We start from the raw sequence: 57,671 nt of genomic DNA on the forward strand, positions 1-57,671 counted from the left end.
GCGTACGAGAAGTGATTACTTGGACTCGTAATAGCTTTAGCTTAATCTTGGATGATGAACGAAAAAGCTCTATTCCACTTTCTAAAGGTCGAATGGATGAATTAAAAGGTGTCATTGGACTATAATGATGCTCCAGTAAGCGGAAAATAGGATTCATTCACCGGTAAAAAGACTCCTTTTACCGGTATTTTACTGCGTAACCCCTTTGTTTTTCATATGATTGAGCCAAGAACAGCGAACACAACAAGCCGAGGCGGCAAACGAGTCGCTGAAGCGAAATTATCTATAGAAGAAAAACAAAGGGGATGACAAAATGACATTGGCAATTGAAATGAAGGATGTAATGAAAACCTTTAATGAAAAAACAGCACTTCGAAATGTAAGTATTGAAGTAAAGCAAGGAGAAATCTTCGGGTTTCTAGGACCAAGTGGATCAGGGAAAACAACAACAGTGAAAATTTTAACTTCCCAATTGCTTCACAGTGTTGGAAAAGTGAAAGTACTAGGAAAAGATATTACAGGTCCAAACAGCATCGATTACAAACGAATTGGTATTTTAACAGATAACAGTGGTCTATATGAAAGACTTAGCATTTATGATAACTTACTATTATTTTGCGACTTATACGATTGTCCTAAAGAAAGAATTGATGAAGTACTATCCCAAGTGAACTTATTAGAAGATAAAAAAACACCAGTCAAAAAATTATCAAAAGGGATGAAGCAGCGCGTTACGCTAGCACGAGCAATTCTGCATAAACCGGATATTCTCTTCTTAGATGAACCAACATCAGCACTTGATCCAGTCAACGTCCAAAACATTCATAACATCTTAAAGGACCTAAATAGAGAAGGAACAACGATTTTCTTAACGACGCACAATATGGATGAAGCAGAAACGCTTTGTGACCGCATTGCTTTCTTATGTGGAGGGGAAATTGTAGCACTTGATACACCAGAAAATTTAAGACTTCAATACGCGAAAGACAAGATCGAAGTCGTGCTAAAGGATAAGAAAAAAGAAACAGTGAAAAAAGACGAATTAGGCGCAAAATGTATTTCTGAGTGGATGAAAAATGGTGAATTATTATCGATTCATTCTTATGAGCCAACACTAGGAGATATCTTTATTGAAGTAACTGGGAGGGGATTATAATGACATTTTCAATGAGACGTGTATCGGCGATTTTACGGAAAGAGATGCAGGATTTGAAGAATAACGCACAAATATTATTAATGGCGATTTTACCACTTGGATTGGCATTGTTTTATAAGCAAATGGGACAAGGGAAGGAGTTTATGGGAGGCTTTGTAATCGTCATGATATTATGTATGGTTACAACAATCTCACAGGCAACTCTTATTGCGGAAGAGAAGGAGAAACATACGTTACGAGTGCTTATGCTATCTCCTGCTTCTCCATTTGAAATCATTATTGGAAAAGCACTACCAATCATTGTTTTAACGTTTGTTATAAGTTTTCTTAATTTATTTATACTAGATGTTTTACAAGGGAATATGTTGTTCATGTTTCTGTTAATGTTATTAGGAACATTAGTGTTCATCATATGTGGGACAATTATCGCTCTTTTAGCTAAAAATTTAGTGCAAGTTTCTGTTATTGCATCACCGGTTGCAATGGTCTTACTCATGACTCCAATTTTAAGTAATGTTATAAAAAATGACATTTTGAAAAACATACTATCGTATTTACCGACTAATCATATTTTTGAAGCGTTCGTAAGTGTTGTGGAGGGGAAAGGCTTCTCTGCAATTGCTGCAGATCTAATCAATGTCTCTATTTGGTTAGTCATTTCAATTATTGTTTGCCTCTTCGTTTACAAAAAGAAACAACTAGACTAAAAAACTGAGCCAATCCGCTCAGTTTTTTCTTTTTTCTATCATTTCCTCGGAAATTTCGCAATTCCTATACATATTTTTACAGATTTTGTCGAAAAGTAATTAGTTATAGGTTGTATAGGATGAATGAATATTGTTCAAAATGATTGCTGAGGTGATGATAGAATGCGAGGAAGGAATAATAAAAAGTCGCAAAAGGTAGTTCATTTATTTCAAAAACGGTGGGTATTTCCGGCAATCTATATTGCATGTGCAGCGGTAATCTTGACGGTTGCTCTATGGTTCCAGGCAGCTAATCCAAAGAAAGCGCCTAATAAAGAGCAAAGTGCGCCGTATGGTCAAACGGAAAATCCAGTAGTACCAGTAACAAAGTCTTCAGAAGTTGTGAAAATGCCAGCTGCAAAGAATGTAGATGTTGTTGTGAAGAAGAAGTTTTATGAAGATGGAGCAGCAGAAGAGGAGCAAGAACAAGCACTTGTCTTTTATAACAACACATATTCTCCTAATAAAGGAATCGATGTTGCTGCGAAAAATGGAAAAGAATTCGATGTTACAGCTGCTTTAAGTGGTACAGTAACAAAAGCTGAAAAAGATTCGCTTCTCGGTTATGTCGTAACAGTGGATAACGGAAATGGTCTTGCAACATCTTATCAAAGCTTGGGCAGTGTAAAAGTAGAAAAAGGTGCAAAAGTTGCACAAGGTGAAGTATTAGGAAAATCCGGTCTAAGTGCAATGAATAAGGAAGCAGGTTCTCATGTACACTTTGAAGTTCGTAAAGATAATGTAGCTGTCAATCCAGAGCGTTACCTTAACAAACTTGCGACAGACGTAAAAGCAGAAGCAGGAGCAGCAAAAGAAACAAATGGTTCTGCTGATGAAAAAGGTAAAAAAGAAGAGAAATCAACAAGCGGTTCAGCTGATGAAAAAGGTAAAAAAGAAGAGAAATCAACAAGCGGTTCTGCTGATGAAAAAGGTAAAAAAGAAGAGAAATCAACAAGCGGTTCAGCTGACGAAAAAGGTAAAAAAGAAGAGAAATCAACAAGCGGTTCAGCTGACGAAAAAGGTAAAAAAGAAGAGAAATCAACAAATGGCGCAGCTGATGAAAAAGGTAAAAAAGAAGAAAAATCAACAAATGGTTCTACGGAATCATCTAGCGATTCTTCTTCTACACAAGAATAATAAAACGAAAAAATCAGCTCTCACTAGGGAGTTGATTTTTTTATTTTTATATAAAAATGATTCATTTCGAGAGGGAAATAGCAATAACAAGGAAATTTGACGGAATTCTCGAATATATATTAAGAAAAGGAGGGGATTACTCTGTCATTTGTATTTGTTCTGTCGATTGCCCTTATTTTGTTGTTTATTTTATTTACTTTATATTATTACATTGCCAGTAAGAAAGAAGTTCCCCACCATCAATTATTAGAAGAAGAATGTGATCATGAAGAATGACGCCTTTGACAAGAGGCGTCATTCTTTGGTTTTTGTAGGGCAATCCATCAAGTGAAAATTGTCATTGTTAACGTATTTCTCACACGAATTTGTAATTTTTCTTAACTTAGTCCGTAAAAATACCGAACTTGTAGCATATATCAGTAGTGCGGGCAATACAATGATATAAACCAATGCAAAGAGAGTGTTTGAGGTGAGAAATCGTGGGTCATTTCATTATAAATTCCAGAATGTTTAAAGTTTACAAACAGCACTCAAATTTACTTCTTAGTCATATGCAGCGAGTCTCATTTCACACTTCTCACATCCAATTTAGGGAGGCGAGTGGTGTGCACGATTACATCAAAGAGAGAACTATCAAGATTGGCAAGTATATCGTGGAGACAAGAAAAACAGTTCGTGTGATTGCAAAAGAATTTGGGGTATCAAAGAGTACAGTCCATAAAGATTTAACAGAACGTTTACCAGAGATTAATCCAGAGCTCGCAAATGAAGTGAAAGAAATTCTTGATTATCATAAGTCGATTCGCCACCTAAGAGGCGGGGAAGCGACGAAGCAGAAGTACCGAAAAGAAGATACAGAAAGAATCGTGCAGCAATAATTCATTATACGGCAAACATTCCTTGGTCATGACGGAACATTTTTCAGAAGAATTATCTTTTCAAATATTACGTTTTCGTTAAATTTATGATAAAATCAGAAATTAGGTGTAAAAGAATTCGGGTACAACCTGATTTTGAATATCAAGGAGGAAAACACAGGAATGTTTGCGAGAGATATCGGAATTGACCTAGGCACAGCTAACGTATTAATTCATGTAAAGGGTAAAGGGATCGTTTTAAACGAACCGTCTGTTGTAGCAATTGATCGCAATACTGGAAGAGTATTAGCGGTAGGTGAAGAAGCAAGAAGTATGGTAGGACGTACACCTGGTAATATTGTAGCGATTCGTCCGCTTAAAGATGGTGTAATTGCAGATTTCGAAATTACAGAAGCAATGTTAAAGCATTTTATTAACAAGCTGGACGTGAAGAGCTTCTTTTCAAAACCTCGCATTTTAATTTGTTGTCCAACAAACATTACATCTGTAGAACAAAAAGCAATTCGTGAAGCTGCTGAACGCTCAGGTGGTAAAACAGTATTCTTAGAAGAAGAACCAAAAGTAGCTGCTGTTGGTGCCGGTATGGAAATCTTCCAACCGAGCGGAAATATGGTTGTTGATATCGGTGGAGGTACAACAGATATTGCCGTGCTTTCAATGGGTGATATTGTTACCTCCTCCTCTATCAAAATGGCTGGCGACAAGTTTGATATGGAGATCTTAAACTATATTAAACGTAAGTATAAGCTATTAATCGGAGAACGCACATCAGAAGATATTAAAATTAAAGTCGGTACAGTATTCCCAGGTGCACGTAGTGAAGAACTTGAAATTCGCGGACGTGACATGGTAACGGGCTTACCACGTACAATCACAGTATGTTCAGAAGAGGTTACAGAAGCATTAAAAGAAAATGCGGCTGTCATTGTACAAGCTGCAAAAGGTGTATTAGAGCGTACACCACCAGAACTATCTGCAGACATCATTGACCGCGGTGTGATCTTAACGGGCGGAGGCGCATTATTACATGGTATCGACATGCTTCTAGCAGAAGAATTAAAAGTACCAGTACTAATCGCTGAAAACCCAATGCACTGTGTTGCTGTTGGTACAGGCATTATGTTAGAGAATATTGATAAATTGCCACGTCGTATGTTGAAATAGTCATATAAAGGGTAGTAAAAAGTGCGAAGGAACTAGTTCCTTCGCACTTTTTTTGTAAATAAAAGAAAGTAAGAGGAGGTTTGTAACACCAATTAAGAAAGCGTTTTCTTGTGCCGGATGTGACAATAGTTGTTAGGTTATTGTCATAGTTTGTAAATAAAAATTATGTTATAATCATCTTTGTGAATTTCGTGTGAACTCAATGTAAAATCTATGTAAATTTGTTTTGGATTTACATTGGTGAATTTGAGTCGTTCTTACCATTCATAGGCGTAGGAGAAGCTCTAATTTAAATATACTTCTAAACTAAATAATTATAAAATAATAACATTTCACAGGGGGCACGATCATGAAAAAGGTTATTACATATGGAACTTTCGATTTATTGCACTGGGGACATATTAACTTATTGAAGAGAGCGAAAGATTTAGGAGATTATTTAATTGTCGCCGTTTCTTCAGATGAATTTAACAAATTAAAAAATAAAAAATCTTATCATAGCTATGAGAATCGTAAAATGATTCTAGAAGCGGTTCGGTATGTGGATGAAGTAATTCCTGAACATAATTGGGAGCAGAAAGCAAAAGATGTTGTTAATCATGATGTAGATATTTTTGTTATGGGTGATGATTGGGAAGGGGAATTTGATGAATTAGATGAATACTGTGAAGTTGTATATTTACCACGTACAGCTGGAATTTCTACTACAAAAATAAAAAAGGAACTAGTGCAAGTTGCTAGATAAACTTAGATGATTAGAGAAATTAGCGTAGAAATATATCTTATTTTATTTAAAATTTTACATAGCATCATGAAAATTTTCCCAGTAAAAAGAAAAGTAACTTTCATTATGTCTTATGGAGAAAATCTCATTTTTATTTATGATGAAATGAAACGGAAAAAAATTGATTGTGAGGTAATTTTCTTATATAAATCTACATGTAAATATGAAGTGGATAGCTACTCGAATGTGAAGTCTTTTAAATTTGAAACGAAAAATATCCTTCATACAATTAAATCAATCTATCATTTGTCTACTTCCCAATATGTTATTATTGATAATTATTTCGGATCATTAGCGAAAGTTAAATTTAAAAAGGGGGTGCAATGTATTCAAATTTGGCACGCAGCAGGTGCTATAAAAAAATTTGGATTGTTGGCACCTTCTTTTAATAAAAGGAGCCTACGAGCTCAAAAGCGCTTTCTTGATGTTTATAGAAATTTTCATAAGATTGTTGTAGGTTCGGATGCTCTTGCAAGCATTTATAAGGATGCTTTTGGGTTATCGGACGACAGGATATTAAAAACAGGTATTCCGAGAACCGATTTGTTTTTTTATGAACAGCGCAAGAGAGAAATTAAAGACAATATTCTATTAATAAATCCGACTTTAAAAAGTAAGAAGATCATTTTATATGCTCCAACCTTTAGAGATAAAGAGTTATTAGATTTTGATTTGCATTTGGATATGGAAGCTATGTATAAAGCACTAAAAGATGAGTATATCGTTTTAATCAAGCTCCATCCGGCAGTAAGAAATAAGTTGGAGTATAAGGATAAGTATACAGGATTTTTATATGATTATTCGCTGTATCCCAATATAAATGATCTATTTTTAGTAACAGATATTTTGGTAACAGATTATTCATCTGTTCCTTTTGAGTTCTGTCTTTTAAATAAGCCAATGGTCTTTTTCTCATATGATTTGAAGAAGTATACGAAAAAAAGAGGAATTATTGGAGATTACACAACCACTGTTCCAGGATCAATTGTGTACAATACCAGTGAATTAATCCAGGTTATTAAAAGCAATTCGTTTGATATGGAAGTCTTAAAAGGTTTTAAGTTGAAGTGGAATAAATATTCTCAAGGGAATTCAAGTGAAAAATTAGTTAACTATTTATTTAATCGTGAAGTGTAATTGGTAAATATCTATTTAAAAGTTAATGTGCTAGGCTTTTTGATGTCCGTTCAATTGGAGAAGTCGTTAAGATATTAATATTTATAAAGGGAGTTAATTTAATGGTTTTACCTAAATTAAGTATAGTAGTACCTATTTACAACGTAGAAGGTTATTTAGAAGAGTGCCTTGATTCACTATTGGAGCAAGCATATAACAATTATGAAGTAATTATGGTTGATGATGGTTCACAAGATAATAGCTCTGATATTATGTTTCAGTATGCTGATAAGTATGAAAACTTTCATGCGTTTAAAAAATCTAATGGTGGCCTAGGGAAAGCTAGAAACTTCGGGTATGAATTTATTACAGGGGATTATGTTACATTTGTTGATTCAGATGACATTATTCCTACGGGCTCATATAAAGCCATGATGAATACAGTTTTACAAACTGGTTCGGATTTTATCATAGGAAATGTTATAAGATTCAACTCTACAAAAGAATTTCCATCTGTATTACATAAAAAAGTATTTAGTGAAAATAAGCTAAAAACACATATTACTGAGTCGCCAGAATTACTGTACGATACAACTGCATGGAACAAAATCTATAAAGTTAGTTTCTGGGAAGAACATGAATTTCAATTTCCAGAAGGAATGTTATATGAGGATATTCCGGTAACAATTCCAGCGCATTTTAAAGCAAAAAGTGTAGATGTATTAACAAGTATTGTATATAAATGGAGAGCGCGGGATGCTGGTGATCAATCTATTACACAGCAAAGAACAGATATTAATAATTTAACAGATCGTTTGAAAGCCTTAGGAATGGTAGATCAACATTTTAGTGAAAATAATATTGATGGACTAGTAAAGGAAGAAAAAGATTTTAAATATCTTAGTATTGATTTACTAGTATACCTTAACCAACTTGATAGAGCTGATGAAGAGTATATAGACACGTATTTTAAGAGTGTATCGGAGTATCTGAAAAATGTAGATATGTCAGTTTTTAAGAGATTAAAAGTTATTGATCGGTTAAAGTATCAGCTGGTGCAAAATAATGAGAAACAAAAGTTATTACAGTTATTAGAGTTTCAAAAAACTGAATTGAAAAATTCTAAACCAATTAAAAAGAATGATGTTTATGTTGCCGATTACCCGTATATTGATCAATTACCAATGGAATTAAGAATATTGGAGGAAGAATTTGAGACAGTTAAAAGAGTAGAAAGTGCAAGTTGGAACGGAAATTGTCTAGAGGTTAAAGGTTATGCTTATATCAAAAATTTAAATGTGAAAAGAAAATCTGATGCTGAGATCAGTGTCTTCATTAGTGATGAGCAAGGCTCGATTAGAATTCCGGTGAAAGATGTAACAATTCATAAACGAACAGACATTACAGCCAAAATGGGTATAGCTATAAGTTCAAAGATTCCTTTAAAAAGAGCATTTAACTACAACTGGTCAGGATTTGAAATTAAAATCAACTTTGATGATATTATAAAATCTTACGAGTTAACAAATGATAAATATTATATTTTCTATTCTATTAAAAACGATGGAGTTGAGAGAACAGTTAGATTAGGACAACCAGTTGCTGGTTTAAAAACAAAGCCTAAGTACAGGGTTTTTGATGGGAATATTATTTATCCAAAGTATAATGCTGCATGGGATATTCGCTTAGAAGTGAATCAAACAAAATCGACAGTGAAAAAAATATATAGAAATAAGAAGCATTTAATCTTTGAAGGAAATACTTTATTCTCATTTGAAAACTCAAAGCTATTACTTATTAATTATGAGCTAAGAAAGTCTATTATAAAACCTTTACAAAAAACAGATAATACAAATGCATTTATGGCAAAAATAGAGGTATCTAAGTTAAGCAAGGTAAAAGACCGTGGGGAATGGTTTGGACATATTGTTGAAAATGGAGAGAAAAATCCTTTAACTCTTATGCCAATTCAATTCAATGAAATTAGTAGTATTGGTGTAAATGAAGTAGAAATTGATCACAGCTCAGCAGGGAACTTGCTAGTTAGACTGGATAAATTCTTCCCTAAAGTAGAAACATTAAAAATTGTTAATAACAGAGTTGAGCTGAGCATTAAAGTTGCAAACAATTTTTATCTTGGCATTGACAGGGAAAATATTGAACACAATTTAATGATTGAAAAAATGAATGGACAAGAACAGATAAATATGAAAATGAGTAAGTCTGAAATCAATAAGGGACATACACTTTTATATTTTGAATTTCCATTATATAAAGACAAGGTATCTATGTTTGAAAGTGGACGTTGGCAGTTAAAGTTAAAGACAACTGGACAAAAGAATTTAGAAAGTAGAATAGAATTTAAGAAAGAAAATATGGATAGTGTTCGAACAATTTTTCAAGATTATAAATATGTAATTTACCGTTCAAAGAATACTAATCTTTTAACATTGAGAGTGGAACCTGAGTGGAAGTGGATTGAAAGGGGTCCAAGAAGGCAAGAGGTAATTAGAAAAGTGCTATATCCTTTAATGAGATTATTACCTTTGAAAAAGAAAGATGTAGTATTTGAATCTTATTGGGGCAAAAATTTCGAATGTAATCCAAGAGCTGTCTATGAGTATATTGATGAATATAAAAAAGACTACAAAACAGTTTGGTTTTTAAGAGATCATCATACAAATGTACCAGGAAACGCAGAAACAGTTAGAATTAATTCGTTAAAGTATTATTATCATTTGGCAACAGCTAAACATTTTGTAAACAATGTAAACTTCCCTGATTTTTATGAAAAGCGTAAAAATGTAACTGAAATTCAGACGATGCATGGAACACCGTTAAAAACTTTAGGTTTAGATGCACCAGGAGAAGTCGTTGGTGAAGTTCAGAAGGAGAAGTTTTTAAGAAGATGTCACCGTTGGGATTATTTATCAGTTCCAAGTGATTATGTTTCTGATATTGCCAAAAGCGCATATGATTTCAATAATAAGTTTTTAAAAGTTGGTTATCCGAGAAATGATAAATTATTTAGCGATAATAATAAAGAGAGTATTAATAAAATCAAAGAAAAGATGGGTATACCTGTAGATAAAAAAGTGATTGTTTACGTTCCAACATGGAGAACAAAGGGTAAATTTAGAATGCCTATAAATCTGAATCAACTAAAACAAAATTTTGGTGATGAGTATATATTTATTGTTAAGCTACATCATTTTTCGAAAAAAGGATTCTCATTAAGTGAGTACGAAGGTTTTGCTTACGATTATAGTCATTATGATGATATTCGAGATATGTATTTAATAGCTGATATTTTGATTACTGACTATTCATCAGTTATGTTTGATTATTCATTATTAAATAAACCAATGCTATTTTACACGTACGATTATGATAATTATAAAAATAAATTACGAGGTATGTATGTTGACTTTGAAGAAGAGGCACCAGGTCCACTTATCGAAGATACAGAGACACTTGTAAAAGAAATTCAGGATATTGCTACATTCTCAAAAAAGTATCAAGAGAGAATCATACGTTTTCAAGAAAAATATAATCAATTTGATGATGGAAGAGCATCTGAAAAAATTGTTAACGAATTGTTTTAAAATTGGCTTGAAAGTTGAATATAGGGAGTCTAAGAAATAATCTAAGACTTTAGGGCAGAGGAACATTTATATTATGATTTGAAGAAAGTATATATTCAATCTTTATATACAGTGTTAGCCAATAAGGTGGCATACATGTTAGATAATCTACAACTAACTATTGAAATGGATAAAATTATGAAGCTCATGGGAATGAATTAAATCTTTTTTTTCAGAAGCTTACAGTGAAAAGTGGATTGTGCTATTTAATAAATTTAAAAAACAATAATGGATTAAGATTTACTTATTTCCAGTTTTAGTTTGTGAAAAATAAGATTTATAACTCAGTTATTATATTTTAAGTAAAAGAACTCAAAGCTAAGTGAACTATATTTATGTCACTTAGCTTCTTATGTAAATAATAACGCTTTTAACGCTGTTAAGATGGCGAGGGAGGATTATTTTGAAACAGATTACAGTCATAGGTGCAGGAAGCTGGGGAACAGCGTTATCTATGGTTCTTGCGGATAACGGACATGAAGTAAGGATTTGGGGGAATAAGGCGGAACAAATCCATGAAATTAATGAGAAGCATACGAATGAAGCATATTTACCGGGGATTCAACTTTCTAAAACAATAAAAGGATACGAGTCTCTAGAGGAAGTAATGGATGGGATAGATACGGTACTATTAGTTGTTCCAACGAAAGCGATTCGTAGTGTAATACAACAACTAAAGGAAGTTGTAAAACAACCGATAACAATTATCCATGCAAGTAAAGGAATTGAACCAGGATCATTTAAACGTATCTCAGAAATGATTGAAGAAGAGATGCCGAAAGAGTTAATAGAAAGTGTTGTTGTTCTTTCAGGGCCAAGCCATGCAGAAGAGGTAAGTCTTCGTCATCCTACTACTGTAACTGCTGCGTCATATCATCTACAGGCTGCAGAAAAAACACAAAAGCTATTTATGAATACAAATTTCCGTGTTTATACAAATCGAGATGTGATTGGTGTTGAATTAGGCGGGGCACTAAAGAATATTATTGCCCTTGGCGCAGGAATCTCAGATGGTCTTGGTTACGGAGATAACGCAAAAGCAGCGTTAATTTCCAGGGGACTAACGGAAATTACACGATTAGGGTGTGAGATGGGAGCAAATCCGCTTACTTTTGCGGGATTAACAGGTGTCGGTGATTTAATTGTGACTTGTACAAGTGTTCATAGTCGAAATTGGCGAGCTGGAAATTTACTTGGTAAGGGTCATAATTTAGAAGAAGTATTAGGGAATATGGGCATGGTGGTAGAAGGTGTTCGTACAGCTGAGGCAGCATATCATTTAGCTGAAAAAATGAGTATTGAAATGCCGATTACGATTGCGATATATAATGTTTTATTTAATGGAAAAAATGCAAAAGAAGAGGTAGACGCATTAATGGGAAGAACGGGAAAAGGCGAGGTTTCGCGTTAATGTATCGTAAGTATGAAGCGACTGAATTAGAAGGTGTGTAAATAACATGGGATTTATAAGAAGAATAAAAAATCACCGTATTGTAAAAAAACTATGTAAGGCAGTATTTCTTTTCTGTAGTTGTTTGCCTCCAAAAAGGAAGTTAATTTTATTTGAGAGTTATTCCGGAAAACAATATAGTTGTAATCCACGAGCTATGTATGAATACATGTTACAAAATGACATGGACTTTCAAATGGTTTGGAGTGTAAATAAAAATTACACAGCGCAGTTTGATAAAGAAAATATCCCATATGTAAAAAGATTTTCAATTCGTTGGTTTATTTTATTGGCACGTGCGCAGTATTGGATAACAAATAGTAGAATGCCACTTTGGCTTCCTAAGCCAAGGCATACTATTTATATACAAACTTGGCACGGTACACCTCTTAAGAAATTAGCGGGTGATATGAAAGAAGTTCATATGCCAGGTACAACAACTGAAAAGTATAAGGACAACTTTCATCGTGAAGCACAAAACTGGGATTATTTACTTTCCCCTAATGTATATTCGACTGAAATATTTAAGAGGGCTTTTCAATTTCAAAAAACTGTTGTTGAAGCAGGATATCCTCGTAACGATTTCTTATATGTAAATAATAATTCTAAGGCAATCGATACATTAAAGAAACAGAATGGATTACCTATAGATAAAAAAATTATTTTATATGCCCCAACGTGGCGAGACGATCAGTTTTATAGTAAAGGTCGATATAAATTAGATTTACAATTAGATTTAAATCTTTTGCAGAAACAATTAGGTTCAGATTATATCATTTTGTTACGCATGCACTACTTAGTTGCAGAACAGTTTGATTTAGAACCGTATAAAGGGTTTGTGTATGATTTCTCTAAGCATGTCGATATAAATGAGCTGTATTTACTATCTGACTTGTTAATTACAGATTACTCTTCAGTCTTTTTTGACTATGCGAATTTGAAACGACCAATCATTTTCTACACGTATGATATTGACTCGTATCGTGATAAGTTAAGAGGTTTTTATTTTGACTTAGAGACAGAAGCTCCTGGTCCAGTTGTGATGAATACGGAAGAAGTGCTTGAGGAAATATTAAGATTCGAAACTCTAGGTTTAGGTGAATTTGCAGGGAAATATAATACCTTCTATAATAATTATTGTTATTTAGAAGATGGTTTTGCTTCTAAACGAGTAGTAGAGAAAATATTCTTCGGAGAGGCACAGTAAAGATGAACTCAATGATTATGGTATTAAAAGAACAGGTAAACAGTCTATATTTAATTCAACGTTTATCTATTTATCAAGTAAAAAGTGCAAATAATAATAATTATTTAGGACTTGTGTGGGAAGTTTTGAATCCTCTCATACAGATAAGTATTTATTGGTTTGTATTCGGCTTTGGGATTCGGGGTGGTCAAGGAGTAAATGGAGTACCATTTGTTTATTGGTTATCTGCAGGGCTTGTTGTATGGTTTTTTGTACAACCAGCAATGCTACAAGCATCTAAGTCTATTTATACAAGGTTAAACATGATTTCGAAGATGAGTTTTCCAATGAGTGTTATCCCAAGCTTTGTAATTATGTCTAATCTTTATCAGCATTTGATACTTATCGGTATTGTGACAATTTTATTTTTAGTAACGGGTCAAGGTATTTCTATTCATTATATTCAGCTTGTTTATTATATGTTTGCTACCCTTATGTTAATATTTTCACTCTCCTTAATTACGTCAACGTTAGCAACAATTGTGAGAGATGTTCAAATGATTGTTCAATCAATTATGCGAATGTTGCTATACTTAACGCCTATATTATGGACACCTGAAAAATTACCATCGTTTCTTCAAAAAATTATGCAGTTAAATCCATTTTGCTATATTGTAGATGGATATCGTGCTTCTTTACTAGGAACAAGCTGGTTTTATCAAGATCTAAATTATACATTATATTTTTGGTCGTTTGTCCTTGTTACGTTGTTAATTGGTGCAACGCTACATGTGAAATTTAGAAAGCACTTTGCAGATTATCTATGATGAGGGTTGTAAAAAATGAATGAATCAGTGAGGTTTCATAATGTAACAAAAAAATATAAAATGCATAGCAAAAACTCTGAGAAATTAAAGGATATTCTGTATCCTGGAGGATTTGGTGAAGACTTTTATGCATTAAGAAATTTAGAATTTGAGGCTCAAAAAGGCGATGTTATTGGTATTGTTGGGGTAAATGGTTCTGGGAAATCTACAATGTCTAATTTGATTGCTGGAATTACACCGCCTACAACTGGAAGTATAGACATAAAAGGGAAAGTCGCACTTATTGCAATCGCAGCTGGTCTTAATAATCAATTGTCAGGTAGAGAAAACATTGAGCTTAAATGCTTAATGATGGGAATGAGTAAAGCACAAATTGAAAAGTTAACACCTGAAATTATTGATTTTGCTGATATAGGTAAGTTTATTGATATGCCAGTAAAAAAATATTCTAGCGGGATGAAATCGCGTTTAGGATTCGCGATTTCAGTTAGTATTAATCCAGATGTACTCGTAATTGATGAAGCTTTATCAGTAGGTGATCAAACATTTGCTGATAAATGTTTAAACCGTATGAATGAATTTAAAGAACAGGGCAAAACAATATTTTTTGTTAGCCATTCTTTAGGACAAGTGAAAAAATTCTGTACAAAGGCTCTATGGCTTGAATACGGTGAAATTAGAGACTATGGTCCTATTGAGGAAGTAATGCCGAAGTATGAAAGTTTCTTAAAAGAATATAAGGCAATGAGTAAAGAAGAGCAGCAAAACTTCAAAAAAGAAGCAATGGAGAAACAGGCGGGAAAAGGGTTGGCAGAGGTAAATATTGCTTCAAAGGAGGTTCCAAAAGAGGTTCCAAAAGAAGCTTCCAATTATGCACCTAGATTAAGTGGAGCGCATGTTCACAGTAAGAATAATCGAATCAAACGTAAGTATATTGCTGGCTTAATTGGTGTATTACTAATTACAACTATAAGTGGATTGACGTATTGGCAAAGGGATAATATCTTTTCTCCTTTACAGGCTAAAGAACAAAAGAAAGAACAATCTAGACAAGCAAAGGTTGTTAAACAAGAGAAGAATCCATTAGCTGATTTAGATGTTCGGTATGTAAATTCTGCTAAAGCTCGTGTGAGAAGTGTGCCAGCGTTAGAGGGACAAGCGATTGCTACTATGGTATTTGGAACACCTTTTGTGGTAAAGGATCAGAAAAAAGATGAAAAATCTGGGGTCAATTGGTTGAAGGCTATTTATGATAATGGGGAAGAAGGATGGGTTAGTGAAGAGATAGTAAGCTCAATTCCATTTACTCATGCATTATCTTATGAGGATGTTGTAAATAAAATAAAAAAATTAGAAGGTACTTCTCAAAATCTGGAACAAGCCCTTACTTTTTTAGGTAAGCGTAAAGAGGATGTTACTAGTATAATAGGTATTCCTCAAAATGAAGAAAAAGTACCAGAAGGAGTACTAACAAAATATAAAGAAATTGATGTTTTATATAATAATCAATTGATTGTTAAACAGGTAAGTCTTAAGAACGTAAATATATTGAAGGCAACGTTGTTAGAACAATTGGGTGAAGCACAATTGAAAAACGAAGATAGTTCTTTATTAATTTATCGATCTGATAAGTTTGATTTTAAGTTTGCTTCTAATGGTTCAACAATTGAGCAAATATTCATCTCTGATATGTTAAAATAAGGAAAATTATTGATGTAATAAGTGTGTTTGTTAATTGTTCAATCAAGTAAATATAAAAAAATATATATTACTAGGAGGAATATCATTGAAAAAAGTAAGAAAAGCTATTATTCCAGCAGCTGGATTAGGGACTCGCTTCCTACCAGCAACAAAAGCAATGCCAAAAGAAATGTTACCAATTGTTGATAAACCAACAATTCAATATATCGTGGAAGAGGCAATTGCGTCTGGAATTGAAGATATTATTATCGTAACAGGAAAAGGAAAACGTGCAATTGAAGATCATTTCGATCATTCCTTTGAATTAGAACAAAACTTACTATCAAAAGGAAAGTATGAAACTCTTGAAAAAGTACAAGAATCTTCAAAGATCAATATTCATTATATTCGCCAAAAAGAGCCTAAAGGTTTAGGACATGCTGTGTGGTGTGCACGTAAATTTATTGGAAACGAACCATTTGCAGTATTACTTGGTGATGATATTGTGCAAGCGGATACGCCGTGCTTACGCCAATTAATGAATCAATATGAGAATACACAATCATCGGTAATTGGTGTTCAAACTGTTCCAGAGAATGAAACGCATCGCTATGGTATTATTGATCCGTTAGAGAAAAAGGATCGCAGTTATCAAGTGAGTAAATTTGTTGAAAAACCTGCTAAAGGAACAGCACCATCTAATTTAGCGATTATGGGACGTTACGTGTTAACGCCAGAAATCTTTATGTTCTTAGAAGATCAACAAACTGGAGCAGGCGGAGAAATTCAGTTAACAGATGCGATTCAGCGTTTAAATGAAATTCAACGTGTATTTGCATATGATTTCGAAGGAAAACGCTATGATGTTGGAGAAAAGCTTGGATTCATTCAAACAACTGTTGAAATGGCACTACAACATGAAGAGTTAAAGAAAGAGCTATTAGATTATATGAAAAAGTTAGTGGAAAGCGAAATGATTTGTAACTAAGCTTTAACGATACAAAAAAGAACTTAAGTCTATTTCATTAGAAATAAGTTTTTGTAGATTCCAGTCAATATGTTGGGGAAAAATTAAGTCTATGTTAGTTTTGGAATGGGACTTTCTAATGTTATTTCTCTTTCATTAATCGTCAAAAGAGGATAATATTGTTTCATTTATTTATAAATGGTTATCGGCTACTTATAGTATGCTACTATTTTGCTTCATTTTTTAATAAGAGGACCTCAACTCTATAATTCAACAATTGTTTTTAAACTCTTTTATAAGCGGTTGTTGGACATATAGATACCGTCACAAGAATTTAATTGGGTAATATGCATATGACTATACGATCTTTACTTCCTTGCAATAATTATTTATGAGATTATGTGTGAATTTATATGAAGATAATTGAATGGGATATTCTAGGTAGAGAGTGAATTGGACGTATAAATTTATATTGACGGGGGTATTATCAAGAACTAAAATGAATAATACATGAGTATATTATGATTAATGAAACGAAACGTTTGTTTTGTTAATCAAATCTATACTTGAAAAGTTCAATTTTCTTATCTTGCATTAAATTACATTGAATATATAAATATTAATTTAAATATATAAATATTAATTTAAATATACAAATGTTAATTTAAATATACGTGTTAACGCTAGGATAAATATGTATAATTTTGATTGATTTCCCCTAACTATGAAAAGTAAATATACATAGGTATATAGTTGAAAACTTACAGAGTAAGGCTTTGTTTAAAAGACTGTGCAATGTTCTATGTGGAGGATACTAACACTAATTCCTTTATAGTGTTACATGAAATAATGTAACACTATAAAGGGATTTTTGAGGATTTATTCATGCTTTAGGGTCAGTCATTGTAATAAAAATTAGGAGTGATTTTGTACATCTTTGAACAAGTGGAAATATGTATATTCGGATGGTGATTTGTAAATATATTCAGATGTAAATTAAATGATGTTGTTCAATATATATGTAACTTCATTTTTAATCAATTAAATAATAGTGGAGGGGAAGTATGGAGAAGGAAATAAATTTAAAAAGCTTGTTTAATATTATAAAAAGAAGATTTTGGATTATGGCAGTAATCACAATATTGGCCGGATTAGTTGGTGGGATATACAGTTTTTTTATGAAAACGCCTTTATATTCATCTTCCGCAAGGATCCTTATTCCGGCAAATCCTGAAGCAATGGGTACACTTAAAGTGATGATTAAAGAACCTGTTGTTTTAGAAAAAGTAGCGCAGCAACTAAATTTGAAAAAATCAGCAGGCGCATTAAGCGGACAGATAAGTGTTGGAAAGGTGGAAGAATCACAGATTGTCACTATAACAGCTATAGATACTAATCCAGTGCAGGCTGCCCAAATTGCTAATGTTACAGCAAATGTTTATAAAGAAGAAGCAAAATCTGTTATGAATTTCGGAAGTGTTCGTATTTTAACAGAAGCAAACGCACAAGGAAACCCTTCGCCAATAAACTTAAATCATGCAGGTACGATAGAGCTGGCCATGGCTGCCGCATTTATATTGAGTATAGGGATCGTTTTCTTATTGGATTCCCTTGATGAAACAATTAAATCGGAACGTGATATTGAAAAGTTACTACCGATCCCTGTTTTAGGAAGTGTTTCCCAAATGAAAAAAAATAATATAATAGATAAAAACAGTAAGAAAGAAAGTGTAATGGTAGGAGGAAAAACATTTGATTCTTAATAAAAAACAAAGTCGTCCTCTTGATAATAGTAATTTAATTGCGCATACAGCTCCGAATTCGAAGGTTGCTGAGGAGTATCGAACAATTCGTACTAATCTTCAGTTTGTATCTGAAGCAGATAAAAAAAGAACTATAATAATTACTTCTCCTGGATATGGGGAAGGAAAAACCATTACTGTGGCAAATTTGGCGGTTTCTATGGCTCAGCAGGATGAAAGGGTCTTAGTCATTGATGCGGATTTAAGAACTTCAGAACTACATAAAATTTTTGGAATAGAAAATAGATGGGGATTAACAAATATCCTAGAGGGAAAAGTAACGCTAGAGAAGGCGGTAATTCAGACGGAAATCAAAAATGTACATGTTTTAACAAGTGGTTCTGAAGTTAAAAATCCAGCTGAGCTACTTAGCTTACCATCCATGCAAGATTTAATTAACAAAGTAATAGAACAATATGACGTTATTTTATTTGACTCTTCACCTCTTTTGGAAGTAACAGACACGAGTATACTAGCTAGTCAGTGTGATGGCGTATTGTTGGTATTAAGTTGCAATCAAACTGCTAGTGAAGCGGTAGTTGAAGCAGAAAGAGTGTTAGGTTTAAGCAACAGTAGGTTTCTAGGGGCTATTTTGAATAAAAAGGTATAAGAGCTTTATTCAAATCAGTTATGCGGACGATGCTCATACAGTACTTTTTAGCTCATAGGGTAAGGAGGAAGGACATTCTTCGGTAGAGAATGAAAGGTCACCTATAAAAAAAGTATATGGTACGGTGATGTCTCCTTACCGCTATCAATGGAGGCACTCGATTATGCTGTGGGTTAAAACACCTTAGACGTTAGTCGTCAAGAGCGTGATGTGAGGGAGGGTTAAATGCCCGTGTTTATTTGAAGTTTCTGTCTAGAAAGTCTTTTTGAAGGATCTTGTAGACAGGAACTTTATATTAGTTAGTCATTTATTTCCTTCCTTAAATCTTTAGTTAGATATATAGATAAAAATATTAGTTACAAAAAATTGAGAGAGGGGCCTATTATGACGTATCATCAAAGATTGTTTCTATTAATTTTAGTAGATTCCTTAATTGTATTAACCACGATTTTCTTTAGTCGCTTTTTAGTAAGTGCTGATTTCCACGTTATAACATTGCCTATTGTAGCAAGTGCGATGACCTTGCTTCTTAGCCATCATATTTTTTCTTTTATTTATAAGCTATATAAAAAAGCATGGGAGTATGCAAGTATAGGCGAACTACTCATTATTTTGAAAGCAGTTACACTTTCTATTATCACAACAGCAGTAGTACAAAAAATATTACTCCATGATATTTATTTCCGTCTACTTGTTGTTACTTGGATGATCCATGTTTTATTGATCGGAGGATCACGTTTTTTATGGCGAATGTTCCGAGATGCTTATATCCAAAAGGGTGACAATAAAAAACGAACGCTAATTATTGGTGCAGGTTCTGCAGGTACAATGGTTGTACGGCAGTTGTTGAATAATAATGAAACAGAATTACTACCAGTTGCTTTTATTGATGACAATATAAAGAAACACGGACTGGATATACTTGGAATACCAGTGGTCGGGGGAGTGAATCGCATTGAATCTACTGTTCAGAAATTAGGCATCGACAGTATCATCATAGCAATTCCTTCACTTAGTAAGAAAGAATTAAATATGATTTTCCAAGAGTGTTCTAAGACAAAAATGAAAACACAAATTCTTCCGATGTTAGAGGATTTAGTGACTGGAAAGGTTTCAGTAAATGAATTTCGTGATGTTCAGGTAGAAGATTTATTAGGGCGTGAGCCGGTTGAATTAGATATTGAAAGTATTTCAGATTTTATAACTAATAAAGTTATTTTAGTAACTGGTGCAGGTGGCTCAATTGGGTCTGAAATTTGTCGTCAAATCGCACATTTTAACCCAAAACAATTGATTTTATTAGGTCATGGTGAAAATAGTATCTATTCCATTGAAATGGAATTAAAAGAGCTATACAGTGACACCGATATTATCTTTACTACAGAAATTGCTGATGTACAGGATGATATGAAAATGATGTCAGTCATGAGTCAATATCATCCTCAAGTTGTTTATCATGCTGCTGCACATAAGCATGTACCCTTAATGGAACGTAATCCTGAAGAAGCGATAAAAAATAATTTGATCGGGACAACAAACGTAGCAACAGCAGCAAGTTGGCATGGAGTTGAGACGTTTGTAATGATTTCTACAGATAAAGCTGTGAATCCTACGAGTGTAATGGGAGCGACAAAAAGGCTTGCTGAAATGGTAATCCAAAACTTAGACAAAACAAGTAGTACGAAATTTGTGGCTGTACGATTTGGAAATGTATTAGGAAGCCGTGGTAGTGTTATACCACTGTTCAAAAAGCAAATTAAGCAAGGGGGACCAGTGACTGTCACTGATCCAAAAATGATTCGTTACTTTATGACAATTCCAGAAGCATCTAAACTTGTAATACAGGCTGGGGCATTAGCTAAAGGTGGGGAGATATTCATTTTGGATATGGGTGATCCTGTCAAAATAGTGGATCTTGCGAAAAACTTAATTACATTATCAGGACATTCATTAGATGAGATACAAATAAAGTTCACTGGAATGAGACCTGGAGAGAAGCTTTTTGAAGAATTGTTGAAAAAAGAAGAAGTGCATGAGCAACAAATCCATCCTAAAATTTACATAGGCAAAACATCAAATCTTTATATAAAAGAAATTGAAGAAATTATTCAAACATACCCTAATTTTGAGAAATTAGAATTGAGAGAACAGGTATTGGCATTGGCAAATAACCGTATAGCTTCGCAAAATATAGTGTGAATGTCGATTTGAATACGTGCGTTTAGATACGTATTTTACTATTTAGAAAAATGAAGTATGTACAGGTTACAGGCTGTTTAGACAGATTATAACGAGTGTAGGGTGATATATGTGGGAAATAAAGTATTGTTCTGTGCAACAGTAGATATTCATTTTAAAGCATTTCACTTGCCGTATATGAAATGGTTTAAAGAACAGGGATGGGAAGTTCATGTTGCTGCTGCCGGCAACATGGATCTTCCATACGTGGATAAGAAGTATGAACTTTCTATTCAAAGATCCCCTTTGCAGCCCAAGAACATTAAGGCTTATAAAGAGTTGAAAGCTATCATTGATAAAAATGGATATAAAATTATTCATTGCCATACACCAATGGGGGGGGCCCTTACACGTTTGGCAGCAAGAAATGCTAGAAAATATGGAACAAAGGTTTTATATACTGCTCACGGATTCCACTTTTGTAAAGGTGCCCCGCTAATAAATTGGTTATTATATTATCCTATTGAAAAAGTAATGGCAAATTACACAGACTGTCTGATCACAATAAATCAAGAGGATTATGATCTGGCTGTTCAGCGGCGTTTCAAAGCAGTTGAAATTGAACAAGTACACGGAGTGGGAGTAGACACAGAATACTTTAAACCAGCTGATGAGAGTCAAAAGCTTTATCTGAGGAGTGAGATGGGATATAAGCCCACTGATTTCTTGATGTTCTATGCGGCTGAGTTTAATAAAAATAAAAATCAACAATTTTTGATTCGATCATTGGCTCTAATAAAGGATAGTGTCCCAAACGCAAGGCTTCTATTGGCTGGAAACGGTCCCTCACTAGAGGATTGTAAAGATCTGGCTAAACAAATTGGCGTATTTGAAATGGTGGACTTCCTTGGTTATCGGAATGATATCTCGAAAATTTTATCCGCCTGCGATATTGCGGTTGCATCGAGTCTTCGCGAAGGTCTGCCGGTTAATATTATGGAGGCCATGGCTTGTGGGTTACCGATAATTGCAAGTGAGAACAGAGGACATTTGGAACTTGTAGAGGATAAAGTAAATGGCTATATCATTTCCAATCAAGATGCTCAAATGTTTGGTTTAAGAGTACTAGAGATGAACAAATCAAAAGACGTACTTGTAAAAATGGGTATTGAAAGCAAAAAGAAAATGCATAAATATTCGATTATTCAAGTTGAATCTGAATTGAGTTCTATTTATGGGAAATACATTCTGGAGGAAACAGATGAAACCGAAAATCAGTATAATAGTTCCTGTCTATAATGTTGAAACTTTATTAGGAAGGTGTTTAAACAGCCTAACGTCACAAACACTCGAAGATATCGAAATCATTATGGTAAACGATGGCTCAACAGATAAGAGTGCAGGTATACTTAATGAGTACGCAAAGAAAGATAAAAGAATTATAGTGATTGAAAAAGAAAACGGTGGTGTTTCTTCAGCAAGAAATGCAGGTATTCAAACCGCGAGCGGAGAATATATTGGGTTTGTTGATCCGGATGATTGGATAGACATGGACATGTACGAAACCTTGTATCAGGAAGCAGTTCAAGGTAAGGCAGACGTTGTTATGTGTACATATACTCGTGAATTTGGAAGTCATTCAAAAGAGAAGAAATTTGATCTTCCTGAAAAAGTTTGTTATGAAGGCGAAGAAATTAAGGCAAACGTAATGAGACGTTTAATCGGTCCTATAAATGAAGAAATAGGAAATCCAGAATTCTTAGATGCTTGGGGAACTGTTTGGTCAAAGCTTTATCGTTCTGAGGTTATTAAAGAAAACGCGATTCAGTTTGTGGATTTAAGTTTTATTGGTACAAATGAGGACTCATTATTTAATATACAGACATTTTATTATGTTGATAAATTTGTTTTTTTAAATAAGCCTTTTTATCATTACTGGAAGACAAATGCAGCTTCCGTCACGTCTAATTACAAACCGGAATTGATGAACCAATGGTTTAATCTTTATGACATAATCGAGCAATTTTTAGAAGATAAGCAGCTATCAGGAAATTTTCGATTAGCCTTAAATAATCGTATTTGTCTTAATACGCTCGGACTTGGCTTAAATACAATGAGTAAAAGTAATCGCATATCTCCATTAACGAAATTTAACAGATTAAGTAAAATACTAAATGATAATCGGATAAGGCGTTCTTTTAAACAATTAGAGATGAATCACTTCCCTATTGTTTGGAAGGCGTTTTACTTTTGCGTAAAATATAGGTTTACCGCAGGGTATTATTTTATGTTAGTGGCAATAGATTCACTCAGAAAGATGATGAGATAGGAGTGGTACTCTTGAAACCTATTCGTATACTTCAAGTAGTTACCGTCATGAATCGCGGCGGGCTTGAAACTATGTTGATGAATTATTATCGAAGAATAGATCGTAGTAAGATTCAATTTGATTTTATGGTACATAGAACAGATAAGGGACATTATGATGATGAAATAATGAAGCTTGGCGGGAAGATTTATCGAATGCCACAGATACGACCTGGAAATTATCGCCGTTATTTTAAATTACTCAAAGAGTTCTTTGCTACTAATCCTGAATATAAAGTAGTACATTCCCATATCAATGAGAACAGTAGTTTTGTATTAAGAGCAGCGAAAAATGCAGGTGTTCCATGCCGTATTGCGCATAGTCATTTAAGTGATTTAGGTATTGATATAAAACTTCCTTTTCGACTATATGCAAGATTTATGATGAAAGACAACCCGACTGCATATTTTGCATGTTCGAAAAAAGCAGGAGAATGGTTGTTTGGAAAGAAACAGACAAATTCTAATGAAGTAACGGTTCTAAATAACGCAGTGAATGTTGAAGAATTTAAATATAATGAAAGTAAAAGAAGTAAAGTAAGAGAAGAAATTGGGGCAAATGATAATACGTTAGTTATAGGGCATGTAGGAAGATTTAATAAGCAAAAGAATCATGAATTCTTAATAGATATTTTCCATGCTGTACATAAAAAGAACCCAGAATCTATACTGACTCTCATAGGAGAGGGTACCCTACGTGCAAGCATTGAAAAAAAAGTCGCGGACTTAGGGTTGTCTTCTAAAGTCAGATTTCTAGGAACTAGAACCGATATCCCGCAATTGATGCAAGGATTTGATATTTTTCTTTTTCCTTCGCTTTTTGAAGGCTTGCCAGTTGTACTAGTGGAAGCACAGGCTGCAGGTTTAAATTGTGTGGTGTCTGATGCAATTACTAGTGAATCTAACTTGACTGACCGAATGAAATTTATGAGCTTAAAGAGTTCAACGGAATTATGGGCAGATTATATTCTTTCCTCATCATTGGAGCATGAGGATACAACAAATGTAATGCAAAATAGTGGCTATGATACGGCTACTATGGCAAACTGGTTGACAGATTACTATTATGCACATGCCTATAAATAATAAAAATTTGATACAGGAGGGTTTGCAATGACGCCACTCTTAACCGTTTTTACGCCTACATATAATCGTGCATATACCCTTCATTTATGTTATGAAAGTTTAAAGAGGCAAAAATGTAAAGATTTTATTTGGTTAATTATTGATGATGGCTCTAATGATAACACAAAGGAACTTATTGATACTTGGATTGTAGAAGATGTCGTTCCCATTCGTTATCATTACCAAGAAAATCAAGGTATGCATGGAGCACACAATACCGCTTATGAATTAATTGATACAGAATTAAATGTGTGTATAGACTCGGATGATTATATGGCTGAAGATGCTGTTGAAAAGATTGCTTCATTTTGGAAGGCGCATGGAAGTAAGAAGTTTGCTGGAATAGTCGGGTTGGATGCGAAACAGAATGGAGAAATCATTGGAACTAAAATGCCATCTAATATTAAATCTTCCACACTGTCAGGTTTGTATGGTCTTCATGGGGTCAGAGGCGATAAGAAACTAGTTTATCGTTCGGAATTGACAAGAAATTCTTTGCCATATCCTATATTTTCAGGAGAAAAGTACTGTCCGCTCAGTTATAAGTATATTTTAATTGATCAACAATGTCCTTTACTTATTATGAATGAAGTCTTATGCCATGTGGAATATTTAGATGATGGTTCGAGTATGAACATGATTAAACAATATAAGAAAAATCCGCGTGGGTTTTTATTCTTCAGAAAGGTTGCTATGCAGTATGCTCCTTCTTTTAAGGAGAGATTTCGAGAATCCATACATTATGTATCTAGTAATCTGATGATTAGAAATTATGCTTTTCTTAAAGAATCACCATGTAAGGGTACTACTTTCCTGGCGATACCTTTCGGGATTCTTCTCTATCTTTATATACAGAATACAAGTAATAAAACCGTTTCGAAGCGCCATTAAGAAGCTGAAGGTATACCGGTAATTGTTGTGCAAGCTTGCAATAATTGGCTAATGAATCTGTTAATATATTTATGTGTAAATATATCTATTTTCTTCAGTGCTTTTGCATGTCTAAGTTACTTGCTTGTTTGCTGTGTGGAAGGAGTTATGGAATGACTATATTATGGATAAACCTTTTTGTAGTTTACATTTTATCTTTTTTTTCAAGATATTCTGCAAAGAGCATGAGCAATGGGATCGTTCCAGTTCAACCAAATAAAATGCTTAGTTTCTTGGCAATGGCATCGCTTGTTATTGTATCGGGACTTAGAAATAATATTGGTGATACTTATTTTTACATGTATTCCTATGCCCACAATGAATTTAGTTGGAGCAATATTGATTTCTCAGGGGATTTTGGGTTTGATCTTTTACAGATGTTTCTGCAACACTTCTCAAAAGATCCGCAGATAATGGTATTTTTTGTCGCCTTAGTGACAAATGTATTAATTGTAATAACTCTTTATAAATACTCCCGGATGCTTGAATTAGCCTTATTTGTATATATTACAGGTGGAATGTATTTAGTATCCATGAATGGAATCAGGCAGTTTTTAGCAGCATCTATTGTCTTTCTGGCCACAAAATATATTTTTAATGGAAATTGGAAAAAATATATTTTAATTGTACTTTTAGCAGCTATGATTCATAAGTCAGCGCTTGTTTTAATCCCAATTTATTTTTTGGTTAGGAGAAAGGCTTGGGCATGGGATACGTACGTATTGCTGTTCTTCTCGGTCATTATAGTAATTGGGTTTAACCAATTCTCATCAGCTTTGTTCTCGGCATTAGAATCAACTCAGTATGGACACTACAAGGACTTTGCAGAGGGAGGAGCAAATGTATTACGTGTTGCAGTTAGTGCTGTACCAATAGTTCTTGCATATCTTGGAAGAGAAAAATTAAGAGAAGTCTTTCCGAAAAGTGATTACATTGTAAACATGTCTTTAATTGGCTTAGTGTTCATGATTATTTCAACGCAAAATTGGATATTTGCAAGATTCACCATTTATTTCAGTTTATATCAATTAATTTTAATTTCATGGATTGTTGTATTATTTTCTAAAAAGGATAGGAATTTCGTATATTACGGACTTTTATTGTGTTATCTCATTTATTATTTTTACGAGAGTGTAATAAGTTTAGGTATCATTTATACAAGTAAATATCTATCTTTATAGATTTTTCAGTAACACTACTTCTAAGTATAAATTTAAGCATATCGGGGGGAGCGTGTATCAATTGGAGAACGTGAGGAAAATTCCATCAACCATACATTATTGTTGGTTTGGTGGTAGAGAGAAACCTGAGATTGTACAAAAATGCATAGATAGCTGGAAGAAGAACCTCCCAGAATATGAAATTATTGAGTGGAATGAAAATAATTTTGACATAGAATGTAACTTATATGTCAAAGAAGCCTATGATTCGAAAAAATTTGCATTTGTAAGTGATTATGTAAGGGTATATGTTCTTTATAAGTTTGGAGGTATTTATTTAGATACCGATGTAGAGGTATTCAAACCTTTTGATAATATGCTCCATCATGATTCATTTTGGGGATTTGAACAAGAAAATTACATAGCGACAAGTACTATAGGAGCTATGAAAGGAAATAAGTTGATCAAAATGTTTTTGGATTCATATGAAGGAAAAGGATTCATCAAAGAGGATGGAAAACATGATGATTTAACCAATGTGGCGGTTGTAACTAATATACTAAAAAATGCAGGATTGAAATTAAATGGAGAATATCAAGAAATAAGCGGTATGGGAGCTTTTTATCCACAAACTTATTTTTCTCCATATGATTATATCAATTGCAGAAAACTTATAACTGAAAATACATATGCAATGCATCATTTTTATAAAAGTTGGTTGCCTCCTAAAGTAAGAATCAAGAGTAATATAAAATTGATTTTAGCGAAAATCATAGGTGGAAATAACATTGCTAGGCTAAGAAAATATGTGATGGGAAAAGAAGCTTTTAAGGAGAATACACATGATTAAGGTATTCAAGAAAATAGTTCAAACGATAGTTGCAGAAAGCCGTAATAGAGGACTGTACTTTACTATACTAATGAATATTTCGCATGTAATTGGTGCATTAAGAGGTGCCTTCTATAAAGTAATATATTTTCGTAATATAAAGTGTTCAATCTTTTTTCTTCAAGCAAATAGCAAGATTGAGATTTTCAATAAGCGTTCAAAAGTCAATATTGGAAAGTTTGTATTTGTAAGAAAGAATGCCAGCATTAGACTGGATTTTGACGGAGTATTAGATATAGAAGAAAAAGTATTTATTAATGATAACTGTAATATCAACTGTGTAAATAGAATATCGATTGGAAGAAGTACAAAAATAGGGCCAAATGTGAGTATTAATGACCACGACCATAATTATAAAAACCCTGCAGATAGCCATCTGGTAAAAGGTGAGGTAAAGATAGGGAAGAATGTTTGGATTGGTTCTAATGTAGTTATATTGAAGGATACTGTTATAGGTGATAATACCGTAATAGCCGCTGGAAGCGTTGTAAAAGGGCATATTCCTTCTAATACGTTATTTGTGAATAAAAGAGAGAATATGTGTATTGATCGCACTAGTCTAAGCAGCTAATAAAAAGTTTATTCCATATGAATTCATATACTGCGATTGCTTTCATTTACTTACATCAAAACAAAACATGAACGTGAGGAAGCGTATGAAAAAAAATGTTTTAATCTCTATCTATGATATGGAAATTGGTGGAGTAGAAAGAAGCTTAATTAATATGCTGGAAAGCTTCGACTATGATACATACAACATAGATTTATTGATATTTAATCATACTGGAGAGTTCTTAAATTTAGTACCTAATAAAGTTAACGTACTACCACAGATAGGTGGATATACCGTCTTTAGGAAGTCAATTGTGCAATGTATACGTGAAGGATATTTTGGGGCAGGAATCACAAGAATAATAAGTAAGTATATGGCAGGGAGAATATCAAAAAAAAGACAGTTAAAGGAAGGTTCGGGATATATTCAGATGCAGCTTGTGTCAAAGTATGCAGCATATTTTTTGCCTAAACAGAAAAAAAAGTATGACTTTGCGATTAGTTACGCATGGCCACATAATCCTTTAGCTGATACTGTAAGTGCTGATAAGAAGATAGCTTGGATTCACACAGATTATAGCACACTAGAAATTGATAATAAAATTGACTTTGCTATGTGGAATAAATTTGATTACATAGCATCTATATCAGATGAATGCACAAAAGCGTTTTTAACTGTATATCCATCGCTAAAAGATAAAATTTTACAAATAGAAAATATTACTTCACCCAAATTTATTCAGAAGATGGCTGAAGATACTGTAAGTTTTAATAAACAAAGTAACAGTGCTTTTAATATTTTATCGGTTGGAAGGTTGTCATATGCGAAAGGGTTTGATGTTGCTATAAAAGCCCTTAAAGCATTACATAATAAGGGGTTAAACAATATAAAATGGTATGTCATAGGATACGGATCGGATGAATCTAATCTTAAGGAATTGATAAAGGAACAACAGTTAGAAGACAGTTTTATACTATTAGGCAAACAAACTAACCCATATCCGTATATGAAGTTATGTGATTTATACGTTCAACCGTCCAGATATGAGGGAAAGGCAGTTACGGTTACGGAAGCTAAAATCCTTGAAAAGCCTATATTGATAACTAATTATCCTACTGCAGCCAGCCAATTGGATGATGGAATTGAGGGCATTATATGTGATTCAAGTGTAGAGGGGTTAGTCGAAGGCATCGAAAATTTATATAGAGATGATGAACTGAGGAAAACATTAATTAATAATTTGCGAGATAGAGATTACAGTAATAACGCTGAGTTGAATAAGCTATATAAAATTATCCCGCATTAACGGGTAGTAAGACCTCCACCTCAAAGTTCGGCGAAAACAAAGGAGTTAGGTGGGGGATCAACTGCCCGTAAAAGCCCGATTCGTTCAACTAATTAAAGTTTCACTTTATAGGCGCCTAAACAATCAATACATCAAGTATAGGAGACAACAATAAAGGTGTATTTATGATGATAGCGTAAGAGATTTCTCGTAAAGGTGTGATTTAGGCATGAGCCAAAAAGTAAGTGTAATAATACCAGTTTATAATGCAGGGAAATATATCACTCGGTGCATAGAATCACTTTTAAATCAGACACTCCAAGAGTGTGAGTTTATATTTATTAATGATGGCTCGATAGACGATAGCAGAGAAATCATTGAGGGATATAAACAAGTAGATGACAGGATAATACTTATAAATCAAGTAAATCAAGGTGTAAGTATTGCAAGAAATAAGGGCTTACATTTAGCCGCTGGAGAATATGTGGGATTTGTTGATGCTGATGATTGTATAGAAAAGGATATGTATGAAACACTATATAACTCAGTAAAACAAAGTAATTGTGATGTAGTTATATCAAATTTTAAGGGCGAGACGGAAGGGCATAAGGTAATTACAACATATCCATTTCCTATAGATATTGTTCTTGAAAAAGATTATATAGAGCAAGAAGTATTACCTTATTTCCTTAAGGCAGATAATTTAAATACTGTTGTAAATAAGATCTATAGAAATAATTTAATTAAAGAAAATAACGTTAAATTCCCAAGCGGAATTGCATTGGGGGAAGATGGAATGTTTAACGTTGCATTCTTTAGTGGTGCAACTCGTATGAAATATGTAGATTATGTAGGTTACCATTACAAGGAGGTAGCTGGTAGTGCTACCAGAAACATATCCGAAAAAGATTATTTTCAGAGGGCTGTAGAAGTATATACTATGGAATTACCCCAAATATATACTGATAAAATTGATAGAGTAAGAATAAGTAAATTAAGGTCAATAAAGTTTATTAATAGTGTAATGTCCTATATACATGTTTATTTTACACCATCTAAAGATGTAAGTTTCAATAAGCGGTATAAATACGTAAAAAGTATGATACGAAATGAACATGTGAGAGAGGCACTACCTATATATTATAGTGAAATTTATAACAAGCTAGGAAGATATGAGCGGTTAATAATAAATTTAATAAAGAGACAATCAACTGTTGGGCTGTATTGCGTTACAGCTTACAGTAGATTCAGAAATAAATAATAGTGAGGGAGTTTAAGTATGAAAATTATGATGTTTGCCCATGGTGGAAGTCTTAATAGGGGATGTGAGGCTATTGTTCGTTCCTCTACTAATATCATAAAAGAAAAGGTAGATGAAACAAAGATATATTTGGTATCAAGTAAGCCTGAAACAGATAAGATTATAACAAAGTTAGATGGAATATATGATGGTTCTACTAAGAATATAGCGAAGTACTCATACGATTGGTGGATGGCTTTACTTAAAGTAAAATTGTTTAATGATGAATCTTATGCAATAGCTAAAATGGAAGATAATATAATTAAACATATAAAGAATATGGATGTATGTTTATCTATAGGTGGAGATAATTATTGTTACGGGGAACAGCCTGCATTGTATGAAATAAATAAAAAAGTAAAAGCAGCAGGAAAGAAGTTAGTGTTATGGGGATGTTCTATAGGTGAAGAGGATATGTCTGAGAGAAAGTTAGGAGACTTAAAACAGTTTGATTTAATATTAGCTCGTGAAACTCTTACCTATAATATGTTGAAAAACAAGGGACTTAATAACGTTAAATTGTGTGCAGATCCTGCATTTACCATGGAGAAAGAAGAGTTGGAATTACCTAAAGGATGGCAAGATGGCAATACAATAGGTCTTAATTTTAGTCCACTTGTATGGAATAGAAACAAGGATTCACAAGTTGCAGTAAGAGATTTAATTAACCATATACTAGATACTACAGATTCAACAATTGCTCTCACACCGCATGTTATGCAGGATGGGAATAACGATTATGAAGTTCTGTATACATATTATGAGGAATTTAAAAATACAGGTAGGGTAATTATATTACCAAACAATTTAAATGCAATACAATATAAAGGGTATATAGCTAGGATGCGATTCTTTATAGGAGCTAGAACACATGCCACGATAGCGGCTTACTCAAATTGTGTTCCAACTATGGTATTGGGATACAGTATAAAATCGAAGGGAATAGCTAAAGACTTATTTGGAGAAGAGAAATTAGTCTTAAATATAGAAGAAATATCTAATAGTAATAAACTAAAAGCTAAATTCGATGAGATGGTAAGAGAAGAAGATCAATTGAAGAGCAAACTAGGGCAAACTATGCCTAATATTAAAAAAATGTCATATAAAGCGGTAGAATACTTACAAGAATTAGCTAAGTAAATCGAGGTATATTATGAAAAAAAATTTATTATTTGTTATGCCTAGTCTATCTGCTGGTGGTGGAGAAAAGAGTCTAGTAAACTTATTATCTCAAATAGATTATCAGTTATATAATGTAGATTTATTTTTGTTTAACCATGAAGGTATATTTATGGAATTTGTACCAAAAGATGTACAAATTTTACCTATACCAGAAACATATAAGACGTTTACTTTACCTTTGTTTAAATCGGTCAAAACATTTTTATTAAAAGGAGAAATATCGCTAGCCTATAATAGATGTATGTTCACCATAAAGAATAGAGCAGGAAAAAATACATCGATAAAGGAACAATACAGCTGGAAATATATCGCTAAGTCTTTAAATGAAATTGAGAAACAGTATGATGCTACTATAGGGTTTTTAGAAAAAACCGCTACATATTTTTGTGTAGATAAGGTGAAAGCACATAAGAAAATAGGATGGGTACATATTGACTATAATAAATTAGGGATGGATTCGAACTTTGATGCTTTGTACTTCAGAAAGCTAAACAATATAGTTACAGTATCGGAAGAGTGTGCCAATATCCTAAAAAACAGATTTCCTAATCAAAAAGATGAGATAAGCGTTATTTATAATATTGTATCACCGACAATGATACATAAAATGGCTAACCAGGAAAATAAGGATGTTTATACTAAGAAAGATAATGAAATTATTATACTTTCAGTAGGTAGGCTGCACTACCAAAAAGGCTTTGAAATGGCTATAGAATCCTGTAAGAAACTAATAGATAAAGGGTATAAAGTAAAGTGGAATATTATAGGCGAGGGCGAGGAAAGAGAACAACTGACTAATTTGATAAAAGCAAATAAATTAGAAAACAATTTCAAATTGTTAGGATTAAAATCTAATCCTTATCCGTATATAAAACAAGCAGATATTTATGCACAGACATCTAAATTTGAAGGGAAATCTATAGCAATTGATGAGGCGAAAATATTGAATAAGCCTATACTTGTTACTGATTTTAGTACCGCGAAAGATCAAATTGACAATGAAATAAATGGATTAATTGTAGATATGAAGCCGGAGGCTATTGCAAAAGGAATTGAGAGGCTTATAAAAGATACAGAATTAAGAAAAAAATTAGTAAATAACCTTTCGAAAGAGAAATTAGGAACGGAAGAAGAAATATATAAGTTATATGAAATTCTATAATGGGTGAGGTTCATGAAAAAAAATATATTATTTATAATGAATAATTTAAATTGTGGTGGGGCTGAAAAAGCCCTAATTTCTTTATTGGGCGTTATAGATTATTCTAAATACAAAGTGGATTTATTTTTATTTAAGCATGAAGGAATATTTATAAATAAGTTACCAAAAGAAGTCACTCTATTACCTGAACCAATAAAGTATAAATATTTTGATATGCCTATAAAAAGGTCTTTGACAGAATTAATGAAAATAGGAGATTTTAAAACGACATTTTCTAGAGGAGTATTAGGGTATCTGGCTAAGACAGAAACGAATGGAGCTATAATCGAACAAAAAATATGGAAATACATGTCGAAATCAATAGATGAAATCAATAAGGAATATGATGTAGCGATAGGATTTCAAGAAAAAAACCCTATATATTTCTGTGTAGACAAGGTAAAAGCGAAAAAAAAGATTGGATGGATACACACGGATTATAATAAATTAGGGATTGATTATAGTAAAGAAAAATTTTATTTTGGTAAACTAGATCATATAGTGACTGTATCAGAAGAGTTAGTTAATATTTTAAGGGATAATTTCCCTGAATATAGAAAGAAAATTGGATGTATACACAATATAGTTTCTTCAAGAATGATAAGGAAAATGTCATTAGAGAAAGTTGATTTTAAAGAAGAGAACGATAGAAGTATATCATTAATTTCGGTAGGAAGATTGGCTAAAGAAAAGGGATTAGATATCTCTTTAGAAGCATTTAATATACTTGTAAAAAAAGGGTACGATCTTAAATGGTATTTGATTGGAGAAGGCAACGTAAGAGAAGAACTTGAAAGACGTATAAGGGAAGAAAAACTAGAAAAAAGAGTAATTTTATTAGGTATAAAAGAAAATCCATATCCATACATAAAGCAAGCAGATATATATATACAGACATCCAGATATGAAGGTAAATCTATTTCTATAGATGAGGCAAAAATACTGGCAAAACCAATATTAATTACTAATTTTGAGACAGCTAATAATCATATAAGAAATAATATCAATGGAGTAATTGCAGAGATGAACCCTATGTCAGTGGCAAAGCATCTTGAGTTATTAATAAAAGAAGAAAAATTAAGAATTAAGTTTATCGATAATCTCAAGAAAGAAGAATTAGGGACAGAGGATGAAGTGAATCATTTGTATAATTTAATGAACAGTTAAGTGTAGCGTTTAAAAATAAGTTAAATAATGAAATACATTCACTGGAGGCAATTATGTTTAATCGGATAAAAAAATCTTTAATGGTAAGATTAGGAATGGTATCTCTTGAGGATTTAACGGTAGAAGCGTGTTTGCAAAGAGGTATGAAGGTAGGGAAAAATTGTAGTGGATTAGCTGGAAGTACAATTGACTATGCTCATTGTTGGCTAATAGAAATAGGTGATAATGTTACATTTGCACCTCAAGTCTATCTCCTTGCACATGACGCCAGTACGAAACGGTATTTAGATTATACAAAAATAGCGAAAGTAAAAATAGAAGACCATGCATTTATAGGGGCAAGGGCTTTAATTATGCCGGGGGTTACAATAGGGAAAAATGCTATTGTAGCCGCGGGAAGTGTAGTAACAAAATCGGTTCCTGAAGGGTGCATAGTTGGAGGAAATCCCGCGAAAATTATAGGGAAAACAAAGGATTATATCAATAAGCACAAATTAAATCTAAAGACAGCAAATCGTTATGATAAAAACTGGACAATAGGTGAGAATATCACACCAGACATGTGTACTAAAATGTCAGAAGAATTAGGTAGTACTGTTGGATATGTTAAATGAGTATTTAAATTATTTTCACGTTGAAAGGGCAATATAAAGATGATATTTCAAATTTTGAGCTATATTGTAATTTTTATTATTTTAATGGTTATTACCATAGACTTAGTACCTGTAATAAAAGATTGGGTACTGAGAATTCATATGGGGAGATATAAAGATAAATCCATATGGAATGAGACTATAACTAAAAAAGGGTCTAAGTGGTTACTAAACACACCAAAAATAAAAGTAACAGACAATACAAGATTAGTTGTAATAGATATGTTGAAAGGGAATTATACGAAAAGCACGATACAACATTGGCAAGAAGCATCATTAGTATTAGGCTTATCTGAGTATGTAAAACATAATGATGATAAGGAAATGAAATCTGAGATTGAAAAATTTTTGAATTCGAAATTTGATAGTAATGGTCAATGGTTAGAAAAACCTAAGCATATAGACGGAGCTATACTTGCTTACGCTATTATGAAGTTGGAATATATTGATATAAACAAATACAAAAAAGCATTAGATTATACATGGGAAATGATTAAGGATCATATAGGTGAGGACGGCACAGTAGAATATAGGAAGTTTATGAAAAGCTACAGATATGTAGATACTATAGGGTTTATATGCCCCTTTTTAGTTTGTTACGGTACTAAATTTAACAAAGATGATTGTATAGATTTAGCAGTGAAACAAATTAAAGAGTATGAGCAATATGGAATGTTAGACAAACATTCACTACCATGTCATGTTTACAAGATTGAGAATAAAGTTCCTCTTGGATTATACGGATGGGGAAGAGGACTTGGTTGGTTTGCTATAGGTCTTATAGATGCGTGGAATGAATTGCCACAAGATAGTAAATATAAATTTGCTTTCGAAGAAAGTGTTAAAAGATTCGCGGAAGCTGCAATGAGCTTTCAACAAGATAATGGTAGTTGGAATTGGACTGTAACTAGAAATGAGAGTAGGTCTGACTCTTCCGCTACAGCTACGCTAGGCTGGTTTATGTTAAATGCCTCAAAGATAGAGAAGGTATCAAAAGAATGCCTAGATAGCACAGAAAAGGCTATGAGTTATTTAATGAAAGTTACGAGGAAAGATGGGGCAGTTGACTTTTCTCAAGGCGATACAAAAGACATAGGGGTGTATTCCACACTGTTCAATATATTGCCGTTTACTCAAGGGTTCTGCATTAGATTAATCAATTCATATTTAAGTAGGAACTAAACCTTCATCCCCTTTACTCATATTTGTATGAGGCAACTTTATTGATAAAGAAAATAAATGATTTGGAAATTCGAACCATTTATTTTTTGGGGAAATGAGAAAGGTGGGAATCATATGTTAAACTCTTTAACGTCATTTAGGTTTATTGCTGCGCTAATGGTTTTCTTATTTCATATGGGTGTGTTTAGCCAATATCAATTAGGTTCAGCGGGCGTTCAATTCTTTTTTGTTTTATCTGGCTTTATTTTAGCTTATAACTATCATTCTAAATTTACAGAGCTAAATAAACACAGTATCAAAAAATTCTATAAAGCAAGATTTTCTAAAGTATATCCAGTTCATGTATTAACCTTTCTTCTTTCTGCACCATTAGTTATTTTATACTTTCACCCTAAGAGTTTATATTTTATAAAACTTGCTTTTATGTCAATCATTAATTTGCTATTGATACAAAGCTTCGTACCTAGTCAGGGTACTTATTTCAATTTTAACGGCGTTTCGTGGACATTATCGGTTGAAGCTTTCTTTTATGTTATGTTTCCGTTTCTGCTATGGGTATTTATGAAACTTAAAGTTAAAAAGAACATCATTACATCCATATTGGTATTCTTGGTAGTATGGATAATTTTATTTCTATTGAATAAAAACTTGGATGAAGATAATCCATTTTTTATTTGGATATTACATATTTTTCCGGTTACTAGATTGTTCGAATTTTCAACGGGTATACTTTTGGGATTGATTTATATTGAAAAATCCGATAAAGCAAACTTTAACAAAAACATATTTACTGTTTTAGAACTACTATGTTTACTTTTATCCATTGCCTTATTATCGTATTCGATAAAATTAGATGTAGGAATTGTTCGTGGTGTTTATTTTGTCCCACTATGGTGCTTGTTAATTTTCACCTTTTCATTTCAATGCGGTATATTTTCAAAATTATTATCACAAAGGCTATTTGTTTACTTAGGTGAAATTAGTTTCTCATTTTATATGATTCACCAAATAGTGATACGATACTTGGACTTCTTGAAGTTAGAAAATACATATAGTTTTGTGGTTTGTTTAATAGTTTCTTTATTGTTAAGTGCAGTAATTTATCAATTTTATGAAGAGCCGTTACGTAAGAAAATTCGTTTTGGTTTTCAAAAAAAACATCAAAAGATACAAGTGCCTTTACCAAAAGAATTCCTTAAATAAGAGATTTTTATAAAAGATTATTGTTAAATGTAGTCCTAGAAAACAAACATTTTCTTCTTCATAGCTCGAAAAAATTAATATCTAAAGATAACAAGTAGAATAAAGTGTAATAGATTTAGTACGTAAACGAGAGGGAGTATAAATGGATTTTCTTTTTGTAATATTAAAAGATATATTTTCATTTGTAGAAGTTAAGTCTTGAAATAGGCAAATAATTAACTGAAATGATTACTGTGAATAGATGGAAAGAAAAAGTTAGGATAAAAATGAGGGGATTAAATGAGAATAACAGTATTCACTCCAACATATAACAGGAGTTATATCATAGAGAAATTATATAGGTCGTTACAAGAACAAACATATACGGATTTTGAATGGCTAGTTATTGATGATGGGTCAAGTGATAATACAGAGGAATTATTCAAGATGTGGAAACTAGAAAAAAACCCATTTCCCATACGGTATTATAAAGTCAAAAACGGAGGGAAACATAGAGCGATTAACAGGGCTGTCGATTTGGCTGAAGGTGAAATGTTCTTTATAGTAGATTCTGATGACAATCTTACAGAAGATGCTTTAGAAAGTATAGTAAGTTGGGAAAATAGCCTAGAAGATAAAAAGCTATTTTGTGGTGTTTCGGGTAATAAAGGGGGGAGTATTGAGGACCTCGTAGGGACAACATTTGAAGGTAAATATATTGATGCAACTTCACTTGAACGGAATACATATAATATAACGGGAGATAAGGCTGAGGTTTTTTATACCGATATATTAAGGAAAAACAAGTTTCGTGAGTTTGAAGGGGAAAAATTTATGACAGAGGCTACAGTATGGAATAAAATGGCTTATGAAGGTTATAAAATAAGATGGTTTAATAAAACAATATATATATGTAATTATCTAGAGGATGGTTTAACTCAAAATATGAAGGAGATATTCGCCGGAAGTCCTAAAGGTACAGCATATTATATGAAGCAGCAAATTGAATTTTATAAGTGTGGTCCAAAGGGTAGATTATCCTATTATAATTTATATTACGATTTTGTTAAGTCTAATTTAAATGTAAAGAAGGCTGCAGAATACTTAGGTATTCAACCGGTTACTTTAATGGCGGCTATCTTTTTAGCTAAATGTAAAAAAATTATATCAAGAAGGTCTTAAAATGAGGATAAAAAACTCCATAATTAATATATCTGCTGGGATCGGAAACCAAATCATTGTTACATCTTTAAGCTTCATTTCACGAACTGTATTTATCAATAGTTTAGGTATTGAATATCTAGGTATAAATGGATTCCTTACTAATATATTATCCATGCTTTCTTTAGCTGAGGCAGGGATAGGTGCTAGTATAATGTATAGTCTTTATAAGCCGGTTGCAGAGAACGATCAAGAAAAGATTAACGTACTTATGAGATTGTATCGGAAAGCATATATGGTAATCGCCTTAATTGTCTTGTTACTTGGATTGTCCTTGATGCCATTTCTTGGTTATTTCATTAAAGATTCGAATGTCGAAAATATCCATTGGATTTATCTTATTTTTCTATTCAATACAGTTGTACCTTATTTGTACATGCATAAGAATTCATTCTTAAGTGTTTCGCAAAAGGGTTATATTGTAACAGGAATATATTCTATATCTTCAATTGCATCTGCTTGCCTCAAGATTGGAATACTTCATTTTACAAAAAATTATATTCTATACTTAGTTATTGATAGTGTGATAACAGTCGCTACTAGTATTGTTTTGGCAATTATAGTCAACAGGATGTATCCATTTTTAAAAGAGAAAGTTTCGGGTGTATTAGATGCTGAAACTAAAGAGAAAATTGTTAAGAATGTGAAAGCAATTGTACTACAAAACATAGGGAATTATTTAGTATTGGGTACTGATAACATTATTATATCTTCATTTATCAGTGTGGCGGCAGTCGGATTATATTCTAATTATAATATGTTAATAGATATTTGTAGAAACTTTACTTATCAAATCTTTAATAATACATATCATAGTGTAGGAAATTTAGTAGCAGAGGAAAGTGTAGAGAAGGTTTATAGTGTGTATAAAGTCTATATGCTTTTAAATTTTTGGTTATACTCATTCTTCTCTATACTTTTATGCATTACAATAGAACCTTTTATCACTTTATGGATTGGAACCGAGTATCTTATGAGCAAAAGTGTGTTGCTTGTATTAATAATTATTTTTTATGAAAGGGGCATGAGGAATTCCATAACGACTGTAAAAACTACAGCGGGTGTTTTTCATGAGGATAGATATGCGCCTTTGGTTCAAGCTGCTGTTAATTTAGTAATTTCTATTGTATTAGTTAAGTATATGGGAATAATAGGTGTCTTTATTGGTACACTTGTAAGTGTGCTTGTTGTTCCTTTCTGGATTACTCCTTATTTAGTATACAAAAATGTATTTAATAGGTCTGTAATGGATTATTTCTTGAAATACTCCTACTACGCAGTGATAGGTATAGGAACGTATTTTATTACGAGTTTTTTGAGCAATTTCACGTTATCAAGCCATTTTTGGGAGTTATTGTTAAAGGGAATGATTTGTATCATAGTTCCTAATGTGATTTATATATTGATTTTTCATAAAACAACAGAGTTTAAATATTTATTTGGGATTATTAGAGGGATTTCACAAAAGTTATTAAAAAAATTCAATTTAAACAAGAAAATTTCTTGTTAATTTTAACTAAGATATTGTTAAATTCTATTACCATACGTTTTAGGGAAAGCCCTGTGAACTATAGACTATGGAATGAAGCCCTTCTTAGTTCATACTGATTGATTAGGGAGAAGATGGTGACTACGGCCAAATATGTATTCAATGATGTATCTATTGATGCAAGTACAAATGCTAGATTAATAGATGATACTATCATTAACTGAATGTAGAAATAATAAACCGCTATCTTTGTATAAAAATATAGCGGTTTTATTATGGGCTTAGGCGTCCGGTACTTTAGGAGACGAAGGATTGTATCTATAACATACTGAGTGAAGAAATTTATAGAAGAATATACACTGCAAATGACTTTCATGTTATGTATATGAAACTGAGGGTAGGATTAAATTGGAGAGAATTACTAAAAAGTAATTAGAAGATTGGAATCCTGTTCTGTGGGGAACTCTCTAAAAAATTTTCGATTGGAGTATAATTATTTATGAAAAGATTTTTTGATTTATTCGTTTCTTTATCATTATTGGTGTTACTGTTAGTTCCTATTAGTGTAGTAGCCGTATTAGTTAGATGTAAGTTAGGTTCCCCCATCATATTTAAGCAGCAACGCCCGGGATTACATGGTGCGTCTTTTTCTCTTTATAAGTTTAGATCTATGACTGATGAGAAAGATAACAACGGCAATCTGTTGCCTGATGATGTAAGGTTTACTAAGTTTGGGGGATTTCTTAGAAAGTGTAGTTTGGATGAGTTGCCACAGTTATTCAATGTTATAAAAGGCGATTTAAGTTTAGTAGGTCCCAGACCACTATTAATGGAATACTTGGAGTTATATACAGAAGAACAATCTAGGCGGCATATGGTAAGACCAGGAATTACAGGATGGGCTCAAGTGAATGGAAGAAATGCAATTTCATGGGAAGAGAAATTTGATCTTGATGTGTGGTATGTCGATAATAGGACTTTTTGGCTTGATATGAAAATTTTGTTGTTAACGGCAAAGAAAGTATTTAAGTCAGAAGGAATCAATCAGGTTGGGCATGTAACTGTGGAAAAATTTAATGGTACAAAGAATTCTTGAGGAGGTGAGATGGATGCGAATAATTATGATTGGGGCAGGTGGTCATAGTAAAGTAATCCGAGATATTATCCTATCGTATGGAAATTATGAAATCATTGCGCAATTAGATGATGTGTATAAAGAGTTAAAAGTTGAGGATGGCGTTTATTTTGGACCTATTTCTGCAGCTGTAAAGTTAATGGATGAGCATGTAGATACAAAGTTCGTGATAGCTATAGGAAATAACAGAACAAGAAAGATAATTATGGAGCAGTTAGAGATTCCCAGTCATCGCTATGCGACGCTTATACATAAACAATCTATTGTTAGTTTAAGTGCAAAGATTGGAGCTGGTACGGTTGTGATGCCTGGTGCAATTATTAATGCAGATGTTGAAATTGGGAATCACGTTATTGTCAATTCAGGCGCTATTATTGAACATGATAATAAGGTAAAAGATTTTGCACATATTTCCCCAAATGCAGTGCTTACAGGATCCGTTACTGTAGGAACAGGAGTACATATAGGAGCAGGAGTTAATGTAATTCCAAATATTACAATTGGCGATTGGTCCGTTATCGGTGCCGGAGCAACAGTGATCTGTGACATTGTAGCGAATTGTAAAGCAGTTGGCATTCCAGCTAGAGTAATAAAAAAAGAATTATAGGAGAGTGTTTAAAGTGGTATATTCACAGGAAAAAACAAGAATCTATCTCTCCGCTCCACATATGAGCGGTAATGAACAAAAATATATAGGGGAAGCATTTGATATGAATTGGATTGCTCCACTTGGTCCAAATGTAGATGCGTTTGAAAGTGAACTTTCATCCCATGTTGGAGTTCGTGATGCGGCTGCAGTTAGTTCAGGAACCTCTGCTATCCATTTGGCACTTCGCTTACTGGATGTAAAAGATGGAGATACGGTGTTTTGTTCGAGTCTTACTTTTATAGCGAGCGCAAATCCAATTTTATATTTAGGGGCTAAACCAGTATTTATTGATTCTGAGCTTGAAACATGGAATATGTCGCCACAAGCTTTAGAACGTGCATTACGTGATGCAAATGAGAAAGGAATACTTCCGAAAGCAGTCATTGTTGTAAATTTATATGGACAAAGCGCTAAAATGGATGAAATTCTTTCGTTATGTGATACATATAATGTTCCAGTAGTAGAGGATGCAGCGGAATCACTTGGTTCTTCCTACAAAGGTAAAGCAAGTGGGACATTCGGAAAATTTGGTATTTATTCGTTCAACGGCAATAAAATCATTACAACTTCAGGTGGAGGTATGCTTGTTTCGAATGATGTCGAGGCATTGAGAAAAGCAAGATTTTTAGCTACTCAAGCAAGAGATCCGGCTCCACACTACCAACATAGTGAGGTTGGATATAATTATCGTATGAGTAATATTTTAGCGGGTGTAGGTAGAGCGCAGCTGCAAGTCTTACGGGATAGAGTACAGGCAAGGAGAAAAATATTTGATAGATACTATCAAGAATTATCTCATATTCCAGGGGTACAGTTTATGCCTGAGTTAGAGGATACTTATTCAAACCGATGGCTTACAGTTCTTACTGTAGATGAAGAAAAAATAGGAGTATCGATTCAGACATTACTGAAACAACTGGAAAATGAAAACATTGAGGCGCGTCCTGTTTGGAAACCTCTTCATATGCAACCGCTATTTGAGGGAATAACTTATTATTCTCATAGTGAACGTGAAGATATTGCTAGAAAACTATTTGAAACCGGTCTATGTCTTCCATCTGGATCAGGTATGACAGAGCAAGATCAGACAAGAGTTATTACATGTATTAAGAATATATTGACGGTAAGTGCTGGCATGTAAAGATAAAAAATAGAAAGAGCTTCAATTAAGAAAGGCGTTAATGAACTAGGAGGATTTAATATCTTATTCAGTGCCGTTTTTGTGAAATTTCATTTTACGGAAAAAATTTTTTTTTGAATGAAAGTCACGGCAATCCCTATAAAGAGTGAAATAGTAAGCGTACATAATCTTGTGGTAAATGCGAATTATATTCTTTGCTAGCATTATTAGTGGTGAACGCATATTATATCATCCCCTTTGTGAAAATGGTATAAATATAAAAAGGTTATTCTCCTGTTTCGATTAAAGAAGCAGAAGAATAAAGTAATAGAGAACATAAAATATAAAAATCAGCTTTAATTAATAGGTTAATAATAAATTATATAAAATATCATAGCACAGAAATTTTTAAAATATAAAAAGATGAAAATTTTGCTGTGTATTTGTAAGATATAACGTTTATCCTGCTATTTGTGAACATTAAGAGCACTACCTTAAGATTTTAGGGGAACTAAGAAGATAGATGGAATGTTCGTAAAAGTTCGATTGGTGAGGTTAATAGTCGGTAGGGATGTAAAGTCTCCTACCGATTAAAGTTTTACTGTATTATTTGTTCTGACAGTTACTAAAAAAGATACATAAATATTCATTTTTTTGAGTATATAGATGCTTGACAATACAATAGTGAAATGGTAATCTGATTTTATATTCTTTATAAAGAATATAAACGTTTTATTGATATATTAAATTCAAGGATTTTTATTCATATAAAATTCAGATGGTAATATTTTGATTCGGATTAAGAAGATCATACCTTGGTTCTTTTTTTGAGAAAATTAAAATGCAAGGGTTTACATTAGGATAGGTAGCCTGAAAGCTTGAATACTTCAACTGAAAAAAGATTTAAGGCTATAAAATTGGGTTTTAAAATCTGTTATGCGTAAACGAGGTAGTTTGAGGAAAGGGTTTTCTGGTATATTAATAACATTTTTTTGATATATCTGGTAATTTGCTTATCCATCGGGTTTTCCCTTAATTGTCTTGTAGTGGGAGGAAAAAAATGAGTGCAATAACCGGAATTTATCATTTAAATGGAGAACCGATACCGCCTGAACATAGGATTGGAATCATGAAGGATTTATCTCGTTATCCAGGTGACAATACCGATATATGGCACAAGGAAAATATTTTTTTGGGCTCCCATGCAAAATGGATAACATCTGAATCTATTAATGAACAATTACCTTACTATGATTATGAAACACAGTTGGTTATAACTGCTGATGCTATTATTGATAATCGCAATGAATTATTCGATAGATTGCAAGTAGAAAAGGTACATAGAAGAGAGATGCCTGATAGTAAGTTGATTTTACTCGCTTATCAAAAGTGGGGAGAGCATGTACCAAAGTATCTAATTGGTGATTTTGCTTTTATGATTTGGGATGAGAGAAAGCAATTACTCTTTGGTGCACGTGATTTTTCAGGAAGTCGGACTTTTTACTTTTACCGCAATCAAAATCAATTTGCTTTTTGTACTAGCATACAACCGCTGTTTTCTTTACCATACGTCGGGAAGGAATTGAATGAGCAATGGTTAGCTGAATATTTAGCGATACCTAATATGCTTGATACAATAGATGCATTTTCAACAGTGCATAAAAATATAGAGCAAGTCCCCCCTTCTCATACTATCTCCGTAGTTAAGGGAAGAGTTAGTATTGCGAAATACGACACGTTATTTGTAGAGGAGCAGTTGCAACTCAAATCAAATGAAGATTATGAAGAGGCGTTCAGGGACGTATTTGAAAGCGCAGTAACATCAAGGTTACGTACTCATCGTAATGTTGGTTCTCATTTAAGTGGGGGATTAGATTCAGGTGCTGTTGCTAGCTTTGCTGCGAGAGCTCTGCAAAAAGAGAACAAAAAATTATATACATTCAGCTCAGTACCTGCAGAAGGATTTACTGATTGGACTCGTGGCCATACGATTGCTGATGAAAAGCCATTTATCCAAACTACAGTACAACATGTAGGGAATATTAAAGGGAATTATTTGAATTTCCCGGGAGAAAATTCTTTCTCAGAAATTGATGATTGGCTTGAGATTATGGAGATGCCATATAAATTTTTCGAAAATTCCGTCTGGGTGAAAGGAATTTATGAAAAAGCCCAACAACAAGGGATTGGGGTGCTCTTAAATGGAGCGAGAGGAAATTTCACAATCTCTTGGGGGCCAGCTTTAGATTATTATGCGACTTTACTTAAAAAATTCAGCTGGTTGCAGCTTTATCGTGAAATTGATTTGTATGGTAAGAACGTTGGGGTCAAAAAATCGAGAATACTGAAAGTTGTAGGAGAGAAAGCATTTCCATCGATAAAAAACATGTTTTCCTCGGAACAGCAATACGAATTGCCAACGTTAGTTAGTCCAGAACTTGCAAAACGTACTGATGTATTTAGAAAGCTTGAAGAACATGGTGTGAAAGTAACAGGGGCTTCTATCCCAAATATATATGAAATAAGACAGAAACATTTTGAACAGCTAAACTTGTGGAATACAACGGGTACAAGTGGAACAAAGCTCTCCTTGCGCTATGGTTTACAAGGGCATGATCCAACGAATGACTTACGGGTAATTCGATTCTGCTTATCGTTACCACTCGAACAATTTGTTCAAAATGGCTTAAATCGTGCACTTGTCCGGAGGTCCACAAAAGGATTTCTTCCTGACAAAGTAAGATTAAATCAACGTGTGCGGGGAATACAGGCAGCTGATGTGGTTCATCGCATGATTCCTTCATGGAAAATGTTTATCGAGGAACTTCAGCAGCTTAGTAAAGACCCAGTGGCCTCTAACTTTTTTAATATAGAGATTATTAAGAGTGCGATTTTGAAAATTCAAGGAGAACCACAAGTAGAATACGTGTTTGATCCGGATTTTAGAATTTTAATGCGTAGTCTTATTGTCTATCGATTTATCAAAAAATATATTTGAAAGGGGGTGAAATTATGAAACAAGAATGGCAATCACCAGTATTAGAAGTGCTTGATATCAACATGACAATGGCTGGACCTGGAAAGAGACTTGTTGACCAAGTTTTTGAAGATGAGGATGAGCAAGGCGCACTTCACCACAGCTAATGCACTAATATTTAAATGAGATTTATATGCTTTACAGCCCTTATATAGTTTAATTACGGTATAAGGGTTTTTTTTAATCAATTTTTCAACTATTTGGAGTGAGAAAGATGATACATACTGTAAAGAAAGAGATTTACAAAGCCTTCGGATTAGCCCTATTAAGTGAGATTCCCCTGCCGGAATTACCTCAAGTAAGTAATTACGAAAATGAAGTAGACGTAAAAATAGAAACTGCAGATTTGTCCCAATTATGGGGAGAGTTATCTTCTCCGAAGTCAGTATTTGTAGTTGAAGAAGAATTAATTATGTTTCAAATCCCCGAAACTGCTACGTTTTGTATTCAAAATGGAGAAAAAATTATTGTTTCACCTATGAAAGGGTCTGATCAAGATAAGATTCGGCTTTATATTCTTGGGACTTGTATGGGGGCATTGTTGATGCAGAGAAAAATACTCCCTCTGCATGGAAGTGCAATAGCCATCAATGGAAAGGCGTATGCTTTTGTAGGAAGATCGGGAGCTGGAAAATCAACTCTTGCATCAGCCCTTTTAAGCAAAGGCTATCAGCTTTTAAGCGATGATGTAATTGCTGTGTCTCTTTCTGAGGATAATATTCCTTTTGTTACACCATCTTACCCGCAACAAAAGTTATGGAAAGAGAGTCTTGATCAGTTTGGAATGGAGACAGCGCATTATCAGCCATTATTTGAAAGGGAAACTAAATATGCTGTCCCCGTTACAGCTAACTTTTTCGAGGAGCCATTACCATTGGCAGGTGTATTCGAATTAGTGAAAGTAGAAAATGGGGATGTTGAACTTCAGCAGATTGAAGGACTGGAGAGACTACGCACATTGCTGCGTCACACATATAGGAATTCATTAATCCCACGATTGGGGATGATGGAATGGCATTTTATGCATTCTACAAATATCGTAAACAAAATAGATATGTTTCAATTGAGACGTCCTATTTCAAAGTTTACGGCACATGATTTAGTATCCAAAATTCTAGAGTCTTTAAAAGAGGAGGAAAAATAATGAGTAGTAAACAAACAATTTCATTACACAGTTTTGTTGTACAAGGTCAGGAAAATGTAGTGAGCGATATGGATGGGGAGAAAGTGATGATGAGCATCCATAATGGGAAATACTATAACTTGGGAGGTATAGGTGGTGAAATTTGGAGTTTAATTAATGAATTAATATCTGTGAATCAAGTGATTGATATATTATTGTCTCGATATATGATTGAAGAGGCAGAATGTAAGGAACAGGTACTCTCTTTCTTAAATCATTTGTATGCAGAAGGGTTAATCTCGGTTGATGAAAAACTTTGATTTTTAATTGAACGTTCCAGATTTAATAGATTAGGAGTAGGATCGATGAATATCATAAATAAAGCCAAAGCTTTCTTGTCGTTCGATATGGGAACAAAATTATTACTTATAGAAGCTTTCTTTTATTTAGGCTGGGCTCGTATTCTTAAAAGTATACCGTTTTCTAAAGCTGCTCCTATATTAGGAATTCATATGGCAGAAACGTCTTTAAGCCATGATGAATCGGAAAAGGTTACATTAAGGAAAATTTCTCAAGCAGTGCATATGATGAGCCGTTATACATTTTGGGAAAGCCAGTGTCTCGTTAAAGCTATCGCTGCAATGAAAATGTTGGAGAAGCGTCAAATTGAAAGTACCCTTTACTTAGGGACCGCGAAAGATGAGACAGGAAATATGATTGCCCATGCGTGGTTACGTAGCGGGCCCTTTTATATTACTGGCGTAGAAGAAATGAAGAGATTTACTGTTGTTGGTAAATTTGCAAAAAGGATAGGGTAAAAAAATCTTGAAGGAGAATGAGATGTATACCGGTTGTAATCTTGATTTGAGTCATTTACCTAAAGAACTAAAATTGTTACTTGAAATTATAAAGAAGGAAGATAAAGAGATACAAGAAATCCCGGGAGACTGGTTCATAAATATTGATTGGAACAAATTTTTGAAACTGGCGCTGCATCATCGTATGTACGCATTCATTTATCCAAAAATGAAATCTATTGATAAACAGTTAGTTCCATCAAATGTTGTGCAAGTATTAAGTACATATTTTAAAAGGAATACATTCCATATGCTTCATTTAAGTGGAGAAATGGGAAAGGTAAGTAAATTATTTGCTGAAAACCAACTTCGACTTCTATTTTTGAAGGGCCCTATTCTCGGCGCAGATCTATATGGAGATGTTTCTCTTCGAACATCAGGGGATCTGGATGCCCTTGTTCCTATAGAGGATCTTGGAAAAGTGAACGAATTACTTGTAAAGAATGGTTATGTCAAAGAGGATGATTTTCCGACGGTTATGAATGAATGGAAGTGGAGACGCCACCATACAACTTACATGCATCCGATAAGTAAGGTGAAATTGGAGATTCATTGGCGACTACACCCAGGACCGGGAAAGGAACCACGCTTCGATGAGTTATGGGGGCGAAAGAGGACGAGTCCTGTCACAAATTATCCTGTCTATTTTTTAGGTAGAGAGGATTTGTTTATGTTTCTTGTGACTCATGGGACTAGGCATGGTTGGTCCAGGCTTCGATGGTTAACAGACATTGACCGTATGGTAAGGCAAGAAATAGATTGGAAAGAACTCACTGTTATGTTGGAAAGATATGGATGTAAGCAACTGGTAGGCCAGGCGCTTATTTTATCTTCTGAGCTTTTAGATACTCTTATAATAGAAGAAGAGGCAAAAGTATTAATGTCAGGGAGAAGGGTAACGCAATTAGCTCAGCTTGCTATATATTACTTGGAAAATATGATTAACTTGCATACAGATCCCGTCCCAGAAGAAGTTTCAAAATATCATGAGCGATATTTATATTTGTTAAAGACAAGCTCTCAAAAGCTACTGTTTCATCTTAGTTGGTTGTATCCTTATCCTCAGGATGTGGAAACTTTACCACTGCCAAAACAACTGCATGTTTTATATTTCCCTTTGCGGCCGGTTTTATGGATTTGGAGGGGAATGAGGTACCGTAAGGAGAAGTGAAAATGAGAAATATTTTATATTTTACAAAGCAGTTATACTCTTTTACTGGAAACATTCTCATTGTTAATCTCTTGGGAATGGTATTGGTCAGTCTTGTAGAAGGGATCGGTATTTTACTATTAATCCCAATGATAAGTATTAGTGGTATTGCGAAGATGAATGAACAGGCAAGCCCTCTTTCAGGGGTTCTTGGATTCCTAGGTGAGTTTCCAACTACTTTAGGATTACCACTTGTATTAGGAATATATATTATATTGGTCGTGGGACAAGCGCTTTTGCAAAGGAATATAACAGTTCGTAATGCGAAAATCCAGATACGTTTTATTAATCATTTGAGATTGGAAACTTATCGTGGATTGTTGCAGGCCAACTGGAGTTTTTTTGTGAAAAAGAGAAAATCAGATCTTATCAATTCTTTGACAACGGAATTAGGGCGTGTTAGCGCAGGCACTAATTTATTTTTACAGTTGCTCACTTCTTTAATGTTTACACTTATACAGATTGGTTTCGCTTTTTGGTTAGCGGCAGATATAACAATTTTTGTACTATGTTGCGCTGTGGTACTTGCCTTTCTTTCACGAAGATTTATTAAAAAATCAAAAAGATTAGGTGGTCGAACCTCAGAGAATTCAAAAGCGTATCTTGCAGGTATAACTGATCATTTTAATGGAATTAAGGATATTAAGAGCAATACACTAGAACGATCTCGTTATATGTGGTTACGTAATTGGGTGGAAGATGTGGAACGTGAACAGTTTGCATATATTAAGGTGAGAAATAATTCTCAACTCTTTTATAAAATTGCATCAGCTGTTTTCATTGCTATTCTTATCTTTCTATCTGTTAAGTTGTTTCAGACGAAAACGGAGCAATTATTATTAATTATTCTTATATTTTCTCGTTTGTGGCCACGATTTGCAGGTATACAATCAAACATGGAACAAATTGCAGCGAATCTTCCCGCTTTTAAAGATTTGCTGCAATTACAGGAAGAGTGTAAGAAAAGTATAGAATTGCAAGATATAGAGCAGGATTATGATTGTATAAATCCTATGCAGATAGAACAATCTATCGAGTGTCAGAATATCTCTTTCCGCTACAATAAAGAAAATGCTGTGTACTCACTTAAAGATATTAATTTGCGTATTCCTGCAAATTGTATGACAGCTATCTCAGGGCGTTCTGGTGCTGGAAAGAGTACATTAATTGATATCATAATGGGACTTATGCAGCCAGAGAGCGGTCAGCTATTAATAGATAACAAACCGTTGATAAGTAAGGACCTATTATCATTGAGAAAATCTATTAGCTATGTTCCTCAAGATCCATTTCTATTCAATGCCAGTATAAGAGACAATTTGAGAATGGTTGAACCAAATGCAAGTGAGGAACAGCTTTGGGAAGCTTTGGAATTTTCTGCTTCCGCTGAGTTTGTTAGTAGGCTCTCACAAGGATTGGATACAATGATTGGCGATAGGGGAGTCAAACTTTCAGGGGGAGAACGACAACGTCTTGTTCTGGCTAGAGCGATACTTCGAAAGCCTTCTATTTTAGTATTAGATGAGGCAACAAGTGCGTTGGATGCTGAAAATGAAGCGAAAATACAAGAAGCATTGGAAAGATTGAAAGGAAGCATGACAATTATTGTCATTGCACATAGACTATCTACTATACGTAAAGCTGACCAAGTAATTGTAATGGATCAAGGACAAATTATTCAACATGGTAGTTTCACACAACTAGCGAAAGATGAAAGTGGTTTGTTTAGTAGCCTACTTGGACAACAGGCCAAAGTAAACATTTAAATATGGCTTGTTATAATTGTTTTTTATAAATTCACGGAATACACTGCCTTTATTTCTTTCGGGTCGGTAACACAATTTGATTATTTATGGTTTGGGGTATAATTGGTATTTGTGTACTGGTCTTTTTATGGAAATATGAGCTTAATTTAATTGTGTGACCAGTAAAAAAATGAGAAATACTTTTTGTGACTTATTAATATACCATCTATATACATGTATAAATATCCGTGTTATAATTTAACATGGAACCTGATTTTATTTATACCATATAACAAAAGCAGCGAGACCCCTCGTCTTTAGGACTAGGGGTCTTTTCTATTTTTGTATATAAAGGTTTATTAGTGTAGTTGTGATAATATATTTTGAAGCACCTTGTAGACATTTTTATGGTCAGTGATTAATGAGAGGTAGTGCCTACTGAATTGTTGGTATTTTGAATTACTACTAATTTTATATAAGTAATTAAGAAGGGAAACGATTTGAGGAGAGGAAAGAGAGATAGTGAAGAATATTATATAAGTATTTCTTTTTATTTCATTTGAGTTTTTCTCTCAAATCCTCCAGGATGCCTTAGTTAACAGATAAACAAGGAAAAGTAACAATTTCTTAATTAGTTATATATTATTTCATGTATTGTTAAATAGATTTAAAAGAATTTATACGTGGTATTGGATATTTATGTAAAATGTAAATGTATCTTTTGTGATGATATTTTATAGGATTTTTATTAAAGGCTAATCCACGAAGATTTATTTTTTTATAAAGCATAGTGTTCTGGATTGCGAATCTTAATTTCTAGATATACTATTTAAGATAATATAAGAAAAATGAAGAAATTTGTAGAAAATTGTAGAAAATTAAGGTTATAATGGTAAAAAGCAGTAAATATTAAATTTTTCTTTCTTATTTTTGTCCTTTATAATGAGCTATGAATACGACACATGAGGCAAATAATGTATATTGCCTCTCCCTAACTTTGATATACACCTTTTTCCAACCTCCGTGTTAATTGCTATTATTTTGTTATACCGATTAGCGAAGGGAAAAGGGTGTATCTTTTTTGTATGAATAGTCCTAATAGATATTTTGGGTAGAAAGCATTTCTTGTTTTTCGTGACAAAAACAATAGAGAATGGGATAATAAGGACAGTGTGTTGGTGGTATGACCAATTTGGTATATAAGGAGAGAATGATATGCTAGATATTCAACAGATTAAAGAAATTATTCCACATCGTTATCCATTTCTACTAGTCGATCAAATTCTAGAAGTAGAAGAAGGAAAGCGTGCGGTTGGGATTAAAAATGTAACGGCAAATGAGGAATACTTTAATGGACACTTTCCAGATTATCCTGTGATGCCAGGTGTTCTAATTGTAGAAGCATTAGCGCAGGTGGGTGCTGTTGCGGTATTAAAAAAAGAGGAGAATCGTGGACGCCTCGCATTCTTCGCTGGTATTGATAACTGCCGCTTCAAGCGTCAAGTACGTCCAGGTGACCAACTTCGTTTAGAAGTGGAAATGACACGTGTACGTGGACCAATTGGTAAAGGAAAAGCAGTCGCAACTGTAAACGGTGAAATTGCTTGTGAAGCTGAGGTTACATTCGCGCTTGGTGATAAGAAAGAATAAAGATATGATAAGTTGGGAGGTGAATGAAAATAAACTTTTCATTCACCTCCTTTTTAATAAAAGAAAAGTAAGAGAATTTGTTGATAGGTAGGTTCTCTTTATTTAAACAAACGTTTGATTAAATAACATAAGGGATTTTCGGGAAAACTTTCTCAACTTAGCGTCTAGAAACGCTGTTGAAAAATAGAATGAAAATTTATAATGGAAAGTGTTTTTTAAACGAGTTATTATAAATATACAGGTGAATTTATAATATATTCACTAATAATACTAACTACATTCACATATTATCAATATATGGTAAATGTAAACCCATACCCGACAAAGGATATCTAAATTTGTCGAATTTGTCATTATAATATTTGTCAATTTATTAAATGAATTCCTCAACCATTATTGTTATACTAATGTAAGTTATGTAATATGTTGAATAGTTGTCTAGGACTAAACATGATTAGGACTAGATACTAGATTCTTATTGTCAGCCGCAAATCTGACATTTTATTTATTTATAAAGGAATTTATGACAAATTATTGGAAGCTGGAGGAAGGCATGGAAGAAACAATAAGTTTGAAAGAACTATTTACTATTTTAAGAAAACGTTTAGTTATGATCATCGCAATTACGATTGGGGCAGCTCTTGTAAGCGCAATTGTAAGTTTCTACTTTATAACGCCGATTTACCAAACTTCAACGCAAATTCTTGTTAACCAAAAGAAACAAGAGGGTGTTTTCCAACCTGGGGAAGTACAAACAAGTCTTCAATTAACAAATACATATAAAGTTATTGTGAAAAGCCCAGTTATTTTAGATCAAGTGAAAGAAAAGTTGAAACTGAATATGTCAACTGGAGCATTAAATAACAAAATTAACGTAGCTAATGAGAAAGATTCGCAAGTTATTGCGGTTACAGTACAAGACAAAGATGCAAAATTAGCTCGTGATATCGCAAATACAACAGCGGAAGTATTCAAAAGTAAAATTGCAAAAATTATGAGTGTAGATAATGTAACAATCCTATCAAAAGCAGAAGTGGCGGAAGGGCAATCTCCAATTAAGCCTAATAAGATGTTAAATGTAGCTATTGCATTTGTCATTGGCTTAATGGCTTCTGTCGGACTTGCATTCTTACTAGAATATTTAGATAACACATTCAAAAAAGAAGAAGATATCGAAAAATTTCTAGGTCTACCAGTTCTTGGAGTGATTTCTCATATAGAAGAAGATAATGTGAAAAGCAGAAGTCCGTCAAGGGCAAAGAGAGTAGGAGGGCATACAATTGGTTCTTAAGAAAAAAGCATCACGCGCACGTCGTCGGCTTATTGCATATGAACAACCGAAATCATTTGTTTCGGAACAATATCGAAATGTACGAACAAATATTGAATTTGCATCCGTTGATAAAAAAATTCGTTCTCTTATAGTTACATCCGCTAATTCAAGTGAAGGAAAGACAACAACAGCTGCTAACATTGCAATAGTCTTTGCACAGCAAGGTAAAAAAGTATTACTCATTGATGCGGATTTACGTAAGCCTGCACTACATCACATGTTACAAGTTGAGAATGTTTTTGGCTTAACAAGTGTATTAACACGTAGTAAAAAACTTGAGACATGTGTAGAAAATACAAAAATTAGAAATTTAAACTTCCTGCCATGTGGGCCAATCCCACCAAACCCAGCGGAATTATTAGGGTCAAACTCGATGAAAGATTTACTTTCAGAAGCATATGGCATGTATGATCTCGTTATCTTTGACACATCTCCGATTTTACCAGTTACTGATGCGCAAGTCATGGCAAATCAATGTGATGCTTCTGTACTAGTTGTCCGAAGTGGCGTAACAGAAAAGGATACGGCGATTAAAGCAAAACAAGCACTTGATGGCGCAAAGGGTACATTACTTGGCGTTATTCTAAATGATAAAGAACAAACAGGATCTGAGTATTATTATTACAGTTCTAACTAACTAAATAGATGAGAGGAAAGAGGAGACATCTTCTTTTCCTCTTATATTCACAATGTGAAGAGTAAATGAAGAATAGATAGAGAAGAGGTGTAAGGGAATGATTGATTTACATTGTCACATTTTGCCTAGTATCGATGATGGGGCACAATCAATCGAAGATAGTATCGCGATGGCAAAGGCAGCATGTAAAGAAGGTATTCATACAATCGTTGCCACTCCGCATCATCAAAATGGTGTTTATATTAATCCAGCAGAAGGCATTCTTCATCAGGTAAAGCAGTTAAATGATAGATTGAAAGAAGAAGACATTAATTTAACCATTTTACCTGGTCAAGAAATCAGGTTATATGGAGAATTGTTAGAAGACTACGAATTGGGTAAAATTGTTACATTGAATCGTACGGATAAATACATATTAATTGAATTCCCAGCAAATCATGTCCCGCGCTATGCAGAAAAAATGTTATATGAACTGCGTATAAAAGGAATTACGCCGATCATTGTGCATCCAGAGCGAAATACGGAAATCATCGAACGCCCTCAAGTATTGTATAAGTTCGTAACTCAAGGCGCACTCACGCAAATTACTGCGGGGAGTGTAACAGGAAAGTTCGGAAAGAAAATCAAGAAATTTTCGTTACAACTCATTGAACACCATTTAGCACATGTCATATCATCAGATGCCCATAACACAACAACGCGCTCATTTCACTTACAAGCAGCATATGAGGTAATAGAGAAGTCATTTGGGAGCTCTACACTTTATTGTTTCAAAGAAAATACATATTCACTAATAAGTGGGAAGATAATTTACCGAGAAGAACCAGAACAGGTGCGACGTAAGAAAATACTGGGTCTCTTTTAAGTATAAACATTTGGTGATGCCTCCTAACCAATATCAATGGAGACACTCGACTATGCTGTGGGTAGAGTAAGCTTTACCTTAGACACGCTTGTTGTCAAAAGCATGGTGTGAGGTCGGGTTAGATGCCCGTTATGATTATAAAATTGTTGGAACCTTTATTATATCTATATATAAATATAATAAAGGATAAGGGATAATACAAGTTGAAACAAGTAAAAAAAGCCATCATTCCAGCAGCTGGGCTGGGGACAAGATTTTTACCAGCGACAAAAGCAATGCCGAAAGAAATGTTGCCAATCGTTGATAAACCGACGATTCAGTACATTGTGGAAGAAGCAATTGCATCTGGAATTGAAGACATCATCATCGTAACGGGTAAAGGAAAGCGTGCAATTGAAGATCACTTTGATCACTCCTTTGAACTAGAACAAAATCTACTAGAAAAAGGGAAGTACGAAATGCTTGAAAAAGTACAAGCGTCTTCCCAAATTAACATTCACTACATAAGACAAAAAGAACCAAAAGGACTCGGGCATGCTGTATGGTGCGCATGTAAATTCATTGGCAACGAACCGTTTGCTGTATTACTTGGTGATGACATTGTTCAAGCGGAAACACCATGCTTACGTCAATTAATGAATCGATATGAAGCAACGAGATCATCAGTAATCGGTGTACAAACAGTGCCGGAAAATGAAACACATCGCTACGGTATTATCGATCCATTAGAACAAAAGGGACGCAGTTATCAGGTGAGCAGATTTGTGGAAAAACCAGCGCAAGGAACAGCACCATCGAACTTAGCGATTATGGGGCGTTACGTATTAACACCAGAAATTTTTATGTTCCTAGAAGACCAACAAACAGGTACGGGTGGAGAAATTCAGCTAACGGATGCGATTCAGCGATTAAATGAAATTCAACGTGTATTTGCATATGACTTTGAAGGTAAGCGTTATGACGTTGGGGAGAAATTAGGTTTTATTCAGACAACGATTGAAATGATGCTTCAGCATGATGAATTAAAAGATGAACTTGTGAAGTATATGAATGAACTTGTACAGAAAGAACTTTTAAACGTATAGATTGTATATAACTGAAAAATAGGCTGTTTTTAAATATAGGGCATGGTTTATAAAATGTTAGGTGTGGGAAGGACTCTTATTTTAAAGTTATATAAAAGAAAGGAACGTGTGTCTTGAGTTATCAAAATAGGCTCTCATTATTAGTATTATTAGATTCATTCATTGTTTTAACATCGGTATACTTGAGTTACTGGTTTATTCATCCTAATGCATTAGACAATATTCCAACTACACTTATTATTAGTTCAATTACGTTACTTTGTAGTCATCATGTGTTTGCTGCAATTTACAAGTTGTACAAAAAAGCTTGGGAGTATGCAAGTATAGGAGAGTTAGAAAATATTTTCAAAGCCGTTACATTCTCTATTATCGTGACTGCAATCGTTCAGCAAGTTATTAATCACGATATTTATTTCCGCATCTTAGCAATCGCATGGATGTTCCATATGCTACTTATTGGTGGTTCACGATTTATATGGCGTATTTTCCGTGATACATACATTTCAAAGAAAACAGATAAAGCTCGTACATTAATTGTAGGGGCGGGTTCAGCAGGAGCGATGATTGTACGTCAGCTTCAAAAAAGTCATGAGGCACATTTAGAAGCGGTAGCATTTGTTGATGATGATCTAAGGAAACAAAGGTTAGAAATATACAATATCCCTGTTGTAGGAACAAGAGAAGACATTCAACGGGTTGTTGATCGTTATCAAATTGAACATATTATTATTGCTATTCCTTCCCTTAGTCGTAAAGAAGTGAATGGGATTTTTGAAGCATGTACAAAAACGAAGGCAAAAACACAAATTGTGCCAATGCTAGAAGATATTCTGGATGGGAAAGTTTCTGTTAATGAGTTTCGTGATGTACAAGTAGAAGATTTATTAGGACGTGAGCCTGTGAAATTAGATGATGCAGGTATTGGTGAAAAGATTACAGGAAAAACAATCTTAGTAACTGGCGCTGGAGGATCAATTGGTTCCGAGCTGTGTCGCCAAGTCATGAAATTTAAAC

The 57,671-nt window shown here is 33.5% G+C and carries 51 protein-coding genes (2 of these 51 only partly in view); all 51 read left to right on the forward strand.

Going from position 1 to position 57,671, the window contains the following annotated elements:
- Nucleotides 1-125 carry the end of a LytTR family transcriptional regulator DNA-binding domain-containing protein gene (locus MHH71_RS17045; RefSeq protein WP_003202086.1) on the forward strand. Its footprint begins 883 nt before the window's first position, so only the last 125 of its 1,008 coding nucleotides appear in the window; the start codon falls outside the window, past its left edge; its stop codon occupies nucleotides 123-125.
- A gap of 188 nt (nucleotides 126-313) precedes the next feature.
- A complete protein-coding gene (locus MHH71_RS17050) occupies nucleotides 314-1,156 on the forward strand; it encodes an ABC transporter ATP-binding protein (protein WP_006096640.1) in 843 nt (280 codons plus the stop codon).
- Complete coding sequence (locus MHH71_RS17055; RefSeq protein WP_006096639.1) at nucleotides 1,156-1,863, forward strand: ABC transporter permease; 708 nt, start codon at nucleotides 1,156-1,158, stop codon at nucleotides 1,861-1,863. Before MHH71_RS17050 ends, MHH71_RS17055 begins: the two co-directional genes overlap by 1 nt.
- A gap of 162 nt (nucleotides 1,864-2,025) precedes the next feature.
- Nucleotides 2,026-3,039 (forward strand): M23 family metallopeptidase, encoded by a 1,014-nt coding sequence (locus MHH71_RS17060; protein WP_006096638.1) that lies wholly within the window; start codon nucleotides 2,026-2,028, stop codon nucleotides 3,037-3,039.
- A 141-nt stretch (nucleotides 3,040-3,180) separates the two neighbouring features.
- The gene (locus MHH71_RS17065) at nucleotides 3,181-3,315 is read left to right on the forward strand and encodes a hypothetical protein (RefSeq protein WP_042511388.1); all 135 of its coding nucleotides are present in this window, start codon (nucleotides 3,181-3,183) and stop codon (nucleotides 3,313-3,315) included.
- A gap of 329 nt (nucleotides 3,316-3,644) precedes the next feature.
- On the forward strand, nucleotides 3,645-3,917 hold the full coding sequence (spoIIID, locus tag MHH71_RS17070; protein WP_018781193.1) for a sporulation transcriptional regulator SpoIIID: 273 nt from the start codon (nucleotides 3,645-3,647) through the stop codon (nucleotides 3,915-3,917).
- 162 nt (nucleotides 3,918-4,079) lie between these two features.
- Complete coding sequence (locus tag MHH71_RS17075) at nucleotides 4,080-5,081, forward strand: rod shape-determining protein (RefSeq protein ID WP_003202097.1); 1,002 nt, start codon at nucleotides 4,080-4,082, stop codon at nucleotides 5,079-5,081.
- A gap of 349 nt (nucleotides 5,082-5,430) precedes the next feature.
- Complete coding sequence (tagD, locus tag MHH71_RS17080; protein ID WP_006096636.1) at nucleotides 5,431-5,826, forward strand: glycerol-3-phosphate cytidylyltransferase; 396 nt, start codon at nucleotides 5,431-5,433, stop codon at nucleotides 5,824-5,826.
- A 6-nt stretch (nucleotides 5,827-5,832) separates the two neighbouring features.
- Complete coding sequence (locus tag MHH71_RS17085) at nucleotides 5,833-7,002, forward strand: CDP-glycerol glycerophosphotransferase family protein (RefSeq protein ID WP_006096635.1); 1,170 nt, start codon at nucleotides 5,833-5,835, stop codon at nucleotides 7,000-7,002.
- A 101-nt stretch (nucleotides 7,003-7,103) separates the two neighbouring features.
- On the forward strand, nucleotides 7,104-10,586 hold the full coding sequence (locus MHH71_RS17090; RefSeq protein ID WP_006096634.1) for a bifunctional glycosyltransferase/CDP-glycerol:glycerophosphate glycerophosphotransferase: 3,483 nt from the start codon (nucleotides 7,104-7,106) through the stop codon (nucleotides 10,584-10,586).
- 442 nt (nucleotides 10,587-11,028) lie between these two features.
- On the forward strand, nucleotides 11,029-12,036 hold the full coding sequence (locus MHH71_RS17095) for an NAD(P)H-dependent glycerol-3-phosphate dehydrogenase (protein ID WP_006096632.1): 1,008 nt from the start codon (nucleotides 11,029-11,031) through the stop codon (nucleotides 12,034-12,036).
- A 46-nt stretch (nucleotides 12,037-12,082) separates the two neighbouring features.
- A complete protein-coding gene (locus MHH71_RS17100; protein WP_033799256.1) occupies nucleotides 12,083-13,282 on the forward strand; it encodes a CDP-glycerol glycerophosphotransferase family protein in 1,200 nt (399 codons plus the stop codon).
- Between the two features lie 2 nt (nucleotides 13,283-13,284).
- Nucleotides 13,285-14,088 (forward strand): ABC transporter permease, encoded by an 804-nt coding sequence (locus tag MHH71_RS17105; protein ID WP_033799255.1) that lies wholly within the window; start codon nucleotides 13,285-13,287, stop codon nucleotides 14,086-14,088.
- A gap of 15 nt (nucleotides 14,089-14,103) precedes the next feature.
- Nucleotides 14,104-15,789: a teichoic acids export ABC transporter ATP-binding subunit TagH gene (gene tagH, locus MHH71_RS17110; RefSeq protein ID WP_006096629.1), complete on the forward strand. Its 1,686-nt coding sequence runs from the start codon at nucleotides 14,104-14,106 to the stop codon at nucleotides 15,787-15,789.
- Between the two features lie 85 nt (nucleotides 15,790-15,874).
- Complete coding sequence (gene galU, locus MHH71_RS17115; protein WP_033799254.1) at nucleotides 15,875-16,756, forward strand: UTP--glucose-1-phosphate uridylyltransferase GalU; 882 nt, start codon at nucleotides 15,875-15,877, stop codon at nucleotides 16,754-16,756.
- 1,043 nt (nucleotides 16,757-17,799) lie between these two features.
- Nucleotides 17,800-18,498, forward strand: a complete 699-nt coding sequence (locus tag MHH71_RS17120; protein WP_006096627.1) for a YveK family protein — start codon at nucleotides 17,800-17,802, stop codon at nucleotides 18,496-18,498.
- Nucleotides 18,488-19,147 (forward strand): CpsD/CapB family tyrosine-protein kinase, encoded by a 660-nt coding sequence (locus MHH71_RS17125; protein WP_033799253.1) that lies wholly within the window; start codon nucleotides 18,488-18,490, stop codon nucleotides 19,145-19,147. Before MHH71_RS17120 ends, MHH71_RS17125 begins: the two co-directional genes overlap by 11 nt.
- Before the next feature lie 384 nt (nucleotides 19,148-19,531).
- Nucleotides 19,532-21,346 (forward strand): polysaccharide biosynthesis protein, encoded by a 1,815-nt coding sequence (locus MHH71_RS17130; protein ID WP_006096625.1) that lies wholly within the window; start codon nucleotides 19,532-19,534, stop codon nucleotides 21,344-21,346.
- Between the two features lie 111 nt (nucleotides 21,347-21,457).
- The gene (locus MHH71_RS17135; RefSeq protein WP_033799252.1) at nucleotides 21,458-22,624 is read left to right on the forward strand and encodes a glycosyltransferase family 4 protein; all 1,167 of its coding nucleotides are present in this window, start codon (nucleotides 21,458-21,460) and stop codon (nucleotides 22,622-22,624) included.
- Nucleotides 22,587-23,654: a glycosyltransferase gene (locus MHH71_RS17140; protein WP_033799251.1), complete on the forward strand. Its 1,068-nt coding sequence runs from the start codon at nucleotides 22,587-22,589 to the stop codon at nucleotides 23,652-23,654. Before MHH71_RS17135 ends, MHH71_RS17140 begins: the two co-directional genes overlap by 38 nt.
- Nucleotides 23,655-23,665: 11 nt before the next feature.
- Nucleotides 23,666-24,778, forward strand: a complete 1,113-nt coding sequence (locus MHH71_RS17145) for a glycosyltransferase family 1 protein (protein WP_033799250.1) — start codon at nucleotides 23,666-23,668, stop codon at nucleotides 24,776-24,778.
- 27 nt (nucleotides 24,779-24,805) lie between these two features.
- On the forward strand, nucleotides 24,806-25,708 hold the full coding sequence (locus tag MHH71_RS17150) for a glycosyltransferase family 2 protein (RefSeq protein ID WP_006096621.1): 903 nt from the start codon (nucleotides 24,806-24,808) through the stop codon (nucleotides 25,706-25,708).
- A gap of 152 nt (nucleotides 25,709-25,860) precedes the next feature.
- Entirely contained in the window at nucleotides 25,861-26,928 is a 1,068-nt protein-coding gene (locus MHH71_RS17155; protein WP_033799249.1) for an EpsG family protein, read from the forward strand.
- 61 nt (nucleotides 26,929-26,989) lie between these two features.
- The gene (locus tag MHH71_RS17160) at nucleotides 26,990-27,757 is read left to right on the forward strand and encodes a glycosyltransferase family 32 protein (protein WP_033799248.1); all 768 of its coding nucleotides are present in this window, start codon (nucleotides 26,990-26,992) and stop codon (nucleotides 27,755-27,757) included.
- Nucleotides 27,750-28,367 carry an acyltransferase gene (locus MHH71_RS17165; RefSeq protein WP_018764959.1) on the forward strand — a complete coding sequence of 206 codons (618 nt, stop codon included), beginning with the start codon at nucleotides 27,750-27,752 and terminating at the stop codon, nucleotides 28,365-28,367. The genes MHH71_RS17160 and MHH71_RS17165 overlap by 8 nt, the downstream gene beginning before the upstream one ends.
- An 85-nt stretch (nucleotides 28,368-28,452) precedes the next feature.
- Nucleotides 28,453-29,655, forward strand: coding sequence for a glycosyltransferase (locus tag MHH71_RS17170; protein WP_033796570.1), 1,203 nt, complete (start codon nucleotides 28,453-28,455; stop codon nucleotides 29,653-29,655).
- Between the two features lie 208 nt (nucleotides 29,656-29,863).
- Entirely contained in the window at nucleotides 29,864-30,895 is a 1,032-nt protein-coding gene (locus MHH71_RS17175; RefSeq protein ID WP_006096618.1) for a glycosyltransferase, read from the forward strand.
- 18 nt (nucleotides 30,896-30,913) lie between these two features.
- Nucleotides 30,914-32,074 carry a polysaccharide pyruvyl transferase family protein gene (locus MHH71_RS17180; RefSeq protein ID WP_006096617.1) on the forward strand — a complete coding sequence of 387 codons (1,161 nt, stop codon included), beginning with the start codon at nucleotides 30,914-30,916 and terminating at the stop codon, nucleotides 32,072-32,074.
- A 13-nt stretch (nucleotides 32,075-32,087) separates the two neighbouring features.
- Nucleotides 32,088-33,278, forward strand: coding sequence for a glycosyltransferase (locus tag MHH71_RS17185; protein ID WP_003202144.1), 1,191 nt, complete (start codon nucleotides 32,088-32,090; stop codon nucleotides 33,276-33,278).
- A 12-nt stretch (nucleotides 33,279-33,290) separates the two neighbouring features.
- Nucleotides 33,291-34,484: a glycosyltransferase gene (locus tag MHH71_RS17190; protein WP_006096616.1), complete on the forward strand. Its 1,194-nt coding sequence runs from the start codon at nucleotides 33,291-33,293 to the stop codon at nucleotides 34,482-34,484.
- 53 nt (nucleotides 34,485-34,537) lie between these two features.
- Nucleotides 34,538-35,098, forward strand: a complete 561-nt coding sequence (locus MHH71_RS17195; protein ID WP_016132434.1) for an acyltransferase — start codon at nucleotides 34,538-34,540, stop codon at nucleotides 35,096-35,098.
- Nucleotides 35,099-35,137: 39 nt separating this feature from the next.
- Nucleotides 35,138-36,319: a glycoside hydrolase family 88 protein gene (locus tag MHH71_RS17200; protein WP_006096615.1), complete on the forward strand. Its 1,182-nt coding sequence runs from the start codon at nucleotides 35,138-35,140 to the stop codon at nucleotides 36,317-36,319.
- 114 nt (nucleotides 36,320-36,433) lie between these two features.
- The gene (locus MHH71_RS17205; protein ID WP_033799247.1) at nucleotides 36,434-37,522 is read left to right on the forward strand and encodes an acyltransferase family protein; all 1,089 of its coding nucleotides are present in this window, start codon (nucleotides 36,434-36,436) and stop codon (nucleotides 37,520-37,522) included.
- A gap of 279 nt (nucleotides 37,523-37,801) precedes the next feature.
- A complete protein-coding gene (locus MHH71_RS17210; protein WP_006096613.1) occupies nucleotides 37,802-38,683 on the forward strand; it encodes a glycosyltransferase family 2 protein in 882 nt (293 codons plus the stop codon).
- A gap of 1 nt (nucleotide 38,684) precedes the next feature.
- Nucleotides 38,685-40,232, forward strand: a complete 1,548-nt coding sequence (locus MHH71_RS17215; protein ID WP_006096612.1) for a lipopolysaccharide biosynthesis protein — start codon at nucleotides 38,685-38,687, stop codon at nucleotides 40,230-40,232.
- 478 nt (nucleotides 40,233-40,710) lie between these two features.
- A complete protein-coding gene (locus tag MHH71_RS17220; RefSeq protein WP_006096611.1) occupies nucleotides 40,711-41,307 on the forward strand; it encodes a sugar transferase in 597 nt (198 codons plus the stop codon).
- Between the two features lie 13 nt (nucleotides 41,308-41,320).
- A complete protein-coding gene (locus tag MHH71_RS17225) occupies nucleotides 41,321-41,953 on the forward strand; it encodes an acetyltransferase (RefSeq protein WP_018781215.1) in 633 nt (210 codons plus the stop codon).
- 13 nt (nucleotides 41,954-41,966) lie between these two features.
- A complete protein-coding gene (locus MHH71_RS17230) occupies nucleotides 41,967-43,136 on the forward strand; it encodes a DegT/DnrJ/EryC1/StrS family aminotransferase (RefSeq protein ID WP_033799246.1) in 1,170 nt (389 codons plus the stop codon).
- A 1,039-nt stretch (nucleotides 43,137-44,175) separates the two neighbouring features.
- Nucleotides 44,176-46,113, forward strand: a complete 1,938-nt coding sequence (locus MHH71_RS17235; protein ID WP_006096609.1) for a lasso peptide isopeptide bond-forming cyclase — start codon at nucleotides 44,176-44,178, stop codon at nucleotides 46,111-46,113.
- Between the two features lie 14 nt (nucleotides 46,114-46,127).
- Nucleotides 46,128-46,259: a paeninodin family lasso peptide gene (locus MHH71_RS17240; protein ID WP_000808480.1), complete on the forward strand. Its 132-nt coding sequence runs from the start codon at nucleotides 46,128-46,130 to the stop codon at nucleotides 46,257-46,259.
- 107 nt (nucleotides 46,260-46,366) lie between these two features.
- Nucleotides 46,367-47,296 (forward strand): hypothetical protein, encoded by a 930-nt coding sequence (locus tag MHH71_RS17245; RefSeq protein ID WP_006096607.1) that lies wholly within the window; start codon nucleotides 46,367-46,369, stop codon nucleotides 47,294-47,296.
- Nucleotides 47,296-47,595, forward strand: coding sequence for a lasso peptide biosynthesis PqqD family chaperone (locus tag MHH71_RS17250; protein ID WP_000095761.1), 300 nt, complete (start codon nucleotides 47,296-47,298; stop codon nucleotides 47,593-47,595). Before MHH71_RS17245 ends, MHH71_RS17250 begins: the two co-directional genes overlap by 1 nt.
- Before the next feature lie 45 nt (nucleotides 47,596-47,640).
- A complete protein-coding gene (locus tag MHH71_RS17255; RefSeq protein ID WP_018764971.1) occupies nucleotides 47,641-48,093 on the forward strand; it encodes a lasso peptide biosynthesis B2 protein in 453 nt (150 codons plus the stop codon).
- A gap of 22 nt (nucleotides 48,094-48,115) precedes the next feature.
- The gene (locus tag MHH71_RS17260) at nucleotides 48,116-49,303 is read left to right on the forward strand and encodes a nucleotidyltransferase domain-containing protein (protein WP_006096606.1); all 1,188 of its coding nucleotides are present in this window, start codon (nucleotides 48,116-48,118) and stop codon (nucleotides 49,301-49,303) included.
- A 2-nt stretch (nucleotides 49,304-49,305) separates the two neighbouring features.
- On the forward strand, nucleotides 49,306-51,108 hold the full coding sequence (locus tag MHH71_RS17265; RefSeq protein WP_033799245.1) for an ABC transporter ATP-binding protein: 1,803 nt from the start codon (nucleotides 49,306-49,308) through the stop codon (nucleotides 51,106-51,108).
- Between the two features lie 1,194 nt (nucleotides 51,109-52,302).
- Entirely contained in the window at nucleotides 52,303-52,737 is a 435-nt protein-coding gene (gene fabZ, locus MHH71_RS17270; RefSeq protein ID WP_003202177.1) for a 3-hydroxyacyl-ACP dehydratase FabZ, read from the forward strand.
- Between the two features lie 553 nt (nucleotides 52,738-53,290).
- Nucleotides 53,291-54,028, forward strand: coding sequence for a YveK family protein (locus MHH71_RS17275; protein WP_033799244.1), 738 nt, complete (start codon nucleotides 53,291-53,293; stop codon nucleotides 54,026-54,028).
- Nucleotides 54,018-54,707 carry a CpsD/CapB family tyrosine-protein kinase gene (locus MHH71_RS17280; RefSeq protein WP_018764975.1) on the forward strand — a complete coding sequence of 230 codons (690 nt, stop codon included), beginning with the start codon at nucleotides 54,018-54,020 and terminating at the stop codon, nucleotides 54,705-54,707. Before MHH71_RS17275 ends, MHH71_RS17280 begins: the two co-directional genes overlap by 11 nt.
- Before the next feature lie 97 nt (nucleotides 54,708-54,804).
- The gene (locus tag MHH71_RS17285; RefSeq protein ID WP_003202182.1) at nucleotides 54,805-55,572 is read left to right on the forward strand and encodes a tyrosine-protein phosphatase; all 768 of its coding nucleotides are present in this window, start codon (nucleotides 54,805-54,807) and stop codon (nucleotides 55,570-55,572) included.
- Nucleotides 55,573-55,775: 203 nt separating this feature from the next.
- A complete protein-coding gene (gene galU / locus MHH71_RS17290; protein WP_006096603.1) occupies nucleotides 55,776-56,657 on the forward strand; it encodes a UTP--glucose-1-phosphate uridylyltransferase GalU in 882 nt (293 codons plus the stop codon).
- A gap of 113 nt (nucleotides 56,658-56,770) precedes the next feature.
- Nucleotides 56,771-57,671, forward strand: the 5' portion of a protein-coding gene (locus tag MHH71_RS17295) for a polysaccharide biosynthesis protein (RefSeq protein WP_033799243.1). Its footprint extends 920 nt past the window's final position; the window shows 901 of its 1,821 coding nt (coding positions 1-901); it begins with the start codon at nucleotides 56,771-56,773; its stop codon lies beyond the right edge, outside the window.

This window comes from Bacillus sp. FSL H8-0534 (genome assembly GCF_038005885.1).
In the GTDB taxonomy this organism is placed as follows: domain Bacteria; phylum Bacillota; class Bacilli; order Bacillales; family Bacillaceae_G; genus Bacillus_A; species Bacillus_A pseudomycoides.

What these genes read in the sequence shown, in the direction of transcription:
- MHH71_RS17225 (WP_018781215.1), top strand. Translation starts at nt 41,321, where the DNA reads ATGCGAATAATTATGATTGGGGCAGGTGGTCATAGTAAAGTAATCCGA.
- MHH71_RS17200 (WP_006096615.1), top strand. Translation starts at nt 35,138, where the DNA reads ATGATATTTCAAATTTTGAGCTATATTGTAATTTTTATTATTTTAATG.
- MHH71_RS17105 (WP_033799255.1), top strand. Translation starts at nt 13,285, where the DNA reads ATGAACTCAATGATTATGGTATTAAAAGAACAGGTAAACAGTCTATAT.
- MHH71_RS17190 (WP_006096616.1), top strand. Translation starts at nt 33,291, where the DNA reads ATGAAAAAAAATATATTATTTATAATGAATAATTTAAATTGTGGTGGG.
- MHH71_RS17140 (WP_033799251.1), top strand. Translation starts at nt 22,587, where the DNA reads ATGAAACCGAAAATCAGTATAATAGTTCCTGTCTATAATGTTGAAACT.
- MHH71_RS17170 (WP_033796570.1), top strand. Translation starts at nt 28,453, where the DNA reads ATGAAAAAAAATGTTTTAATCTCTATCTATGATATGGAAATTGGTGGA.
- MHH71_RS17260 (WP_006096606.1), top strand. Translation starts at nt 48,116, where the DNA reads ATGTATACCGGTTGTAATCTTGATTTGAGTCATTTACCTAAAGAACTA.
- MHH71_RS17055 (WP_006096639.1), top strand. Translation starts at nt 1,156, where the DNA reads ATGACATTTTCAATGAGACGTGTATCGGCGATTTTACGGAAAGAGATG.
- MHH71_RS17120 (WP_006096627.1), top strand. Translation starts at nt 17,800, where the DNA reads ATGGAGAAGGAAATAAATTTAAAAAGCTTGTTTAATATTATAAAAAGA.
- MHH71_RS17185 (WP_003202144.1), top strand. Translation starts at nt 32,088, where the DNA reads ATGAAAAAAAATTTATTATTTGTTATGCCTAGTCTATCTGCTGGTGGT.
- MHH71_RS17060 (WP_006096638.1), top strand. Translation starts at nt 2,026, where the DNA reads ATGCGAGGAAGGAATAATAAAAAGTCGCAAAAGGTAGTTCATTTATTT.
- MHH71_RS17265 (WP_033799245.1), top strand. Translation starts at nt 49,306, where the DNA reads ATGAGAAATATTTTATATTTTACAAAGCAGTTATACTCTTTTACTGGA.
- MHH71_RS17050 (WP_006096640.1), top strand. Translation starts at nt 314, where the DNA reads ATGACATTGGCAATTGAAATGAAGGATGTAATGAAAACCTTTAATGAA.
- MHH71_RS17130 (WP_006096625.1), top strand. Translation starts at nt 19,532, where the DNA reads ATGACGTATCATCAAAGATTGTTTCTATTAATTTTAGTAGATTCCTTA.
- tagD (WP_006096636.1), top strand. Translation starts at nt 5,431, where the DNA reads ATGAAAAAGGTTATTACATATGGAACTTTCGATTTATTGCACTGGGGA.
- MHH71_RS17215 (WP_006096612.1), top strand. Translation starts at nt 38,685, where the DNA reads ATGAGGATAAAAAACTCCATAATTAATATATCTGCTGGGATCGGAAAC.
- MHH71_RS17155 (WP_033799249.1), top strand. Translation starts at nt 25,861, where the DNA reads ATGACTATATTATGGATAAACCTTTTTGTAGTTTACATTTTATCTTTT.
- tagH (WP_006096629.1), top strand. Translation starts at nt 14,104, where the DNA reads ATGAATGAATCAGTGAGGTTTCATAATGTAACAAAAAAATATAAAATG.
- MHH71_RS17205 (WP_033799247.1), top strand. Translation starts at nt 36,434, where the DNA reads ATGTTAAACTCTTTAACGTCATTTAGGTTTATTGCTGCGCTAATGGTT.
- MHH71_RS17250 (WP_000095761.1), top strand. Translation starts at nt 47,296, where the DNA reads ATGAGTAGTAAACAAACAATTTCATTACACAGTTTTGTTGTACAAGGT.
- MHH71_RS17245 (WP_006096607.1), top strand. Translation starts at nt 46,367, where the DNA reads ATGATACATACTGTAAAGAAAGAGATTTACAAAGCCTTCGGATTAGCC.
- MHH71_RS17180 (WP_006096617.1), top strand. Translation starts at nt 30,914, where the DNA reads ATGAAAATTATGATGTTTGCCCATGGTGGAAGTCTTAATAGGGGATGT.
- MHH71_RS17150 (WP_006096621.1), top strand. Translation starts at nt 24,806, where the DNA reads ATGACGCCACTCTTAACCGTTTTTACGCCTACATATAATCGTGCATAT.
- MHH71_RS17165 (WP_018764959.1), top strand. Translation starts at nt 27,750, where the DNA reads ATGATTAAGGTATTCAAGAAAATAGTTCAAACGATAGTTGCAGAAAGC.
- MHH71_RS17275 (WP_033799244.1), top strand. Translation starts at nt 53,291, where the DNA reads ATGGAAGAAACAATAAGTTTGAAAGAACTATTTACTATTTTAAGAAAA.
- MHH71_RS17175 (WP_006096618.1), top strand. Translation starts at nt 29,864, where the DNA reads ATGAGCCAAAAAGTAAGTGTAATAATACCAGTTTATAATGCAGGGAAA.
- MHH71_RS17235 (WP_006096609.1), top strand. Translation starts at nt 44,176, where the DNA reads ATGAGTGCAATAACCGGAATTTATCATTTAAATGGAGAACCGATACCG.
- MHH71_RS17195 (WP_016132434.1), top strand. Translation starts at nt 34,538, where the DNA reads ATGTTTAATCGGATAAAAAAATCTTTAATGGTAAGATTAGGAATGGTA.
- MHH71_RS17100 (WP_033799256.1), top strand. Translation starts at nt 12,083, where the DNA reads ATGGGATTTATAAGAAGAATAAAAAATCACCGTATTGTAAAAAAACTA.
- fabZ (WP_003202177.1), top strand. Translation starts at nt 52,303, where the DNA reads ATGCTAGATATTCAACAGATTAAAGAAATTATTCCACATCGTTATCCA.
- MHH71_RS17085 (WP_006096635.1), top strand. Translation starts at nt 5,833, where the DNA reads ATGATTAGAGAAATTAGCGTAGAAATATATCTTATTTTATTTAAAATT.
- MHH71_RS17090 (WP_006096634.1), top strand. Translation starts at nt 7,104, where the DNA reads ATGGTTTTACCTAAATTAAGTATAGTAGTACCTATTTACAACGTAGAA.
- MHH71_RS17210 (WP_006096613.1), top strand. Translation starts at nt 37,802, where the DNA reads ATGAGAATAACAGTATTCACTCCAACATATAACAGGAGTTATATCATA.
- MHH71_RS17240 (WP_000808480.1), top strand. Translation starts at nt 46,128, where the DNA reads ATGAAACAAGAATGGCAATCACCAGTATTAGAAGTGCTTGATATCAAC.
- MHH71_RS17285 (WP_003202182.1), top strand. Translation starts at nt 54,805, where the DNA reads ATGATTGATTTACATTGTCACATTTTGCCTAGTATCGATGATGGGGCA.
- MHH71_RS17220 (WP_006096611.1), top strand. Translation starts at nt 40,711, where the DNA reads ATGAAAAGATTTTTTGATTTATTCGTTTCTTTATCATTATTGGTGTTA.
- MHH71_RS17075 (WP_003202097.1), top strand. Translation starts at nt 4,080, where the DNA reads ATGTTTGCGAGAGATATCGGAATTGACCTAGGCACAGCTAACGTATTA.
- MHH71_RS17255 (WP_018764971.1), top strand. Translation starts at nt 47,641, where the DNA reads ATGAATATCATAAATAAAGCCAAAGCTTTCTTGTCGTTCGATATGGGA.